Below are 57,671 nucleotides of genomic sequence, written 5' to 3' on the forward strand. Positions count from 1 at the left end.
AATTAATGCTGTTTGGCGCATAAAGGTAGACTTACCGCCCATGTTTGGACCGGTAATAATTGCCATACGGTGCTGCACATCAAGGAAAGTATCATTTGGTGTAAATGGCGCTTTACTTAACGCTTCAACTACAGGATGACGGCCACCTTGAATCTTAATACCTGTTTCTGGTGTAAATTCAGGGCGTGCCCAGTTGTTTAAACGCGCTTGATGAGCAAAGTTTGCAATTACATCAATTTGCGCGATTGCTGAGCTCATCATTTGTAGATGAGCAATATTTTCACGAAGGTTTTCAAGTAAAGCTTCAAATAATGCTTTTTCACGAGCTAATGCACGCGACTCACTTGATAAAACTTTATCTTCAAAACTTTTTAGTTCAGGCGTAATGTAGCGCTCGGCATTCTTTAATGTCTGACGGCGGATATAGTCGGCCGGGGCTTGCTCGGCTTGAGCACGAGTCAGCTCAATGTAGTAACCACTCACACGGTTATAACCGATTTTTAAAGTGCTAATACCAGTACGTTCACGCTCTTTTATTTCTAAATCAATGAGGAATTGACCTGCATGATCACGAATTTGGCGTAATTCATCAAGTTCAGCATCATAACCTTCTGCAATTACATTGCCATCACGAAGTAATACAGGCGGATTTTCAACAATTGCAGCCATTAAATGTTGATGAAGCGATTTAAAGTCACCCAATTCCTGATCGAGCTGTCCTAATAACTTAGATTTCTTTGCTTGTACAACAGGTGCTAAAGCATTTCGTAAAAATGGAATTTGCGCGCAAGCATGACGAAGTTGAACTAAATCACGTGGTCGCGCACTACCCAGCGCCACACGACTAAGCACACGTTCAATATCCCCAATTTCTTTAAGTACCAGACGAACAGGGCTTTCATGGTAGCCTTGAATCAATTGCTCAATCGCATCTAAACGTGCGTCAAGTAATGCTGTATCACGAACAGGCTGCATGAGTGTGCGGCTAAGTAAACGTCCACCCATTGCGGTTTGGCAATCGTTCACAAGTTGAAATAAAGAAGTTCCGTGCTCAAACAAAGGTTCAATAATTTCCAAGTTACGGCGCGTGATTGGGTCGAGCGCAATAAAGTCAGTACTTTGTTCTAAAAGAATTGAACGGATATGAGGTAACGCCGTTTTTTGAGTTTCTTTGGCATAGTGAATAAGTGCTGCCGCGGCGGCTTTAGCCAAAGGTAACGGGTCTAGTCCGAAACCAGAGAGTGTTGATACAGAGAACTGGTCACATAAGGTTTTTTGCGCATTGTTTAAATTAAAATCGACATTTGGGCGCTTGGTTACAGGGCAATCTAAATGCTTTTTAATTTGTTCGATAATATTTGGGTCAACCAGATCTTCATCAATCAAAATTTCACTTGGCATGAGGCGAGCCAGTTCGATTGGAAGTTGTTCCGGTTTGTAGTCTTGTTGTTGAACTTTAAAAATACCCGCACTTAAGTCGAGTAAAGCAAAACCGATCTGGTTTTGATGGATACATAGCGCAACAAGGTTAGACGATTGATAACTTGTAAGTAGTGCGTCGTCGGTTAAAGTACCCGGTGTAAGAATACGAACAACTTTGCGTTCAACCGGGCCTTTGCCAGTAACTTCACCGACTTGCTCACAAATAGCTACAGTTCGGCCGGCTTTTACTAAACGCGCCAAATAACCTTCGGCCGAATGGTAGGGAACACCTGCCATTGGAATCGGGTTGCCGTTTGCTTTACCCCGATGGGTTAAGGTAATACCTAAAAGTTTGGCTGCTAAATGCGCGTCTTCAAAGAACAGTTCATAAAAGTCGCCCATACGATAAAACAGCAACGCATGTTGATAGTCTTTTTTGACTTTGAGATATTGCTGCATCATTGGAGTGTGGTTGGAGAGATCAGCCATGATTTCAGCGCTATTCATGCGTAATAAACCCTTAAAAAAACGAAAAATCTACTTTTGGTTTATTAACCAATTTCAAGTCTTTAAAAATGAATGTAATTCAAGAAAAGTACAACAACTGGATGAACTTTAGAATCAGCATCCCTAGTATAAAGTGACTTCAGACCATTCCAGTGGTGCAATGGTAACAAATTTGAGTTAACGAAAAAAAGTGATCAAGCATTGAAATAGAGGTTGAATGTAGCAAGACATAAAAATAGAGCGATTGGGCCTTTTAGGTCAAGGATTGAAAAATTTAAATATTCAACTCAAAGTTTACTTTTACGCGATCTAAAACAATGAGTGTTCTATAAGTTTTTACATCCTCATTATCAGCGAAATGTTTTCTAACTAAACTTTCAAAATGAGATAAGTTATTGCTCAGCATGATAATTATAAATGAGACTCCTCCATTCACGAAGTAGCACTGTTGAATTTCTTCAACAGAAGCAAAGTATAGCTTCGCTCTGTCCATAACTACTGAACGATCTTCGCTAAGGCGGACCTCAATAATGGAAGTAATTTTTTCACCAAATTTGAGGGGATTTAAGATAGCGCAATTTTTTAAAATAATTTCCTTTTCTTCCATCCGAGTTATACGCCTTTGTACAGATGCAGCGGATAGACCGATTTTTTCAGAAATTTCTCGATGGGAAGTTTTATTGTCTTTTTGCAGTATTCTTAAGATCGCATAATCAAAATTATCTAAAGAAATCTCTGACATGAGTAAATCTCTCATTAAGCTTTAAATATAGAGTTATTTAATCGTTTTACCGTGAAAAATAGAAGAAATATATAGATTATAGAGAATTAAAATTTCAATCATTCCCCCCAATAGTAAAGATTATGATTGAGACAAACTCCAAACAAGGTATGGCATTTGCAGCCGCATTTTTATCTTTAGTTTCTGTACAGATCGGTGCAGCAATAGCGAAAGTCCTTTTTCCAATTCTTACTGCTGAAGGAGTCACCTTAACTCGACTTGCCTTATCGGCCTGTTTCTTATGGGTAGTCTTTAAACCATGGCGGCAGTGGAATAAACAGACCAATTGGAAAAATCTAATTATTTATGGATCAATCCTCACTTTAATGAATACTTTGGTTTATAAAGCATTTTCTTACATGTCTGTTGGGATTGCGATTTCCATCGAAGTGTTAGGACCACTTACGGTTGCTATTTTAATGTCTAAAAATAAATTAGATTATTTTTGGGGTGGATTATCTATTATTGGTTTGCTTCTTCTACCTATGGGCAATGCAAATAATAACTTTAGTTTTATTGGCATGACGTATGCTTTATTAGCCGCAGTGGGTTGGGGGCTGTATGTGATTTATGGCTCAAAAGTTGCACAAGGTGGTGGTAGCTCTGTTGCGACCGGAATGTTTATAGCGGCTTTATTTGCAACACCTTTAGGTGCATCTCACATTATCCATATTTTTGATAGTTATAAGATTCTTTTTACATGTTTACTTATGGCGATGCTAGCAAGTGCTATTCCATTTATATTAGATATGATTGCCATGAAAAAACTGCATCCTCGAGTTTTTGGGATTTTACTAAGTGCATCACCCGCAGTGAGCGCTTTGGCTGGATGGCTGATTTTAGATGAACGATTAAATAGTTTTCAGGTTCTAGGCATAACAATTATTATGGCATCGTGTGCAGGTTGCTCTTATTTTTCTTATAAACGTAATAAGGTATAAGCTGAGACTTCTATATTATTAAAAATAAATATTTCTGGTAAACATGAGATAGACCGATCAAAAATATGAGATGGGTATCTCATGGCTTCTTTAGCTTTTAGCTCCAACCTCAGAACAACAAAGCTCACAACTTGGTCATTAGCAGCATAATTAAGCACACATGTGCATTATTTTAAATGTTCCTATTGATGAATCTAAATAATAAAAATATTTAATGCAAAAATTGTAATTCACTAATTTTTCTGCACTTAAAGGCTGTACCTGAGAGTCATAGGCATGTATCGTTAAGTCATGATACTTTAAAATTATAGAGTGTTTAAAAAGCAGTATCGTTCAAGTGACCTAATTGGGTTATACCATTAAGATGGTTGAAACTTGATCTCAAAATAATAAGTACAAATCACAATGGGAGAAACGATTACGTTTTATTGGTAAATATTGAAATGGAGTATCAATGACCAAGCTGGCTGGGGTCCTTTAAAGAAATATTTACGGTTGGTTTATTTATGATAACTTCGTCTTACTTTAAAAAACACAAGAAAAATTACCGCTCCCTAAAGGACCAGCAGCTTACAATTGCAGCCAAAGCAAATATCTTTATTTGTATTATTTTTTGCTTGTTTTGGACTATATATTTTGCATTTGCCCAAATGTGGGTGATTGTTTATATGGATATCTGTTTCACACTAATTTCCATATTTAGCTTTTTTCTTATTTATATAAACCGTATTTCGGCAGGGATACTTTTATCACAAGCGGTTCTGCTGGTGTTTCCAGTGGTTTTTTGCTTATTTTTCGATGTTGCTACGCCTGATCGCCCTCGAGTGGCCCATTTGTTTTTACCTGCCGGAGCGATATTGGGATATTTGAATTACCGTAGAGAGCCAAGCTTCTTACAAATTGTTTTAATTTTACTGTCGATTGGCTGCTTTATATTTTTTAGTGGTAGCTCTTTTACTCTCGATAGTGCCATACCTTTATCAGAAGATATTCGTGATCATGGTGGGTGGATAGCCACTTGTGTCGCTACTCTTATGATTTGTATTTCAATTTATACCATGCAATTAGAAATACAAATAGAAAGCAGTATGGAGCATAATCTACGTTTGGCACTCACTAAGCAACAATTTGAGCTTTTTTATCAGCCCCAAGTTAATTCGTCAGAAAAACTGATTGGTGCGGAAGCCTTGTTAAGATGGCATCATCCGGTTTTAGGGTATATTCCAACAAAAGAGTTTATTCCGGCAGCGGCAACTTTTGGGTTAATGCCAGAGATCGGCGAGTGGGTATTGGCCCAAGCCTGCAAAGTTTTACAAGACTGGAGTAAAAAAGAAGAGACTAAAGATCTTACGCTTTCAATCAATATTAGTGCTGATCATTTTATGCAATCTAACTTTGAGCACACTGTGATTGGTCTGGTTCAGCGGTATGACATCAATCCATCGCGGCTTATATTAGAAATCACTGAAAATATTGCTTTAAATAATTGTGCGAGCATGATTGAAAAAATGCACTTCTTGTCTAAGCATGGTATTCAGCTTTCACTTGATGACTTTGGTACAGGGTATTCATCCTTAAGCTATTTACAAAAAATGCCAATTAAACAAATTAAAATTGATCGCAGCTTTGTACAGGCAGCTTTAGATGATAAACGCAGCAATAAATTAGTGACGGGTATAATTAAAATTGGCCTAGATTTAAACCTTCGCGTGTTGGTAGAAGGAATAGAAACGGCTGAACAGTTTAGTGCTTTTAAAAGTAATGGTTGTACCGAGTTTCAGGGCTATTTATGGGGCTGCCCAATGTCTTTAAATGACTTTATCAAGCAATTGCCCATCAAGACCGATAAAGAATAAATCGGAGCACTCACCAGTACTGTTTAGCAGTAGTTTGCTAGATTGAGCCTAATATTAAGACACACTTTATAAACGTATGTAGAGTGCGAGTGTGTTAGGATGAATTTCTATACCTCTAGATATTTACAATATGACGAAACCTGAAGCGCAGTATCAATCAGGGCAATTTCAATTTTCCTTTCTATCATTAAAATATTGGGGTATCTGGTTCACAGCTTTTATTCTAATGTTTCTTGCGTATTTGCCTTGGGCAATCCAGTGGCGCTTAGCAAAACTGTTTTCAAAAATTGCTTGGACACTATTGGGTTCTAGAAGGAAAACGACTTTAAGAAATTTAGGTGCATGTTTTCCGGAAAAAACACCTGAGCAAATTGAAGCCAAGGCTAAGTCGGTTTTTACCGATACGATGATTGGTATATTTGAAGCCTTAAATGCTTGGTATTGTCCTGCATGGTTTAAAAAAAGAGTTCATATAGAAGGCTTGGAACATCTAAATGACAATCGGGATCGGGGCATTCTGCTGTTAGGCACGCATAGCACATTACTCGATGCCGGAGGTGCTGCATGTACACTATTCTTCGATATGGATGTGGTGTATAGACCTCAAAATAATCCTTTCATGGATTTCCTCATTCATCGTAGTCGCGCTAGGGTTTATAAAAACCAGATTGCAAAAGACAACATGCGTAGCTTAATTGAAAAACTCAAAAATGGTCATGCAATCTGGTATAGCCCTGATCAGGACTTTGGTTTAAAGCAAGGTGTCATGGCTTCATTCTTTGGAATACAAGCAGCAACAGTCACGGCACATCGAAGACTCATGGATATTTCAAACGCTGTTGCAATACCTTTATATTTTTACAGAAGCGGGGATATTCGAGATCCTCAATACAATGTACTGGTAGAACCTAAACTTGAAAATTTTCCTAGCGAATGCGAAGTGAATGATGCTGAACGCGTCAATAAAATTATTGAAAACCAGATTCGGATCGCCCCAACACAATACATGTGGTTTCATAGAAGGTTTAAAACTCGTCCTGCTGGTGAAGCGAAGTTTTACTGATTTTGTTATGCCTTTTTATACAGTCAACTGAGAGATTTAAAGGCCTTTAAACCGAGACTTTATAAATCCTAAATGAACAATAATTTTTAATTACTTATCCTTAGTTTTTAATGATCTAATTTAAAACAAATGTCATTTTGTGTGCTTGACTGTATGGGGCTTGGCTACTAACCTTCGTAGCGGTAGGACGGAGATGGGACGCCTTGTGCGTGCCGGTTTCTAGATGACTGGTCTGTCAACCCGCCTTCGTTCTACCACCATCATTTGATAGTGATTTTGTAGAACCGCAGATTTTAGTATCTAAACTAGCTTGTGACGTTGTGGAAGTTAAGAAATACGCGTCATTTGAGTATGAAAAAGTTAGATATCTTCAGAATGCTGTCACGAATATGATGAATATTAAACAAAACCAAATTGTTAAGGTCTTTACTATTATTACTGCTGTGTTTTTATCACTAACATTGGTAGGTACATTTTATGGGATGGACTTTGCTGTAATGCCTGAATTATCTTGGGAGCACGGTTTTTTATATTGTATGATATTTACTTTAGCAGCAGAGATAATACCTTTAGCATATATTAAATACAAAGGTTGGTTACGCTATTCTATATCCAGAATGTGCTCTTTCCGAATATAAAAGGGCACAATAAAAAGTATTTTAAAAAGATGAGTGTATATTTCCTTCTATTAATTCTTTTTGATTTCATTTAAAACATAAAGTAAAGTTTGCTCGCAAGCTATTAAATAAAATGCATGGCTTTTTATAAATATTATAAAAAGCTTTTGATGAGTTTTATAAAGCTAAACAAATGATTCCAAATTGTAAAATATAGATATGGCCTCTAAAAACTTTCTTTCTACGCTGCCACGGAAAATTAAAGAGAACAAAGGGAGTATAGCTATATGTTCTATTCTTTTTATTATTCCTTTATTTGTATTTCCTACTTATCCTAAAAACGAATGGCAGTACGAAATATATCAATACATCACACAAATTATGCATGTGACTATTGGTACGAAAGGGCCATTACCGTTTTTTACGATTCTTTACAGCCTTTATATAACCATAGTCATGTTTATTGTTGGTTGTGTTATATGCTATTTTTTTATTAGAAAATATGGAATTAATAAAGCTTATCAAGAGGAAATCTATAAATTCTTTTTCAAAGCCGAATTTGAATCTTCAAAAAAATACCGTTGGTTAGAAAAGCCTCTAGTTAAAAAGACTTTAGTCTCAAGTACCTTTGCTGGGTGTTTTGTCATGGGAATTATTCACTTTATTGAGGATGATATTACTCAGCAAAGACCTAGACGTAGAGGTGGACTTATAGCATTTAGTTATAATTACAGAGTCGGAGTGATGTTTTGGGAAATAGTAACAACTGTCTTTAGTATTTTCCCGATTTTTTATTTTGGCTTGTTATTCTTATATATCATTAATTATTTTTTTCGCGGGTTAGGTACAGGTAAAGTGGTTGTTTTAGAAAAAACTTCAAACCCAAAATTCAGAACTTCTAAAAAATAATTATAAATAATTTTCAAATGAAAAGGATTTTTATATAAATCCCAAATTAACAATAAATTTTAATTATTTATCCTTACTTTTTAATGATCTATTTTAAAACAAATGTCATTTTGTGTGCTTGACTGTAATAGGGCAGAGCACTATCCTTTGCCTGCTGGCCACATTGCCAGTCGGTTTTAGCAGGCCGTATTTACCCAAAGCACACGAAAAAGTCTCTCTTTTTTGTGGGCATCCCTACGTGCCCCCTCTGCGGCGGAACGGGAGGGGGACATCTTCGGATGTGCTGATTTTTGGGTAAATCAGTCTGCTAACCCCTTTTCGTTTCGCCACCATAATCATTTAGCAGTGATGTGGCGAAACTTCTTTCTTACCCAAAGGAGTTCGCACATGCGTACTATTTCTTATTTATTGGCCTTTGCCAAATTTTCTCTATTTATACCGCCGGAACAGTCTTTAAAACGGCTCTAGGTTTTCTACACCTTAAGAATCGTTACGATTAAAAAATCATATCAACAACAAAACTCGAGATAGGCGAGCACACCACTTGTGCGGCTTTTGCATGCCTGTATTTAGCACTCATTTTAAGAGTGACGGCATTTCTATCTCTTTACATACAACAAGAATTTATAACGGTAAAACTATGCCAAATTTAGAAACCTCTTCTAAAAAATTACACATTATTCGTACCGCTATTCGTTTGTTTACCACATATGGATTCCATACAACAGGCGTAGACCTGATTGTCAAAGAATCAGAAATACCGAAAGCCACCTTGTATAACTATTTTCACTCAAAAGAACGACTTATTGAAATGTGTATAGCTTTCCAAAAAAGTCTACTTAAAGAAGACGTGCTTGCGATTATCTATTCAAGCCGTTATTGCACGCCAACCGATAAGCTCAAGGAAATAGTAGTTTTACATGTTAACTCTAACAGTCTGTATCACTTGCTACTTAAAGCCTTTTTTGAAATTAAAGTGGCTTACCAGCAGGCTTACCGTATGGCAATAGAGTATAGAAAATGGCTGACTCGTGAAATTTTTGAACTGATTTTTAGTTTAGAAATACGTGCGTTAAAACCCGATGCCAATATGGTTTTAAACTTAATAGATGGCTTGATGTTTGAGTTTTTAAGTACAAATAGTTTGGGTGAAAGGGATGTGGTGGTGGAGTATTTTTTTAAGCCAACTTGTTTGAGGTAAATGAGTTATTTAAATAAAAGGATGTATGGTTTGCTTGATTTTTATTAGATGAGCAGACCATATACACCATACGATGAGGTGAGCTCATTACTCGGGTTAGATTAAATAATTCTATCTAATATACTGTTTATATTATAAAAATTAATATTTTTGACTTTGTAGCGATAATATTGCTATTTTATTTTTACGCTAATCGTAAATAGATTACGTATATCATAATTAAAATGGAATTAATTTAAAGCGAGTCATGGAGAAAGGAATACCATGAAAGAAATTGTATTAAGTGATTTGATCAATCAGCAGAAAGTTGGACCTTATCAAAAGTTTATTTTGGTTACCTGCTTATTACTAATGATTATGGATGGGTATGACATTCAGTCCATGGCTTACGCAGCCCCACTGATTATAGAAGAATGGGGTGTTCAAAAATCGATGTTGGGAGTTGTGTTTAGTGCAAGTTTGTTTGGTTTGTTTGTTGGATCATTTTTATTAAGTTCACTTTCTGATCGTTTTGGTCGCCGTCCGATACTACTGATCTCGACCTTTATATTCTCCATATTAATGCTGTTGACACCACATGTAGGCAATATTGAGCAATTGACCGTAATCCGTTTTGTTACAGGAATTTTTTTAGGCGGTATCATGCCAAATGTGATGGCTTATAGCTCCGAAATTGTTCCATATCAATCTCGTATTTTTACCATGATGGTCATTTCTTGTGGCTATACGGTAGGAGCGATGTTGGGGGGCGGAATATCAGCCTTACTAGTTCCTTGGGGAGGATGGCAGGCGATTTTTTATTTTGGCGGTATTATACCTTTAATTATTTTCTTTATCACATTCTTTAAGTTGCCAGAATCTTTATATTTTTTGAGTGAAAATAGCAAAAATAGCTCCAAAATTTTGTTTTGGTTAAAGAAGTTTTATCCAGCATTAACATTCAATTCAGAGATAAAAATCATCAATAATACTGAGGTTCAGGTTAAAAAGTCACCGCTTGAGTTATTTAAAAATCAGCGTGCGTTTTTTACCTATTCCATCTGGATCATCAGTATTTTAAATATGATCAGTTTATATTTTCTGGCAAATTGGCTACCGACTTTGGCCAAAGAGTCAGGGCTTTCATTAAATCAGGCATTGTTGATCGGCTCCACTCTACAATTAGGCGGTACGATTGGTAGTGTGGTGATGGGCCTTAAAATTGATAAGACAGGATTTTATAAAGTATTAATTCCTGTTTTTTTGGTTGCAGTAATTAGTGTTGCTTTAATTGGCTATTCTGTTAGTCATATCGTTTTATTGTTTATTATCATTTTTATTGCCGGCTTTGCCATTGTTGGTGGGCAACCTGCCATTAATGCTTTGTCGGCCAGTTATTACCCAGTTTCACTTCGTACTACAGGGGTGGGCTGGAGTATTGGAATTGCTCGTTTGGGTTCTGTCATTGGGCCGTTATTTGGCGGTTATCTCTCTCAATTTCTGGTCATTACCCATTTATTTGTGATTGCTGCCATACCTTCGCTATTCGTCATTATCATGCTGATGATTCAGGCCAAGTATCGGTCATAATACGGTCTAAATATAGAATTTACATAGTGCACATATAGACCGTAATTATGATCGGTGAGTAGCTAAAGAGAGTTGGTCACAAGCTATTCATGGATTATTTAACTCGATACCAAGTTTGGTTTCGGCCAATTATTTAGCTTTTAGATTTGAAGAACATCATTTTAGAGCTGTGTATTTCGATAAAACCAATTTACACAAGCATCTGCCAAAATTTGTGTGGTATCAAAGCTCACATCTAAAATTGGAGACTGGATTGCATGTAACCCAATGGGAATTTCTGTACAGGCTAAAATAATCGAACCCGCACCTTTATCTATGAGTCTTTGGCTTAACTCTTGAAAAACGATACCCGCTTTTGCCGTTTCGTTGCGTTTTACAGCATAAACAGCTGGCATAAATTCCTGTTCAATTTCTTCATCTGAATTAATAATAAAAGGGATGCTATGTTTGCTTAACTCAATTTGATACAACTGAGTAGAAAGGGCACCTTTGGTTGCCAATATTCCGACTTTATCACCAGATTGATAATTCTTTAAAATCTGTTGCACCGTAATTTCAACCATATTTAAGATTTGAATATGGGTGTGTTGCTGTAAGTCAGAATGCCAAAAGTGTGCGGTATTACACGGAATTGCGATTTTAGAAACACCGCTACGCTCTAAAATTTTTAGTCCATGTAACATGGCATTTAAAGGACTTTCACCTAGGTTTTTAAGTGCAAGTTGTCGGTCAGGAATACCGCCGTGATTCCAAACGATTGTTGGAATATGTTCCTGATCTTTAGTGGCAGGGCTTGTATCGAGCAGACGCTGTTGAAAATCAACAGCAGCGCCCGGTCCCATGCCACCCAAAATTCCAAGAGTGGGGAGTTGTGAAAATTCTGTCATCTTATAAACGGTATGCATCTTTGCTAGAGAAGGTTTTACGATAACCGAATAAGCCTACGGCACCGCCTGTATGAAGGAAAATCACTTTGTCATCTTTAGTGAAATGGCCCTGACGAATGAGATCAACTAAGCCCGCAAAACCTTTACCTGAGTAAACAGGGTCAAGCAAAATACCTTCAGTTCGAGCCAGAAGTTCAACTGCTTCAACCATGCTATCAGTTGGAATACCGTAGCCATCGCCAACATAGTCACTATTTGCAATCACTTTTTCACGAGCAATAAGATCTGCGTTTAAACCAAGATGTTCTAATGTTGCGCGAGTAAGTTTATAAACATTTTCTTCTTGTTTAGATTTTTCAGCACGAACACTAATACCCAAGACTGGTAAGTTTGAGTGAGTTGCCGCAATACCTGCTAAAAGGCCAGCTTGAGTACCCGTACTACCTGTTGCATGTACAAGATAAGTTGGTGCGAGTTGAATCTGGTTAAGTTGGTTAATTAATTCAATTGCTGTTGAGACATAACCTAAAGCACCAATAGCGTTTGAGCCACCGCCCGGGATAATGTACGGACGCTCACCTTGTAGTTCTAATTCTTTTGCTTTGGCTTCTAAAGCCGCCGCCATGTCTGTGCCACCCGGAACAACTTCAATTGATGTTGCGCCTAGAATCTCATCGAGCAATAAGTTGCCGTTATTGTAATATTCCTCTGTACCATCACTAACGCGTTGTTCGAGTAAAACAGATGCCTTTAGGCCAAATTTATTGGCTGCTGCAATCGTTTGGCGAACATGGTTAGATTGAGTTGCACCTTGAGTGAGTACATGTGTGGCACCTTTTGCAAGTGCATCACCAATTAAAAATTCTAATTTTCGGGTTTTATTGCCACCTGTAGCTAACCCTGTAGCATCGTCTCGTTTGATGTAAATCTGCGGACCATTTAACGCTTTAGTTAAGTTAGGTAAAAACTCTAGAGGAGTAGGCGCATGAACCAGTTGAACGCGCGGCAAATGACTTAATAACATAATAATGTCCTAAAATTTTAGTGTATGTAATCAATCATGCGACTTACTTCTTTACGCATAATTTCTAAAATATGTTTTTTGGTTTCAATAAATTCCTGCTGTGGCGCAATATTTTCAATGGTGCGGTCACGAGGTAAATTCACTTGAATATCTTCGGCGATGCGGCCAGGGTGACCTGCCATTAGGATAATGCGATCTGCTAAAAGTAGAGATTCATCAATATCGTGAGTAACAAATAAAACGGTAGTTTTATTGTCTTGCCAAAGCTGAGTCAGTGTTTCCTGCATCAAAATACGTGTTTGGGCATCTAAAGCTCCGAAAGGTTCGTCCATCAATAAAATCTTTGGCTTCATAACCCAAGCACGGGCAAGCGCAACACGTTGCTTCATACCGCCTGAGATTTGCCAAATGCGATGGTTTTCAAACTTCTTTAAACCCGTTTTTTCTAAATAATATTCAGTTTGCTCAGTAATATATTTAGGCTCAGCTTTCGATTGCTTAAGTGGAAATTGAATATTTTCTTTTACTGTAAGCCAAGGAAATAACTGAGCCTGTTGGAATACAACAGCTCGGTCAATGCCCGGAGCTGAGATGGTTTGACCATCTACATAAATGTCACCTGAAGTTGGTTTTTCAAAACCAGCAAGTAAGTTCAAAATAGTTGATTTACCACAGCCAGAAGGCCCAAGTAAGCAAACAAACTGACCTTCAGGAATTTTCAGATTAATATCTTCTAAGACCGTATTTTCCGTTTTGTTCTGTTTAAATATTTTCTGAACATTATTTAGCTCAATAAATGGTTGAGTCATTATGCTTTTCCTGTCCAAGGGGCCCATTTTTGCTGTGCTTTCACAATGAGCCAATCTAAAATAAAGCCAATTGTTCCAAGTAAAATAATCCCGACAATGACAACATCTGTACGTAAATAAGAACCTGCATTAATAATCATCCACCCTAAACCAGAAGTCGCTGCAACCATTTCTGCTGCAATTAATGATGTCCAGCCGATACCAATAGATAAACGAATAGTGGTGAAAATTTCAGGAAGTGACGAGGGTAAAATGACACGGAATAAGATTGCTGTTTTTCCTAAGCCCATCGTTTGTGCTGCTTGAATCAAACCATATGGAACGTTTTGGCTTGCTGCGGTTGCACCCACAATGACGCTAAGAAAAGTTGCAATAAAAATAAGGAAAAATTTAGATTCCTCGCCAATCCCTAGCCACACTACAACTAAGGGGATTAAGGCAATTTTGGGAACAGGGCGTAAGAATTGTACAAATGGATCTAAAACGGCATTAAGTACAGGACTACGGCCCATTAATAATCCCAAAGGCACACCAATAACGATTGCAACGAAGAATGCAAAGAAGGCACGCGCCGTGCTGACTAAAATGTGTTGATAAAAAGGAGCATCTCGGTAACCGTTTTTAAATAAATCTAAAACTGTATCTAAAATTTGTAGAGGAGAGGGCAACAAAATTGGTGAGACAAGTTTAAATGTACACACAAGCTGCCAAATAATCACAAAAGTGATTAGCGATAATGTACTAATCACTTTTACTTTAAACGGGTTCAACTGAATCATCTCATAACCTTATTTTGTCGCTTCAATAAGGTATTTACTGTCGATATTAGGTGCATAACTCTTTGGAACATCAGATTGTTTTAGCTCGCCAATACTGACTAAAAATTTAGCAATATCTTGGGTGGCTTTAGCCAAGCCTGAGTTTTCATCATTTGATGTCGCACCTAAATATTTTTCAGAGGCTTGATCTTTTAGGGGAATATATTCGATACCAGCAAGTGTGGTTTCGACTTGGTCATAGGGAAGACTTAAGTATTTAGAGATTTTTTCAGAAGCAGCTTTAGGATCACGTTTATATTCATCAACTTGATCTTGGTAAGCTTTCAAAAATTTAATAACAAGGTCAGAGTGTTTTTCTGCAAACTCTTTACGGACAGCGAAGTTGTTATAAACCAAAATACCTTTTTCATTCAGCGTTGTCGTACGATAAATTTCTTTACCTCCTTCTTTCTCTAGCTGTTGAGTAAAGGGTCCCCAAACATAGGCTGCATCAATATCACCACGTGTCCATGCAGAAACAATTTCAGCAGGCTTAAGTGGAATTAATTTGATTTTTGATTTATCAATTTTATTTAATGCAAGGGCTTGTTCTAAAGCATATTGTGCAGTGGAGTTGGCAGGGAAGGCAACTTTTTTACCAACTAGGTCTTGCAGATTTTTAATATCAGGACGAACAATTAAACGTTCTGCACCAGAAATTAGACCTTCCAAACCAATGATTTCAATGGGTAATCCGCGAGTAATACCTGCAACAGCTGGGCTTGAGCCAAAACGTGCAATGTCAATTTCATTTGCGGCGAAGTAATTAATTACATCTGCACCTGAAGCAAATTCAACCCACTTAATTTTTGTACCTAAAGCTTTTTCAAAATCTCCATCAGCTTTACCAAGAACCCAAACTCGGGGACCGCCACCCCAAGCAAAACGTACTTCTTTAGGTAGTTCAGCAGCAGGCGCTGTTTGAGAAGCTTCTGCCTTAGTTTCATTATTCTGCTGTGAATTATTTCCACAACCAGTTAAAAGTGCAAAGCTGAGAACCCCTACTGATAAGACAGCATTTTTTAAGTGAAAATGTGTTCCAAACAACATTATATTTCCAGTAGTTTTCGAAATTTATTCGATCTTAGTGAAAATTTATGATTAATAAAAATATGAAAAAGTGGAATGGATATATGCAAAGATGAGTTTATGTTTATGAATAAAAAAGAATTATTTATCACTTAAAATTGGTAGTTATCTTTTGAGTTGAAATCGGTGCATGAAAAAAATAGAGCTTTTTAAAATTACTTATTTATAGGTTGAATACATAATTAAAGTTATTAATTAACTTAAGGATATTTAAAAAATTACATGGCTTTTGAGGAAAATGATGACTTCAAAAAACCATGCAATTTTATAAACAGTACTTTAAAGCGATTAAAGCTTATTTAACTCGATACCATGTTTGGTTTCGGCCAATTGCAGAAATACCAATGTAGCCACGAGCGGTAAGTTTTTCCCCATCTGGTGATACGGTTACGCTAAAGCGATAAGTCTTGTCTGACTGAGGATCGAGAATAGATCCTTTGTCATATTTATTTTGACCTACGTTTTTTAAATTTTTGACAATGGTTAAACCAATTAAAGATTTATTTTTATAAGTCCCTTCACACATCGTACATTTATTGGCTTCACTTGGAACAAGGATTTTTTCAATATTTGCGGATAGAACTCCATTTTTGTCTTGGCTAAATTTTACCAGTGCTCTCGGTTGATTGGTGGCATCATCAATAGTTTTCCAAACACTGCCATGTAGTTTGTCCGAAGCAAATGAATGAACCGAATAAAAGCTGAATAAAATTAATAATAAATATTTTTTCATATCAAATGTTTCTCTAATTAAATATGGATGGCTTTAACTGCCAAAATGATTCATTTTAAATTTAACTTCACAGTCTTCTTAGTATTGATCTATAAGCTAAACAATATGTAAAGTTATAATCTATTTGTCTAAATATTATTTTGAATACATTACTTATGCAATTGCGAGAATGGACAGAATTATAAAAAGAATTTCAAAGTCATTTAGTTAGTATTGAATCACAGTCTGCAATATTCAGTTTTATGACTAAAAATCTTGAAACTGTTTCTTTACTTTAATCATATTTACGGGTAAATGGCTCTTCCTGAAAAAAAAGAGCCATTTAAAATTGATAGATAGAACTAAGCAGTATGCTTGAATGCTGCTACTGCTTTTTCTAGAAAGTGTAGGGTAACTGGTTTGAGCCAAGTACCGTCAGCAAGGCTTGGTTCATTTTGCATTGCTGAACGGATCTTTTCTTGAGTGCTTGGATTTTCGCCAGTATAACCTTGTAGCATAGAGAGCCATTGCTGTGCCAAACACTTTGCTCCTTCACTATTCGGTTTAACCTCAGCGTCAATCAATTTCTCAATATCGACTAATAGTTGAGGCCATTTTTTCATTTCGCGAACATAATTTTCCTTTAAAAAAGCAAACTCATTATCAGATAAATAACGGGCAAAAATACTCAGCTTACTCTCTGAAAAGGCCTTAAGTAAAAAGTCAACAACTTCTGGCATTACTCCTAATTTTTCCTGAAATTCAGGTTCGGCTGAATTGATGTTATTTAATTTAACAAGCCATTCTGGATTTGTGCGCGTATTCTGCTCAAGTGTTTTCATCCACTTATGGGCGAGCTTTTGAGCGTTTTCACTGCTAGATGATTCGCCAGCATTAAATACCGTATTTACAGCTTGAGTTAACTCTTGCCATTCTTGGTGGCTTTTAGTACCTGATTGTAAAAATGTAAGCTTTTCAAGTTCTTCTTGCGTAAAGTATTTCTCGTACATTGCTATAAGCTCCAGCATATTTAGCCAATCTTCCAAATCAAGTTCTTCACCATTGATGAGTTGAGATTTCAATTGTCCAAGCTGATTTCGCAATTTCTTCTGCTCTGCCAGTCTTTGATCAATTACTTGAATCTGCCGATCAATAATCGGTAAAAGTGCTAGATTGGGATCTTCAAGAACCGTATAGATTTCGGCTAGCGACATACCCAGCCCTCGTAATGCTTGAATTTGATGCAAACGAGTAATGTCTTTAGGGGTATATAGTCGATAACCAGCATCGGAACGGGCCGAAGGCTGAAGTAAACCGATATCGTCATAGTGATGAAGAGCACGGACAGTAAGTCCTGTTTGCTTAGCCAATTCACCAACTTTTAACAGCATCTTTTTAGCTCCTTCTTCCTTAGGCGTGTTTTATGCTAGGGGCTTACGTTACGTGAGGGTCAACTACTTTAAATCATAATTTTTTATTATTTTATTTTTGGTAAATGTTCAGATTTATCTTTTTATTGTGGTTTAACGACCAGAAATTCTTCACGATTCTAAAAGTAATTTTTGGTTTTTGACTGGTTTTATATAAGATTTTGAAATACCTAACAAATCAATAGCAACCGATATTCACCATCTTTTTCAACAGGTGCCCGATGAACACACGGTAAAACCTTTTGAGTTGGATGATCTACTGCTAAACGCCAAATATGTCCAATACCTAAATTTATAGGTTGTGCATTCGGTTTAGGCTGATAATGTAAATCAAAAAAATACTCTGTTAAAAAGCTTTCAAATTCGGCTTCTGGGCCGTCATGTAAAGCTTTGAGCTTTTCTCTAATTTCTGGAATTAAAACTTTTTGTTCAACCTGATCATTCGGCACAATGTCGCTAGCAGCGCCGTGATAAGTACATAAGAATGTGTCGGTTTCAATGGGGGAGCGGTCAACATGAAATGAATATACATCTGTTGAAATGAAATCTAGCTCTTCATCGCGTTCATAGTTTTTAAGCAAATTAAGTACAGGTGATGCCCCCATATCAGTTAAGAGCTGCATGTCTTTTAAAATAATATCTCGAGCCAAATCACCTTGTTCTGAAAGCTCAAGTGCTAACAGGTCTTCAGTAGAAATTTCGGTAATATTTTCTTTTAACTTAAGTTTAGTCACAATTTCTTTAAAGTCGCCTATCAAATTTCTGTGCCAACAAATAGCATTCTTATTTCCCTGAAAATGTGTATTCACAAGTTCAGCAAAAGTAGATACCACTTCAACTTGCTTGTGGTCAGAAAATGTATTTGTCATATTAAAGTTAAATGGCTCAAAATCTTGCCAATCATACACCCTTAGTGCTTATAGGGCTGCAAGCGGTAGCCAAAATTTGCTTAAAAAATGAAGGTAATGCAAGAAAAGTACAATAATGGTATGAAGTTTTGGTTATGCGTGCTTATTATAAATTGGCTTTGAATAACTGAGAAAAGGTAAGAAGTCGACTATTTTTATAGTCATGCAAGGAATAAGAAAAGTTTTGAAGTAATAAGGTCACGAGGAAGATATGGAAGGAATTAAAACAATCGGTGTGGTTGGTGTCGGTGTCATTGGTGCAAGCTGGACAGCATTATTTTTATATAAAGGCTTTAAGGTAAAGGTATATGACCCTTATCCAATAGACGAAGAATTATTTAAAAAGAGAATACAGGCAAATCTTAGTGATTTGCTCGCTTTAGATCAGCAAACAGATTCAAGTCATCATTTACAAGATATTTTCCTAAATTTAGAGCTTTACAACAACTTAAAAGATGCGGTGATTGATGCCGATTTTATTCAAGAAAATGCACCGGAGAGGTTAGATTTAAAGCAAAATTTATATCAAGAAATCACTTCATATTGCCCTGAAAAAACATTAATTGCTTCAAGTTCTTCAGGCTTAAAAGTTTCTGACTTTCAAAAAGATGCAACTCATCCCGAGCGTATTTTTTTAGGTCATCCATTTAACCCGCCTCATCTATTACCTTTGGTTGAAATTGTGGGTGGAAAATTAACAGATCCGCAAATTTTAAAGAAAGCTTCCGAGTTTTATCAAAGTTTGGGTAAGCATCCGATTGTTTTAAATAAAGAAGTTAAAGGGCATGTAGCAAATCGTTTACAAGCTGCTTTGTGGCGAGAGGCATTTTCACTGGTTAAAGAAGGGGTGTGTTCGGCAGAAGATGTTGATATCGCAATCACCAGTGGGCCTGGGCTGAGATGGGCTTTATTTGGCCCCTATATAAATATGGAACTTGCCAATCAGAAGGGGTTTAAAGAGGCAATTCACCATTTAGGACCACCTATGACCGAATGGTGGAATGATATGCAAAATTTTCAGCACTCTGAAGAAACTACTGAGTTGCTAGAAGAACAAACTAAAGAGCTTTTAACACATTATAAAGATATCGATTTATCTCAAAAAAGGGATAAAGGACTAGTCGATATTTTAAAATTGAGACAACAATTAGAGTTGGATTAAACCAGTTTTTATGAAAGGCCAAACAGTGCTTTATTGAGGTGTTTGGCTTTTTTATTTTTGAGTATTTCGGTACTATTCCTATTCTTCTTTCCGCACAAAATCTATAAAAAGCTTGCACTCATCGTAAGCTTTTAGACTGATTAATTTACTAGGGCATATGAAACGTTACTGGAAACAAACCGAATCAATAGCTTCACGTTGGACGACCGAACAAGACTGTTTTTTAATAGAAAATAATTCACTTTCTATAGATGAGCTAAAAGAGCATTTACCATTTTCTGAAGATGAAATAAGAGTTCGTAGATCAGTTTTAGGACTCGTAAGACGAGATCAGCAAATGAGACCCTATTAATTTTACCAAATGGTAAATTTTAATTGAAAATAAATATTTCAAAAGATAATAATATTTTTAAAAAAATTGCGGATGAGTTATCAAAACCATAATTTTTTTAGGTGATTGTTTAATAGTCTTTACATAAAGCTTTAACTACTTACGTTTGAGTATAATATTGTTTCACTCCTTTACATTTGTTTAATCATAATCAGAACCATAAAACATTTTAAGATCAAAACTTTATAACAATTGAGATTGAGGAGCGTAAAAATGCCAAAGTATTTAGCCGTGGCTGAAAAGGTTTATAAGAATATTAAAAAAGACGACTTATTCACCAATGACCTTACACAAAATCTGAATTGTTTAATCAGTCAGATACGTAAGGCCATTAAAGGGACTGAGTTTAAACTTAAGTTCAATTATATTGATTTTGACGAGCAGCTCACGAAGCCTCTTAGTGAATGTAAAGTCAAAGTTGATCTAAGTGTAATGCCGAAGTTTGAAAACGAAGGAGAGTATTTGCTCTGGTTAGCAAGTTTTATCGAGCGAATTACCGATGGCGGAAAACCTAAATTTCCACCAATTTCACAATTAATTCCGCACGGATTTAAAATTTCTAAAGAATCATTTCCTGTGACTGTTGCTCCTCCTAAAGAAGAGCATGCAGATATGATTATTAAATATTTTAAATCGGAAGATTTTATGAAAACCAATAAAACTCCTTCGTAAAAGAATATAGAAGTATTCGTCCACCATACTTCTATATATTGCTGGTTTAAATTCAGCCACCGCCTTCTGGGGCGGTTTTTTTATAGGTATTCCTTTATTTACTTCTTTCTAAAAGTAAAACCGGTTTGTCGTAATTACTGTTACACCACTCATGTTTTTTTAGTATAGCTTCTGGAACTTGAGCTATGTCTTTCACAGCAGCAAAACCCAGAGAGCCATAAAAGCCCTCTAACTCGGCAAAGGGTAAACAGTAAAGCATAGAAAAATCTGAATTTTTAATTAAGAAATCAACTACCTTACGGGCGATTCCTAACCCTTCATTGCCCGGAAAAACATAAATTCCACCAAGCTCGCCGCTGTTAGCATCAATACCTACAACTCTACCTTGCCCAATAATTTTCTCATCAATAGAAGCTAGTACAATAAGTTCACCAGCATGTGATGGTACAAAATCAATTTCGGCATAGCGTTCGTTTATAGCTTTTAGATCGGCAGTGTTCGCGAATCTTAATGAAATTTCCATTATTCTTCCTTTAGATATTATCTTCAATTTTTTAATCTTTTATGTCTAATGATTTATAGAATCAACAGCTTGAAGTATGCCTGTAAATAATATTGCTAGTTTTGATTCGGGTTGGGGCTCATTTCCATTTGCGGTAAATACGGCACACACTTTATGGCCTTTTTGAGTTTTTCCAATCACGGAAAAGTTGATGACGCCGTATTCGGATCCACCTTTGAAACCAATCTTTTGCCAATTTAAATTTTTAAAAAGTGGATTTAAAGAACTGTTCAGAGCCGGAGCATCTTGAACACTTTCAAGAAGAGGACAAATCTCATGGGCTGACATATACCATTCAGCATCTTGCCAAGTAGCCGATTTTCCAATGCTACTCACACTTGGTAGTGGCAGTTTGTCTAGCTCAGAGAGTGCTTCCAGACGAGCCGACTTTGTTCCTGTTTTAAACTTATTTCTGAGCTTTTCATTACTTGAATCAATCAGTTGAAATAGCTCTTGTGTCGTCAGCAGAGGAGAATTTCTAGGTGATAACGCTTCTATACGAGGTTTCTTTAATACATCTATCAAGCTATCTGTTGCTGTATTATCGCTAATTTGTATCATTAACTGCGCAAGAAGTTCGAGATTTATAGGTGTACCAGCAGGCAAGTTTTGTAAAACTCCTGTTGGCAATGAGCGATTCATTTCTTTTAAAGAAACAATAGTTTCTCTTTTTAATTCGCCTTTTTTTATCGCATCTTCATAAGCTTTTAAAACCAGTAACTTAAAAGTCGAACCGACAGCCATAGGGGTTTTATCGTTTTCTACAACCACAGGCTTGTTATCTACAATAACTAAAAGAGAGGTTTTACCGATTGCATTTTCATGTAGACCTTTAACCATTTCGTCTAGGCTTATTGTCTTAAAATGAGGCGCGCTAAACCAAAGAGTACTAATTTGTCCTTGCTCATTTAAGCTAATTGAAACGGGTAATTCTCCCTTTTCGAAATTAATAGTCCCAGAGCCATTTGAAACATTAATACTTTTAAGTGCACCTAAAGAGACTTTTAAATCATCAACGATTTTTTGAATTTGTGTGATGGGAACTTGTCCTAAAAATTGAGGGCTAAATAAAGAAGCTTCTATGGGTTTATCTGCAAAAATTAATGAAAGTGTAGTCGATAAATTATCCATTTTTTGTTCTGTCGCTGCATGAGTAGTAGAAATAACAATAGGGGAAACATTCAAAGCCGTAACACCTACAGCAAAAAATAAAGCTCTAGTTGCGTACATTTTCTTGGTGAGAAAGTTCTTCATTAAATGTCCTCTTATATTCAGATTCATCTACAGTTTTTATGAAATAGTTTTAAAGTACTCATTCATTTTGGCCTATCAAACCTAATATATCTATATAAATTTCATAAGTTTTATAAACCAGTTTTTAAAACTTAATTATTTTAAAAAGGCAGAAGAAACAGAAAAATATTTAATCTTTTTTGAGAGTATTTAAGTAAATATTCAAAGAATTAAAATGTAAAATGATTACATTAACTATCAATAAAACTGAAAGAATCTAACTTTTTATATCAAATAAAAGCAGTTATCTTAATTCTACTTGAGCACAAACTCTTAAAGTGCTCCTTTTTAGTTTGATTTTTTAGGTATTTAAAATGAATAAAATGCATGTAACTTTGGCTGTAGTGGTTGGTTTAATTATTGGTGGTGTAGTCGGTGCAATAGGTTACTCTAAAACGGCCGCACGTTATGATGCGATGACCACCGCATGTGTAATGGTGAATCAGGCAGTTGAACATGAAATCTTGAAGCTTGAACAAGTGAAAGAGTTAGGTGAGCTCACAGGTCAAACCCTTAAAAAAGATTATGCTTCTGTTGCATCAAAATTTAAGTTTTCTGAAAAGCAATTAGGTAATGCTTCTGAAGGTTCAAATTGTAGTCAGTTTATTGTTGGTGTGAACGCCGCACAGTAACCACGTGTGATGTTATAAAAATTACCTTTAATTACTTTTAATTTATAACGATCAACCGTCCTTAAGGGCGGTTGATGCAATTTACAGTATTTTATATTTGTAGATTTTAGAAGAATGAAAACATTGAATACATTTCGCTTTAAGTAAGTTTCTATCAAAAACTCAACGTTATTTTTTTAAGTGAAATAAATCAAATTTAACTAAAAACGAATAAATGGGTAGCCTAACTCAGCTAAAAGCTTACATACTATAAAAGTAAAGGAATTTTTAAGACAGGACGAAACGTGAATTTAAAGAATCTTGAAGCATTTTACTGGGTGGTGACTTTAAATAGCTTCAATAAGGCAGCAACTAAATTACAAACCACGCAGCCTGCGGTATCTCAAAAAATCACAGCTCTTGAAAATGAATTAGGTTTTAAAGTTTTAGACCGAAGCTTACGGCAGTTTAAACTGACCCATAAAGGCATGACTTTATTTAAATATGCCGAAAAGTTTATGCGCTTAGAAACAGATCTGGTCGCAGAACTTACCGAAAATCAGCACCTGACCGGAACCATACGTTTAGGCGTTTCCGAAACCATTGTGTATACGTGGTTGGTTGAATATATCGAAAAAGTTCAACAGGAATTCCCAAAAGTTTCGGTTGAAATTGTGGTAGATCTGACCCCTAACTTGCAAGAAGGGGTACGTACAGGCGACTTGGACATGGCCTTTTTGCTTGGGCCAACTTTGGCTTTTGAATGTATTGAGCAGTCGCTATGTAACTTTGAACTGAGTTTCTTGGCGGCGCCATCTTTTAAAGGTGGAATTGGGCAAATGTCTTTTAAAACTTTAATGTCGCATACCATTTTAACCTATCCAAAAATTACCTATCCCTATAAAGAATTAAAGGCAAAAATGAAAGAAAAGGGGATTGATGAACCACTTTCTATTACCAGTTATTCTTTAGCGACGTTATTGCGTCTAGCCGAGCAAGGTTTGGGTATTGCGGTCGTGCCGACCTTAACGGCATTAAAGGAAATTACCGACGGACGATTGGAAATATTAAATACGCCCATCCGTTTAAAAACCTTTCATTTCACGTCTATTTATATTCATGGTAATGACGTTGCTTTGAAAGAAAAATTAACTGAAGTAGCGATTCAGGTTTCAGAAAGTGCCATGAAAAGACTCAATGAACAAATTAAAAAATAAGATGTTTCTTGAATGCTTTTTATCCATATTTTTTCTTATTAAAAAAAGCTGTTTTGTAGGTAAAACGATAAAAGCAGCTTATGTACTTCAATAAGTAAAATTTATCCCACTCTTCCTTTTGAAGATAAGTTTATAAAAATCAAAAGTTTAAAATTTTAAATTTCTGTAAAAAGTCTTATTGTTCGTAGGGATTAGCTATGTTTTTATTTTAAACACAAGATTTGATCACCGATTGTGTTGATTGGGGAACAGGGAATCTTTGTCATTTAAAAGGATTAAAGAATATCGTTTGGGACAAAAAATGATGTTCTTGATTCAATTTGAAAATAGCGTTGTTAAGCTCAAATGGATGAGGAACGCATTAATATGTCTTTACTGAAATCTTCTTTTTTATCAGATCGCCAATGGGCCATTGTTGCCTCAATTTTTATGATGGCGACCTCTGCAATGGGCCCAGGATTTTTAACCCAAACTGCTGTATTTACAGTTAAGTTAGGTGCTGCGTTTGGCTTTGCAATTTTAATTTCTATTTTAATTGATTATGTCGTCCAACAAAATATCTGGCGAGTGGTGACACTTACCCAGATGCGTGCATCAGACATTGCCAATAAAGCCTTACCGGGTAGTGGTTACTTACTGGCGTTTCTGGTGATATTGGGTGGGTTTTTCTTTAGTGTCGGTAATATTGCAGGTGCAGCTTTAGGTTTAAATGCACTTTTTGGCCTAGATACAAAGTGGGGCGGTATTTTAAGTGGTGCCTTAGCCATTTTGATTTTTGCTTCTAAAAAAGCCACGCTTGCCATGGATAAAAGCATGATCGTGTTGGGATTGCTTAAAATCTTGCTGATTATTATTGTGGCCGTCATTGTAATGCCTCCTGTTGGGCAAGCAGTTCAGCAAACCTTTGCTCCAGACCAAATCGACTTTGCCATTATTACTACGATTGTTGGCGGTACAGTTGGTGGTTATATCTGTTACGCCGGAGCACACCGTTTACTCGATAAAGGTGCTGTTGGACCTGAAAATATTAATGAAGTTGCCAAAGCTGCGACCAAGGGCATTGTTGTAGTCGGCATCATGCGTTATGTGTTGTTCTTGGCTTTTTTAGGTGTGGTAGTAAGCGGTGCTCATATTGATTTAGCCAGTCACGATGCCAATCCGGCAGCCCAAGCATTCCAATATGCGGCAGGCACATTTGGTTTTAAATTATTTGGTTTAATTTTCTGGGCGGCGGGTATTAGTAGCACGATTGGCGCAGCATATACTTCAGTGTCATTCTTTACTGCATTTAAAAAGAACTTAACACCAAAACAGACCAACTATACGACCATTACCTTTATCGCATTAGCGTTATTGCTCTATGTGTTATTGGGTGCAACTCCGGCAGGCTTACTCATTTTCGTAGGTGGTTTTAACGGATTGGTGTTGCCAATTGGCCTTACAATTTTTGTGTATGTGGCTGCATGCCGTAAAGATTTAATGGGTAATTATAACTATCCAAAATGGTTACTTATTTTGGGTGGATTAACATGTCTGTTAACGTGGTGGATGGGTTATATGTCATTTACGACAGTGTTTAACTATTTGACCAAGCTTTAAGCCAGACGACATGAATTGATAAAGGAATAATGCCATGTTTGTAGATTTAAATAGTGATTTGGGCGAAAGCTTTGGCTCATGGAAAATGGGTAATGATGACCAAATTTTACCTGTCGTGACCAGTGCTAACATTGCTTGTGGTTTTCATGCTGGTGATCCGCTCGGCATTTTAAAAACGGTTCGTAAAGCCGTAGAGCTTGGTGTGACCATTGGTGCTCATGTGTCTTACCCAGACCTTGTTGGGTTTGGCCGCCGTAATATGGATTTGTCACGTGATGAACTCATTGCCGATGTGCTTTACCAAATTTCTGCGCTCGATGGTTTAGCGAAAGTAGCTGGCTCAAAAGTGCAGTACGTTAAACCACACGGCGCACTCTACAACACGATTGCTCACGACCAAGTTCAGGCAGCAGCCGTAATTGATGCCATTAAAATGTATAACCCTGAACTGGTTTTAGTTGCTTTGGCGGGTTCAAACTTAGTCGAGCAAGCACGAGCTGCTGGTTTAAAAGTTGTATCAGAAGCTTTTGCAGACCGTGCCTATAACAGTGATGGTTCATTAGTTTCCCGCCGTTTAGAAGGTGCGGTTTTACACGACTCGGCATTTGTTGCGAGCCGTGTGGTGTCTATGCTTAAAAATGGTGGGGTCGAGTCAATTGATGGCGTATTTACCCCAATTCAGGCTGACACGATTTGCTTACACGGCGATACCGACGGTGCACTAGAAATGTCGGCTGCCATTAAAGCCGAGCTTGTAAAAAATAATATTGAAATTCGCCCATTTGTAAATAAAGCATAAGGAAGAGCGCAATGTATAAGGATATTAAAGTCGACCCAGCTCAGCTTGAAGCCGCATTACATGCACGTTTAAAAATCCGTGCAGGTTTCGATAAACCAACCGCGGGTATGGCTGCGGGTATGACGCAGGTCAACATGATTTCAGTGCCAAGAGATTGGGCATATGACTTTTTACTCTATGCACACCGTAACCCGCAAAGCAGCCCGGTGCTTGATGTGCTCGAAGAAGGCATCTATGCAACTAAGCTTGCAGCAGATTCAGACATTCGAACTGACTTTCCACGTTATCGCATTTGGAAAGATGGCGAAATGGTCGATGAAGTGACCGATGCGAGAGAAATTTATAATGCTCATCCTGATTTGGTGACTTTCTTGATTGGTTGCAGTTTTTCGTTTGAAACGGCTTTGCAAGAAGCGGGTATTGAAGTTCGTCATATTCATGATGACACCAATGTGCCGATGTATCTGAGCAATATAAAGTGCGAACCGGCAGGGCGTATTTCAGGAAACATGGTGGTGTCCATGCGACCAATTCCGTCGCATCAAATTAGTGAAGCGGTAAAAATTACAGCGCGTATGCCAAGTGTACATGGGGCACCTGTACATATTGGTCATCCTGAAAGTTTAGGCATTAAGGATGTAAATAAGCCTGACTTTGGTGATGCTTCTCGTATAGAAGCGGGTGAAATTCCAGTATTTTGGGCATGTGGGGTAACACCGCAAGCAGCAGTCATGAACTCGAAAATTCCTTTTGCCATTAGTCATGCACCGGGCTACATGTTTATTACCGATATTCCTGACCGTGCTTGGATAGGCTAAATAGCTAAAGAAGAATTAAAAAGGATAAGCAAATGCGTTTTTTATCGGTAAACGCCGATTGTTTTCTAATTGAGCTTGCGAGCCTAGAAGAAACATTGGCGTTGTACAATAAATTGCAAAATACGCAATTGAATGGAATTAAAGACTTAGTCCCCGCTGCAAAAACAATTTTGGTTTTTTTTAATGAGATCGAAACCAATTTTAAAACGCTAGTTGCTTCAATTCAGAGCCTCAAAATTGATTCTGGATTTGAGCGTAGCAGCCAAGAAGTGATTGTGCCGATTTGCTATAACGGCGAAGACCTTGCGCAAGTTGCCGAGTTACAAGGGCTGACTGTTGCTGATATGATTAGAAAACATCACCAAAGCGTGTGGAATGTGGCTTTTATTGGGTTTGCGCCGGGCTTTGCGTATATGAGCAGTCCCGATAAGCCTTTTACCGATATTCCACGCTTAACGGTCCCACGTAAAAAAATACCGTCAGGCTCTTTGGGGTTGGCTGGAAAATACTCTGGTATTTACCCAAAAGACAGTCCGGGTGGTTGGCAGCTGATTGGTACAACAACAGAAAAAATGTGGGATTTAGAGCGTAAAAATCCTGCATTGCTGTTACCGGGCATGACTGTACATTTTGAAGATGTCACGCATCGTCCAACTACGGTGACTGTACCGCAGCAAATCACACGTAAGGCTGAGCCGAAACAATCGGTGCCACTATTTAAGATTACCGCGCCAAGTTTACAAATGCTTATTCAAGACGAAGGGCGTTTAAATCAGACCAATATTGGTGTTGGTGTGGCAGGTGCAATGGACTTGTCTGCAATGCATAGTGCTAACCGTATTGTCGGGAATCCAACCGATACACCCGTTATTGAAGTTTTAAATGGCGGCCTAAAAGCCAAAATGCAGCATGCTGGCGTTATTGCGGTGGCAGGTGCCATTTCAAACATTCGTGTGAAATTTGCCGACGGTCAAACCGCGGACTTTGCAAGCTATCAACCGATTGATTTAGATGAAGGCGATGAATTTCAAATTCAGCCACCAACCGCAGGCTTAAGAAACTATCTGGCAGTTCGCGGTGGTATAGACGTTGAACCAGTGCTCAATAGTGCTTCGTTTGATAGCTTAGCAGTGTTAGGGCCAGAGCCTTTAAAGCTTGGAGATAGCATTTACCAAGGGCAAGTAAAGGCAGCCAATATTAGCGTAAATGAAGTTGGTAAAACCGATTTGCCACAAGCTGGCGAAGTCGTTGAGCTAGATATTGTGATGGGACCACGTACCGATTGGTTCGAACAAGACAGTATTGAACTGCTCTGTCAGCAAGAATGGCTCGTGACCAATGAAAGCAACCGTGTCGGGCTAAGACTTTCAGGTGCGCAGCCTCTAACTCGCAAAATTACCCATGAACTGGAAAGTGAAGGCACGTGTATTGGCGCTTTGCAAATTCCACCGAGTGGGCAGCCGGTTTTGTTTATGAATGATCATCCTTTAACGGGCGGATATCCGGTCATTGCTTCAGTTGCTAAACACCATTGGGATTTGGTGGCACAGATTCCGGCAGGTTGCTGCATCAAATTTAAAAAAATTGCCGAATTTACAGATTTTGAGAATGAATGATGAATACAGAAAAATTATTGATTGCTAACCGCGGTGAAATTGCCGTTCGTATTATTCATGCTTGTCGTGACATGGGAATTGCATCGGTCGCGTTATATGCAGATGACGATATTGATAGCATGCATGTCGAACTTGCAGATGAAGCATGGGGCTTGGCTGGTGCGACTGCCAGTGAAACCTATTTAAATATTCCAGCCATTATCGAAGTTGCAAAAAAATCGAAAGCAACCATGGTCCATCCGGGTTATGGCTTTTTATCTGAACGTGCTGAATTTGCCCAAGCTGTGATTGATGCAGGTTTAAAATGGGTAGGGCCATCTCCAAGTGCCATTGAAAAACTAGGTGATAAAATCGAAGCACGTAAAATTGCAGCTTCGGTTGGTGCGCCTTTGGTTCAGGGTACGCAAGACCCACTCAACAATGCAGATGAAGTTTTAGAGTTTGCCAAACAATATGGTTTACCAATTGCCATTAAAGCCGCGTTTGGTGGTGGTGGGCGTGGCTTAAAAGTCGCGTGGAAACTCGAAGAAGTCAAAGAGCTTTATGAGTCGGCAGTACGTGAAGCAAAAGCGGCCTTTGGCCGTGGTGAATGTTTTGTCGAGCAATATCTTGATAAACCGCGCCATGTAGAAGCGCAAGTAATAGCCGACCAACATGGCAATATTGTGGTACTGGGTACGCGTGATTGCTCGTTGCAACGCCGCAACCAAAAGTTAGTCGAAGAAGCGCCCGCGCCATTTATTAGCGATGAGATTTACCAACAAATTTTAAGCTCGGCAAAAAATATTTGTCAGGCTGCAAACTATGTCGGTGCGGGAACAGTTGAATATTTACTGAGTCATGATGGCAAGCTTTCATTCTTAGAAGTAAACACACGTTTGCAAGTTGAGCACCCAGTGACCGAAGAAACTTCCAAAGTCGATTTGGTGGTTGAGCAAATTCGCGTGGCACAAGGCCATGAGCTTTCTATTAAAGAAACACCGAAAGCACAAGGCCATGCCATTGAGTTTCGCATTAATGCCGAAGACCCAGCCCGTGGGTTTATTCCGGCCTTTGGTGTGTTGAGTTTGTTTGAAGCGCCATTTGGTCATGGTGTACGAGTGGACACTGGCGTTCGCACGGGTTCATTAGTATCTAGCCACTTCGACTCACTCATGGCAAAACTGATTGTCACTGGTCCAACCCGCGAAGTTGCAATTGCCCGTGCGAAACGTGCTTTGAAACAATTCAAAATTGAAGGCGTGGCGTCGGTTTTAGACTTCCACCGTGCGGTACTCAATGAACCTGACTTTACAGATGAATTTAATGTACATACACGCTGGATCGAAAATGACTTTAAACAAGAGTTAATGCCAACCAAACGTGGCATTCCAAACCATCAACAACCAATGTTGCTGAGCTACATTGAAATTGATGGCAAGTTACACCGTCTAGGTTTACCTGCGGGCATGTTTGCACAAGGGCCAGCAACCGCCGTTCAAGCCCAAACAGCCGAGCCAGAAGTCAGTGCTGAGCATTTACTTGCGCCCATCAATGGTGTGATTAGCGCTTGGAAAGTTGAAAATGGTGAGCAAGTCACAGAAGGGCAAGTGGTTGCCATTATGGAAGCCATGAAAATGGAAGTTCAAGTACTGGCACATCGAAGTGGTGTTATTCAGATTGGTGCCGAGAAAGGCGCGACCTGCCATGCAGAAACTGCTATTGCGAGTATTCACTAAGCTTTGAACTGTTTTAAATTGATTGAGTCTTAGTCCGCTACGGCTCAACATAACCTTTATCTATCAAGTGAGTGAGGAATTTTTTCTACGTTGTCGTTAACGAATTTCGTCTTGAAAAAATACAGTAATTATGAGATATTTGTCACAGTTTGGTGATACAAAAATTAATCACTGTATTGAAAGCTCGCATATGCGGGCTTTAATTTTTAGCCCAGTTTAAGCATTTCTCACTTAATGAGCTGGCAGCATAAAAACAATTTGAGAATTTGGCACTCCCTCAAAGGCGAATTGAAGAAAGCGAATGAAAATTCTACCTTCATCTGAATATGATCAAATTCTAAAATACAGTGTCTACTGGCTTGTCATTTCGATTGTGATTGGAGTCGTTGCAGGGTTAGCATCGACTTTAATTTTTGTGGCTTTTGATATTTCAAATAAAGTGAGAAGCCTGCATCACTGGCTTATTTATTTCTTGCCTTTTGTAGGTTTTGGTATTGGTTATCTCATTAAAAAATATGGTTCACCCATCGAACGCGGAACTCATTTACTCATAGATGAAATTCACCAACCCAAGTCGTTTATTCCAAAACGAATGAGCCCCATCATTTTTATCACCTCAATTTTAACGCAGTTGTTTGGTGGTTCGGCAGGGCGAGAGGCGCCAGCAGTTCAACTTTCGGGTGCTTTAATTGACCACCTGAGCCATATTTTAAAAATCTCGGAAGATAACCGAAAAATTTGCTTAATCGCCAGTATCGGCGCGGGCTTTGCTGGGGTGTTTGGCTTGCCTCTGGCGGGTGCAATCTATGGTTTAGAAATTACTGCCTTAGGTAATTTAAGATACTCAGCCATTTTCCCATGTTTTGTGTCGGCGCTGATTGCTTCGGCCATCCCTGAGCTATTCGAAATAGTTCATCCGCATGTTTTTTATGTGATTAGTGAGTTTCCAGCTATTCATTTTGGAACGCTCATGAGCCTGATTGCGGCAGGGTTGATCTTTGGTTTAGTTGCGCGTTTCTTTATTGCAGCCATCCATTTTGCGAGTGACGTTTTTTATAAATACGTTCGGTATTTGCCTTTAAGAACGATGGCGGGTGGTATTGTCATTATGCTACTTACTTTGTTCACTGCGCATCAGCAATACAATGGTTTGGGTACAGATAAAATCATTTCATCTTTTTATGTGCCGATTGAGTTTTACGACTTTTTTAACAAGACCATTTTTACCGCTATCACTTTAGGTTCAGGTTTTAAAGGCGGTGAAATTACACCACTGTTTTATGTGGGTGCGACATTAGGTAATGCTTTAGGCGCAGTTTTAAATCTACCAATTTCATTGCTTGCAGGCCTAGGCTTGGTCAGCCTTTTTTCAGGCGCGAGTAAGGCACCGTTAACCTCTATTATTTTAGCTGTTGAGCTATTTGGAATGAATGTTGCGACTTATGCGATTATTACTTGTTTGTTGGCAGCGCTATTTTCTGGGAATTGTGGATTGTATCGCCGTAAAAAGTTGATGGATTAGTACCGGGGTTATAACAAAAGGCCTGATTGGATTTTTCTTCAATTAGGTTATCTTTAATTTTTTATAATTGATTTGATTTTACAAAAACTTTTCTAAAATCATACCATGGACTGCAATTACGCCATTTTAATTGAATGTATTCTATTCCCATATTGTGAGTAAGATCCACTATATTCTGTATATCTGCTTCTGAACAGCTCGCCCCGAAAACAATACCTTTTAGAGAATGTTCATATGGAAATAAGAGTTGCTTATTTTTATATCCTTGAAGAATTAACCTATACTCATTTTCATTTTTCCAATCTTCTAATTTTTCAAAAAAAAGCCTATTTTTATAAGTTTCCGCATGGGCCAAAGCATAGTCTTCTAAACCCAATTTTTCTAAATAATCAACATTAACAATATAAGCAGAATCCCTTTCCCCAATAAAACGATCTATATATTTTACATCTTGCATAAAATATGTATAACTATTAAAAGTTGCAATGAATGATTTTTCTAAAAGTTTTTTCTCAAAGATTAAACATATTCCCGTATGGTTTGCTGCATATTGTGCCCACATCCTTGAATGACCATATCCTCTTTTAGTTATATCTTGAATATGATCACCTGTTAATTCTTTATCTTTGGTGAAACAAAGCATATAGGTCGAAGACTTAATAATAAAATCTACCTTTGATGAAGTGTCAAACAGATCATATTTATCTAAATCAGCATTTTCATTGGTACCTAATTCAAAAAGCCAATTTTTTGATTCCTTTGGATCATTTGTGTTGAGCATACTTCCTAGTTGTAAGTTTTTGTTTTTTAAAATGTAATCTATCGCTGTAGATGCTTTAGTATAATGGTATAAATATATGTCAGATTCATATTCAAAAATTAACATTAAATTCCCTCAATATCTAAAATTTCTATGTCTAAAGTGTTCTAGTTAGATAAAACTATTTTATGAAGAACTTCTTTAAAATTAATATTTTTATATATCATATTAAGAAAAGAATAAATAAAGATGTTTATTATTCGCAATATTTCATAATCCAAACCGTAATAGCTTTTATTTCCCCAACCGCTCTACTTTAATACGATTGTCATTTCTTACGCTTGACGCCAATAATAGCGAATACTATCCTTTGCCTGCTGGCCTACATTGCCAGTCGGTTTTAGCAGACCGTTTTCATCTAGAACATCAAAAAAGTAATTTTTTGGTGGTGAACTCGTTCGTCCCCCTTCGTAGCGGTAGGACGGAGGAGGGACGCCTTCGGGCGTGCCAGTTCCTAGATGACTGGTCTGCTAACCCTCTTTCGTTCTGCCACCATAATCATTTAGCAGTGATCTGGTAGAACTTCTATTTCATCTAGGAGTCCGCTATGCGTACTATTTCTTCTCAATTTTTGGCCTTTGCCAAAATCTCTCTATTTATACCGTTTAAATACTCTATAAATTGGTTTAACCGACTCTAGGTTTTTACACCTAAACATCGTTACGACTAAAAAATCATAGCAACAATAAACCCGAGATAGGCGAGCACATCTTTATTGTGCGGCTTTTGCATGCCTGTATTTAGCACTCAATTTAAGAGTGACGGTATGTCTATCTCTTTTATATACAACAAAAAATTATTTTAAACGGTATAACTATGCCAAATTTAGAAGCTTCATTTAGAGCACTCAGAGTGCTTCATACAGCAAAAGATTTATTTAACCAATATGGATTTCATAAAGTCGGTATTGACCGAATTATTGCCGAATCTAAGGTGACCAAAGCCACGTTTTATAACCATTTTCATTCAAAAGAAAGGCTCATTGAAATGTGCTTAACCTTTCAAAAAGATGGGTTAAAAGAAGAGGTATTTTCTATTATTCATTCTTATCGTGAACTTATGGTGTTTGATAAGCTGAGAAAAATATTTTATCTCCATGCCAACCTCGAAGGGCTGTACCGTTTACCTTTTAAAGCCATTTTTGAAATTGAAAAGTTTTATCCCACTGCCTACAAAGTGGTGGTTGATTATAGAAACTGGTTAGTGACCCAAATACATGGCCTACTTTTAACCGTCAAACCCACAGCTTTAATGGAAGATGCTTACATGTTTTTGTTTGTGATTGATGGGGCAATGGTTCAGCTTTTAAGTAAAGAGGAAACAGATGAACGAGATAAATTATTAGATTATTTTTTAAGAAAGCTGTCTGAGTGTTAAGTCTAGAAACAGTAAAATAAAAAAGCCCATCACTGGGCTTTTTTACTGAGTATGGGGTTATTAAAACTTAAGCTTTTTAAGGCCACGACTCACGCCATTTTGTAAAGCCGCTTTAATAATTGGGCCAATAAAAGGAACGCGACCTTTAAAGCTAATGGTGTAATTTAAACGAGTTCGGTTATTTCCCAAGTCTGTAAATTGCATCACACCACGGTGTGCCTTAATTGGGCTAATGCCGCTTGTAATTGCGTACTCGATCAGTTCATTTTCTTTGTAGACTAAATTTGTTTCAACAAATGAAGGTGTAAACGGAATAGACATCTTGCGTGCAGAGCCAACCCCATTACGTGCATCCTTTCCATTACTAATGCGAGTGACTTTAGCAGGGGCAAAAAGTTTACTTAGATTTTCGTGTTCACTTAAGGCGGCAAAGACCTTGTCTACGGGCGCATCAAATTCTTGTACGATGTTGATTTTTTGAGTTTTTAACATCTTGTTCCCTCTAAAGTAAATTTGACATGAGTAATTGTCAGAATTTGGATATTAGCATGCTTTTCACTAGGGTGGAATTCTAGTTCGTCGGCGTGATTTCATCTCTATATTGCATGTTTTTTGTTAGAAGTGGAGCCTTAATTCATTTGCATTTGAGCAATATGCCTTACGTGAAAAATAACAATCGTTGCAAACCGTAAAGAAAGCCTCCTCATAATCAAATGACAATTATAGGAAATAGAGGAATAACAAATGCGCGCTCTTACTTACCACGGTGCAGAAGATGTTCGAGTAGAAACGGTTGCAGACCCAATTATTCAAGAACCAGATGACATTATTTTACGTGTGACTGCCACAGCGATATGTGGCTCCGACTTACATTTATATCGAGGCAAAATCCCAAAGACTGAACATGGCGATATCTTTGGGCATGAGTTCATGGGCATTGTTGAAGAGATCGGTCCAGCCGTCACCGCAGTCAAAAAGGGCGACCGTGTGATTGTGCCATTTGTGATTGCCTGTGGTGAATGTTTCTTTTGCCAACTTGACTTAACCGCTGCATGTGAGACCACCAATACAGGGCGCGGCGCGATTATCAATAAAAAGCAGATTCCACCGGGTGCAGCTTTATTTGGCTATAGTCATCTTTACGGCGGTGTACCGGGCGGGCAAGCAGAATATGTTCGCGTACCAAAAGCCAATAAAGGACCTTTTAAAGTACCCGGCTCACTGTCAGATGAAAAAGTACTTTTCTTGACCGATATTTTGCCTACGGCTTGGCAAGCCGTGACCAATGCCCAAGTGAAACGTGGCTCAACCGTTGCAATTTATGGTGCTGGTCCAGTCGGGCTATTAAGTGCTGCTTGTGCCAAGATGCTTGGGGCTGAAAAAATATTTATGGTCGATCACAATGAATATCGATTGAACTATGCGGCGGCAACCTATGACGCTATTCCGGTTAATTTTGATGAAGTCGATGCAGCCGAATTTATTATTCAAAATACGGACAATTACCGTGGGGTCGACGCGGTGATTGATGCGATTGGTTTTGAGGCAAAGGGCAGTGTTATTGAAACAGTCCTGACCAATTTAAAACTTGAAGGTTCAAGTGGCGCAGCGCTTCGTCAATGTATAGCCGCGGTTCGCCGTGGTGGTGTGGTGAGTGTACCGGGCGTATATGCAGGTCCAATTCATGGTTTCTTATTTGGTGATGCTTTTGATAAAGGGCTAACTTTTAAAATGGGACAAACCCATGTGCATCAATATTTACCGCAACTATTAGAATTGATTGAGCGTGGCGAATTAACACCTGAAACAATTATTACCCACCGAATGAAATTAGAAGATGCCGCAGAGGGATACCGCATTTTTAATGAAAGAGAAGAGGACTGCCGTAAGGTGATTCTGCTTCCTTAAAACTCTCAATCTTATAATTTCACTCTAGAGCCTCTTAGTGAAAGGGGCTTTTTTATTTTCAAGATGCACAATTTTTAGTGCAGCTTTTTATTTTCCATTCTAAAGCGCACCCAATTTGCTCAAATTGAGTATTACTTTTCTCCAAAAACGTAATACTAAGCTGGCATATCCTTTGCATAGTCTTAAACAATCAAAAGTGATCTAGGGTTCCGATACTTACAGTATGTCTGGACCGAGAGTTCACGGTTCCTAGCGAACTACACGGAGGGATAAAAGCCCGGGAGGAAGTCTAAAACTATCCGACAGGAGTGGCTATGAACACTGCAAGTTATCATAACAATCAGGCGATTTGGACCGAACTTTTACCCGGAGGACATCACTGGTCGGGTCGTATTCAAAAAGGAACTATTCTTAGATTTACTTCGCTTGGCGCTCAGGCAAATGTTTCTTTGTTTTGTGTAAATGCTGCTGATGTGCTTGAACGTTTTAACATGCCCGACAGTTTAAAAGGGCAACACACTGCCTATTTAAAAGCTTCCAACGTATTGTATTCAGACCTTGGCCGTGTCATGGCTTCCATTGTTCGTGATGATCATGGTTGGAATGATGCACTTTGTGGCCCAAGCCGACCAGAACAAATTGAAAAGCAATTCGGTACTCGTACATTTCAAGATGCCCGCAATGATATGTACCAAAACGGCTTAGACAGCTTACTCATTGAAATGTGTAAATACGGACTTGCCAGCCAAGATCTCAGTGCCACCGTTAATCTATTTTCTAAAGTTGCACCAGATGAAAACGGTGCTTTGTCTTATGCCAGTTCTGATAACACCAATCAAAGCATTGAACTGCGTTTTGAAATGGACTGCTTAGTATTTTTATCTGCTGCGCCGCATGGTTTAGACACCAGCCCAAGCTATCAACCTGCCGATATTCAACTCAGTTTATTTAAAGCCCATTCTCTAACAGACAGCGATATTTGTCGTGATGCATGTTCGCAAAATCAGCGCGCGTTTCAAAACACAGCCCGCTACTACGCACTTAGCAATATTTAAATCAGGAGAAGCATCATGACAGTTTTACAATCATTTGAAAAAGCAGTTTTAAATGAAGTTTGTCCTGCTGGCGAAGCGTGGATGTGCGAGGTTAAAAAAGGCCAATATTTTCGAATTATTGACCTTGAGGGAAACCAAGCAGTCGATACTTTATTTATGAGTGCAGAAAACCCGACTGAGCGTTATAGCGCAATGGATACCTTGGCTATCAACCAACAAATCTATTTAGAAAAGGGCACCAAACTCTACAGTAATTTGGGCCGTCCAATAGCCGTTATTCATGATGATAACTGCGGGCGCCATGACACCATTGGCGGTGCTTGTTCTTGTGAAAGTAATACAGTTCGCTATGCACATGAAACCTACCCAATGCATAGTTGCCGTAACAACTTTATGTATGCCTTGGCAAAACACCCGATTGCAAAAAAGCATGGCTTAAATGTCCGTCATATTGGCCCAAACATTAACTTTTTTATGAATGTGCCTGTTACACCAGACGGTCAGCTTAAATTTGATGATGGAATTTCAGGGCCGGGGAAATATGTCGAAGTTCGGGCAGAAATGGATTTAATTGTTTTAATTTCCAATTGTCCGCAGCTCAATAACCCATGTAATGCCTATAACCCAACCAAAATTCAACTGGTTGTCCGTGAAGCGGAAGGGGTGTAAGCATGTTTAAAAAAGTTCTGATTGCTAACCGCGGTGCAATTGCCTGTCGCGTAATTCGCACCCTTAAAAAACTCGGGATCGCTTCGGTAGCTGTTTACTCCGAGGCCGACCGTGACTCGTTACACGTGACTTTGGCCGATGAAGCTTTCTTGATTGGTCCTGCACCTGCCCATCAAAGTTATTTAAATATTGAAAAAATCCTTGAAGTAGCAAAACAGTCGGGAGCAGAAGCTATTCACCCCGGTTATGGTTTTTTGTCTGAAAATGCCGAGTTTTGTGATTTGTGCGAAAGCCAAGGTATTGCCTTTATTGGGCCAACTTCAAGCCAAATGCTCGATTTTGGTTTAAAACATACTGCACGTGAACTTGCTATTAAAAGCAATGTGCCTCTACTTCCGGGTAGCTCATTACTTGCTAATGAAGCCGAGGCTTTGACCGAAGCTGCTCGTATTGGCTATCCAGTCATGCTGAAAAGTACCGCGGGTGGCGGTGGTATTGGTATGCGTCTGGTCTGGAATGAAACTGAATTAAAAGATGCCTACCAAACCGTATCTTATTTAGCGCAGGTCAATTTTAAAGATGCAGGTTTGTATTTAGAAAAATTTGTACAACATGCACGCCATATCGAAGTACAAATTTTTGGTGATGGGCAAGGGAAAGTTTTGGCATTGGGTGAGCGTGATTGCTCGGTGCAACGCCGTAATCAGAAAGTCATTGAAGAAACACCCGCACCACATTTAAATGAACAGCAACGTGACTACTTGCAAAAAGTTGCGATTCAACTCATGCAGTCGGTGAACTACCGTTCGGCAGGCACGGTTGAGTTTGTCATGGACACCGAAACGCAAGAATTTTATTTCTTAGAGGTCAACACGCGTTTGCAAGTCGAGCACGGCGTGACCGAGCAAGTGTTTGGTGTCGACTTAGTTGAATGGATGGTTACTTTGGCAAGCGGTGACTGGTCAGCACCCACAGAAAAGTTAGAGCCAACAGGACATTCCATTCAGGTTCGTCTTTATGCCGAAGACCCAATTAAACAGTTCCAGCCGAGTGCAGGCCTACTCACACATGTTAAATTTGACGCGCAAGCACGAGTCGAAACATGGGTTGAAACAGGTTCAACAGTATCATCTTTTTATGACCCAATGATTGCTAAAATCATTGTAACTGCTGCAACAAGGGACCAAGCCATACAGGCAATGAGTGCTAGTCTTGCCGACACGCAAGTCGCAGGGATTGAAACCAATCTGGAATATTTGCAGAATATTATTGCTTGTGATGTGTTTGCTTTAGGTACTCAAACCACCCGATTTTTAAATACCTTTGAATGGAAAACTCAAAAAATTGAGGTGTTGCAGGCTGGCATTCAAACCGCCATTCAGGATGTAACAGGTCGACTAGGTTATTGGGATGTTGGGGTGCCGCCATCAGGTGCCATCGATCCACTCAGTTTAACTGTGGCAAACCAGCTTCTAGCCAATGAGCCAAATACGGCAGGGCTTGAATGTACCTTGCAAGGGCCAACTTTAAAGTTTCACTGCGACAGCCAAATTGTGATTACGGGCGGTGATATGCCTTCAAAACTTGATGGCGAACTGGTGCCGATGTGGCAAACCATCAATGTAAAAAAAGGCCAAGTTTTAAAATGTGGGATTATCCGTTCAGGTTGCCGTAGCTATATAGGCGTGAAAGGTGGTTTCGATGTTCCTGAGTATTTAGGGTCACAGGCGACTTTCACTTTAGGGCAGTTTGGTGGACATGCAGGCCGTAATTTATTAATTGGCGATATGTTGCCAATTACTGAATATTCCGCTCAATCGACTACAGCTTTAGCTCAAGCGCAAATTCCTAGCTTTACCCAAAACTGGGAAATTGCCGTCATGTATGGGCCACATGGCGCACCAGATTTTTTCACTAAACAAGATATTGATACCTTCTTTGCCAATGAGTTCGAAATTCACTATAACTCAAGCCGCACAGGCATTCGTTTAATTGGCCCAAAACCAGAGTGGGCACGTGAAGACGGTGGTGAGGCAGGCTTACATCCTTCCAATATTCACGACAATGCTTATGCCATTGGCGCAATTGATTTTACGGGCGATATGCCAATTATTTTGGGTCCAGATGGTCCGAGCTTAGGTGGCTTTGTTTGCCCTGCGGTAGTCATTCATTCCGAACTTTGGAAAATCGGGCAGCTAAAAGCAGGCGACAAGGTCAAATTTGTACCCGTGAGTTATGCGCAAGCAAAAGCACTCGATCAAAAATATCATCAAAGTTTAACCGCGACTGATACAACTCAGATCGATTTTAACCCAGCCATTCAAGCAGAACCCGATACTTTAAAAGATGCCATTTTAGCTACTTTAGACGGTGACGCTGGTTTACCAAGCGTGACCTATCGACCAGCAGGAAATAGCTATTTGTTGGTGGAATATGGCGAGTTAGTACTTGACCTAAATTTACGCTTCCGTATTCATGCACTCATGCAATGGGTCAAAGATCAAAACATTCAAGGTATTATCGACTTAACACCTGGCATTCGTTCACTGCAAATTCATTTTGATTCAATCCAGCTCGATCAACTTGAACTTTTACAGAAACTTCAACAAGCAGAAGCCGAATTACCCGATATTCAAAATATGCAGGTGCCTTCACGGACTGTCTATTTGCCTTTGGCTTGGGAAGATTCGCAGACTCAACTTGCAACTGAGCGCTACACACAAATTGTTCGACCAGATGCACCGTGGTGCCCAGATAACGTCGAGTTTATTCGCCGTATTAATGGCTTAGCTTCAAAGCAAGCAGTTAAAGATGTGGTTTATAGCGCAAACTATTTGGTGATGGGTTTAGGCGATGTGTATTTAGGTGCACCCGTTGCAACGCCACTCGATCCACGCCAACGTTTAGTCACCACAAAATATAACCCTGCGCGAACTTGGACACCTGAAAATGCGGTCGGCATTGGCGGGGCGTATATGTGTGTGTACGGTATGGAAGGGCCGGGTGGCTACCAGTTTGTTGGTCGCACGACCCAAATGTGGAGCCGTTACCGTAAAAATGCCAACTTCGAAGAAGGCAAACCGTGGTTACTGCGCTTTTTTGACCAAGTTAAGTTTTATGAAGTTTCTGAGACTGAACTTCTACAAATGCGTGAAGACTTTAAGGCGGGCCGACTACAACTTCGTATTGAAGATGGTGTGCTTAACTTAAAAGAATACAACGAGTTTTTAAAAACACATCAAGACAGCATTCAAGCCTTTAAAGACATGCAACAAGCTAACTTTGAGGCTGAGCGCCGCCGTTGGCACGAAGCGGGCTTACAAGAATATATCTCTGAAAGCCTAGATGCTGTTGATGAAGGTGAAACCGTGGTTATTCCTGAAGGAGGCTGTGCAGTCGAATCACACATGCCGGGTTCAATCTGGAAAATCGAATGTGCATCAGGAGATATTGTTGAAGAAGGTGCAACCCTTGCAGTAATTGAAGCAATGAAAATTGAAATTCCGATTATTGCGCCGGAACGCATGAAAGTAGAAACCATTACCATTGAAAAAGGGCAAACCGTAAAAACAGGACAAGTGCTATTTACTTTGGCACCAGTCGCTTAAACCAAAAGAGAGCATCGATATTGATGCTCTCTTTTTTATTATGCTTCGGTCAAATGTTTTAATACTTTATGGCCATGTTCAACAGCTTCTAATTTAATTTTCGACTCTGGGTTACCCGATAAAGGCGATACGTCATAAAGCAAAAATGTGCCGCTTAACTGCATTTGCGTATATTGAATTGAATGTTGAACTGATTTTAAAAAGCTATCGATTAAGTTTTCTTGGTCGTTCACCATGTTCGCTTCTTTTTGCCCGACCGTCATACTAATAATGACTTTTTTATCTTTTAATTTGTCGCCCTGAGAGCCATAAGCAAACTGATAAGTAAAAACTTCATCAAACCATAACTTCAAAATTGCCGGCATATTAAACCAGAACATTGGATATTGCAGAATAATCGTGTCGTGGCGTAACAACGCTTCTTGTTCAGCGCTGACGTCAATTTTATAGTCCGGATAAAGCTGGAAAATATCTCGCACTTCAAGGTCCGGATAGGTTTTTATGAGTTCATTCACAATCGTTTTATTTGCAATTGATTGAGCGTAGTAGGGATGAGCCAAAATCAGTAAAGCCATAATAATGCCTTGTAGCTATAAAAATCATAGTCACTATAATTTTTATAGTATGGGTGTACAATAACTATCAAAGTTGATAGGTAGCGTTTAAAAATGGCAAATACTGAAAATAAATGTGAAATCACCATGAATGGAAAAACGTATCCATGTCATATCAGTATGGCTATGGATTTAGTCGGTGGAAAATGGAAATGCGTGATCTTGTATTATCTAAAAGATGGGCCAAAACGTTTTAATGAAATCAATCAATTAATGCCAACCATCACAGAAATGACCTTAAGCCTGCAACTCAAGCAATTAGAGCAAAGTGGCTTAATCTCTCGAACCGTTTATGGTGAAAAAGCACCGATTAAGGTGGTTTATGAAATGACCGAATTAGGTCAATCTTTTAAGCCTGTTTTAGAGTCTTTATCGGTATGGGCACATACGATGATTAATCCAAAATAGTATAAAAATTAGTTGTTGTAACTTATCACCAATAATTTCTTCAAATTATTAGTGATAAAGTATTGTTTTTAATATTTATCAAAGAGTATTATTTAAACTTTACACTTAATAAAATCCTTGGAATAAAATGCAAAATCAAAAGTTTAAAGATTTAGTTAAACAAGAACTTAAAAATAAAACTAGATCAATTAAAGATCTAGCAAGGTTTGTTCAACGTAATAATGGTTATCCGTCATATAGTGTATTTTTAGGGGCTGGTGCATCTGTAACATCTGGAATACCAACCGGAGGAAGTTTAGTTAAACAATGGCGCGAAGAAATATATAAAGAAGTATTTGATAGTAATATTGAATCTTTAAAAGATAATGAGTTGGAAATAATTAATTATTTATCTAAAAATGAGGGGATTTGGTATAATCCTCAAAATGAATATTCTTCTCTATTTGAAAGGAAATTTGATTTACCATCTCAAAGAAGAAGGTTTGTAGAATCAATAGTAGATAATAAAAAACCATCTATAGGATATAATTATCTAATCAATCTTGTTAATGAAAAAGCATTTAATACAATTTTTACAACTAATTTTGATGATTTGTTAAATGAAGCATTTTATCACTTTTCGGATGTTAGGCCCCATGTTTGCGCTCATGATTCCTCAATAGGTAGTCTTTCAGTCTTATCTGATAGACCTAAAATTATTAAATTGCATGGAGATTATTTATTTGATGATATTAAGAATACTTTAAAGGAAACCGAAAGTTTAGAAAATAACACAAGAGAAAAGTTTATTGAATTCTCAAAAGATTATGGATTAATAATTGTTGGTTATTCTGGCCAAGATAGGTCCATCATGGATGTTTTAAATTATTTAGTACAGCAAGAAGAATATCTTAAAAATGGAGTATATTGGTGTTTTAGAGAAGATGATGAGATATCACATGAGGTTCGAAAGATATTATGGAAAGATAAAGTTTATTGTGTGAAAATTGATGGTTTTGATCAATTATTTGCAGAATTAAATAATGAATTAGGCATTAATCTAAAACAGTTTTCTGAAAAAAATTCTTTAAAAATTGATAAGTGTATTGAGAATTTTATTAAAGATGATTTTAATTTAAGTTCTAATGATTATATTAGAAAAGATTTACTTAAATTAAAAGAAAAATCTAATAATCAAGATATTTCTGAATTAATTGCAAAGTTAAATGAATCTAATCAAAATAATAATTTATCTTCAATAGAATTTAAACAAATACTAGAAATACAAAATTTGATTCTAACCGGTAGTTTTAATAAAACAGTAGCTAAAATTGATAAGCTTTTGCAAGATAGCGGATGTGATCTATCAAGTGAATTAACAAAGTTTCAGGAAAATTTATTTTTTATGAAAATAGATTGTCTTGAAAAAGAAAAAAAGATCGAGCAGGCCAATGAAGCAATTAATAGTTTAATAGCAAGTGATAAATTTAATTTAACTTATCATCATAAAAAAATATTACTTATTAATGATAGTAAAAAAAATATAGAATACTTATTATCTATTCTTGATTTGTTTCCTTATAGTGCATCAATTAGAAATGATATTTGTAGAAGTTATCTTTCATACTATTTGAAGAGTAAAGTTGAACCTGATTTAATTAATGTTGATAAGTGTTTAAATTATATTGAAGAAAGTTTGAATATTGATAATAGTTTGGATAACCTTGCTTATGAAATAAAAGTAGAATTGCTTTTTATTAAAAAAGATTTAATTTCAAAGAAAACTTCAAGTACTCTTAATCGTAATAAAATTATTGATGAAACTAATGATCAAATAAAAGAATTAATTGTTAAGGTTTTAACTGTGAGTCCCAAACATCAAAATAGCATTGATTGTTTAATTAATTACTTAATAAAGAGTGATTCCTCAGTTGATTTTTTAAAATTTTATAATCAAATTTTTTTAAATATTGATAAATCTAGTAAGAAACAAAAAAGATATATTATTAAAAGTTTTGCTATGTTGTTTAATAAAAGAAAAATGTTAGAACGTTATCAAAAAGATAGTGATATTAAAAAAGAGGCCGTAAACTTTTTCTCGAAACCTGAGTTTGATAGCAATATATTTTATTTTTTATATAAAACTATGTTTATGATTTCTTTAAATGTAAGGGATATTTCATTTTATAATCTAATCGAAAAATGTATTAATCATAAAAATGTTTATGAAATTGCTTTAGAGTTAGTTTCTCTTCTGGAAAGTTTAGATTTAAAAGATGAAGTAAGAAGTTTAGATTTGATAATGAAAAACCATCAAGATAAATTAACACCATATGAAGCTAGTTTATTTTCAAAGAATGTTTCACTTTTGCTGTATGGGGCAAAATCTGATGAATTTATGGATTATTTAGAAAATACAAGAAAACTCTGTCCAAGTTTTTCAAGATATTTAATTAAATATACCTATGATTTACTTTTAGCAGAGAAATTTGATCAAGTTCTAGAATGTTTGAAAAATAGCTCTGAGATTATTCAAGATTTGGATGAGGATGACAGAGCTGTGCTAAAAATTAATGAAGCTACTGCTTACAAAAAAATTAATAATGGGCAATTATCAAATAGTATTTATGAAGAATTGAAGAAGATCGTTTCTAAATCTCTTTCACAAGAAATTACGATATCTTGTAAATCACTTATGGATGACCAGCAAACTTTATCGAACATCAAGACATTAATAAATATTGATCACCACTTTTATTATTATTTCCAACAATGGCCAGTAATATCAGATAACTTAAAGCAGCAACTACGGAATAATTATGAGAAACATATGATTGTGACATTAGATAGAGCTAGTTAATTAAAAGCCCCATCCCTGTGCATGGGGCTTTTTTTTGCCCAAAAATCACTCATAAATTTCTGCCACACCTATCAAAACCCCCCTTAAAAACTGGCACATTTTCTGCATCTCATATCAGTAATACAAAAACTGAATTTGGTAATACCAAGCTAGAGGTGTGATATGAACGATGTAAAACCTGTGGTTCAACCAAAGCAAACTTTAAAAGCCTTTTTAGTCGAATTACTTAGCGTACGTGCAGGCGTATATATCAAACAAAACAATCAGCTGCCTAAAACAAAAGGATAAGACTGTGGCAAAACAAAAGCTTGCTCGAATCAGTATTACCGTACCTGAATCGACCCTCAACGCACTCGATCAAAAAATTGTCGAGCAGAACTATGAAAGTCGCTCGCAAGCTATTGTCGACATGATTAATAAACACTTAATTGCGGAGCAAGCACAGGCCAATGAAGTCATGGTGGGCACATTGACGCTGCTTTATGACGCTAGCCAAATGACCTTGCGCAACCAATTGGTTGATTTGCAACAACAGTTTTTAGCACAAGTGATTAGTTCACTTCATATTCAGCTCGACCAACAAAAGATATTGCAAGTCATGTTAATGCAGGGCGCGAGTTCTGAGCTTAGACAAATTAGCCAGCAATTTATTGTGCTGAAAGGGGTAATCAAAGGACATCTAGAACTGATGGATGCCGTCATGCCGCCTATACAGCAAAATGACTAAATGAGGGGTAGCGTGTTGAAAAATTTATGGACCATCCAAGACTGGAAAACAGCATATCAAAACGGACAAATCCATCTTAAGGATCTGATTGGCTATGTGGCAGAAATTCAAAATGATGATCATGCATGGATTGAAATTGCATCGAACGAGCAGATGCAGGCACAAATTGATATTTTAAAAGACCAGAATGTTGCTGACTTACCTCTATATGGTGTGCCATTTGCAGTTAAAGACAATATTGATGTTGCTGGATTTCACACTACTGCTGCTTGTAAAGAGGTTCAATATTTAGCGAACCAAGATGCTGCCGTAGTTGCCAAGCTGAAAAAAGCAGGGGCGATTGTGGTCGGTAAAACCAACCTTGATCAGTTTGCAACGGGACTGGTTGGTGTTCGTTCTCCCTATGGTGCAGTAAAAAATAGTTTTAACCCCGAATATATCAGCGGTGGTTCAAGCTCTGGTTCTTCGGTAGTGGTTGCCAACGGTATTGTACCTTTTAGTTTGGGGACAGACACGGCGGGGTCAGGGCGTGTACCTGCGGGCCATAACAATATTGTGGGCCTTAAACCTACAAAGGGCTGGTTTTCTACCACAGGTTTAATTCCTGCATGTCGGACTATTGATGTCATTTCTATTTTTGCCTTGCATGTTGATGATGCTTGGACAGTTGCCAGTTTAATGCAGGGCTACGATGAAACAGATGAATATTCACGAGTACATCCAGCCAATGTACCGACTCAGTTTTCTAAACGAAAAATAGCTATTCCAACTCAGCTTGAGTTTTATGGTGATCTTGAATCTGAAAAAGCTTTTTTAGTTGCAATTGAGCGCGTAAAAAAACTGGGCTATGACGTTGAGAGTATTGATTTCAGCGCGTTTAATGAGCTTGCTGCCGCACTGTATAACGATGCATGGGTGGCAGAAAGAACAGTCGCCGTTGAACGCATGACCACACGTGAAAAGGCTCATCCAGTCATTGCTCAAATTATTGCGCAGGCAGATAAATTCAAGGCAACAGATGCACTTCAAGCCGAATATAACCGCGCCGTTCTGGCTCGAAAAATTAATTTGGCTTTACAGCCTTTTGATGCATTAATGGTTCCGACAGCGCCAACCATTTATACCATTGCCGAAGTTGAAGCCGATCCGTTGACTAAAAATGCACACATGGGGGCCTATACCAACTTTGTTAATTTTGCTGATCTTTCGGCTTTAGCTTTACCTAATGTACTCCGTGAAGATGGTCTACCAAGTGGGGTAACCTTCATTGCACCAGCTTGGCACGATCAGGCACTCGCTAATTTTGCGCAGCTTTGGCAAACCGAAACATCGCTGAGTTTAGGTAAATCAACTCAACATTATCAAAAAAGTATAAACATCCAGTCGAATCATTCAGTGCAGCTTGCTGTTGTGGGAGCACACTTAACAGGCATGCCACTTAATTTTCAGCTGACTAGCCGCAATGCAACTTTGCTTAAGAAAACCCAGACCGCAGAGACTTATAAACTCTTTGCCTTAAAAAATACCACGCCACCAAAGCCGGGGCTGCAATGCGATGCAGCAGGTACTTCAATTGAAGTTGAAGTATGGGATGTTCCATTAGCAAATTTTGGAGCCATTGTGGCTGAAGTACCTGCACCTCTTGGCATTGGGAACTTGAAATTAAAAGATGGAACATGGGTCAAAGGCTTCATTTGTGAAGCGTATGCCATTCAAGATGCAACCGATATTAGCCATTTTGGAGGCTGGCGAGCTTACATACAGTCACTCAATCAAACCGCTCAAAGTGTTGTTAGTAAAAATGTTGGGGAAGTTTCTATATGATTAAAAAAGCGTTTTTATCCGTATCTATTTTATCGGCAGTTGTATTGGGTGGGTGTGACAATACGGCTAAAGTGCCCGAGGCTAAACAAGACGCTCAGGCATCTACAAATACAAAACCAATTACCATTGGCTATAGCGATTGGCCGGGCTGGGTGGCTTGGCAAGTGGCTATTGAAAAAGGCTGGTTAAAAGAAGCAGGGCTAAATGTAGAGTTTAAGTGGTTTGATTATTCGGCTTCTCTTTCGGCCTTTTCGGCAAATCAGCTCGATGCTGTGTTGGTCACCAATGGCGATAACTTGGTAACTGCTTCTGGCGGTACGCAAGGCATGATGATCATGGCAACGGATTATTCTGCGGGCAATGATGTCATCATTGCAAAAGAGGGTATTAACACCATTCAAGACTTAAAAGGAAAATCAATTGGTGTCGAAAAAGGCTTGGTTGACCATCTTTTATTGGCAACAGCTTTGTCCGATCATAACATTAAAGCGAATGAGGTGAAGCTGGTAAATTCAGCGACGAACCAATTACCTCAAGTGTTTAATAGCCCAGATATTTCCGCGATTGCTGTTTGGCAACCTGTTGCTGGTCAGGCATTAAAAGCAGTGGCAGGCTCTAAAATTATCTATACCTCTAAAGACAAGCCGGGTTTAATTTACGACACCTTAACAGTCAACATGAGTCATTTAACAGCTCATCAAGAGGAATGGAAAAAAGTTATTCAGGTGTGGGACAAAACAGTTAAATATATTAATGACCCTGCAACCCATGCCGATGCAGTTAAAATTATGGCAAATCGTTCAGGGGTTGACCCAAAGCAATATGAGTTGATGGTTAGCGGTACGCATTTATTAGATATCAATGCCAATAAAAAAGTATTTACTAAATCTCAAGGCTTTGACTCGATTTATGGCTCTAGCTATCACGTCAATAAATTTAATGTCGAAAACGGTATTTATAAAACCGAACAAAATGTAGATGGGCTGATTTATCCAACACTCATAGAACAACTCAAATAAGCTCCATAAAGCAAAAAGCCCAAGTTGAACTTGGGCTTTTTAATGTCTTACTTATTTTTCTGTACTGACCTGAGTCATACGTGGAATTTTTGGTAAGTCTTGCAACGCAGGGTCAAGCTCATCTTCTTCAGCGTGAACTAGATAATCAACTCGTGCCCGAAGTTGTTTGAACTCAGGTGTACTCATTAAATCGAGTGAGCGTGGGCGAGGTAAATTAACTTCAATAATTTCCTTAATTTCACCGGGGTTAGCTTTAAGTGCCACAATTCGGTCTGCCAGTAAAATAGCCTCATCCATGTCATGGGTCACAAAAATAATGGTGATATCAATGTTTTGCCATAAATCCATTAAGTGCTTTTGCATTTTTTGGCGAGTATGTGGGTCGAGCGCACCAAAAGGTTCATCCATAAGTAAAATTTTAGGTTGATTAACTAAAGCTCTAGCAATCGCAACGCGCTGTTTCATGCCACCAGAAAGTTGGTGTGGATACTGATTTTCATATTTTTCTAAACCAATAATATTGATCCATTCGCGTGCTTGAGCTTCGGCTGTCATTTGACTGGCGCCGCGCATTTGCGGACCAAACATTACGTTTTCTTTTACAGTTTTCCACGGAAAAAGGGTATAGCCCTGAAACACCATGCCGCGATCAGGACATGGGCCTGTAATGCATTCGCCGTCTACTAAAACTTCTCCGCTATGGTATGGGTCTAAACCTGCAATAACACGGCTTAGCGTCGATTTACCGCAGCCAGAAGGGCCAATCACACAAATAAATTCTCTTTTATGAATTTTTAAATCGAGTTTATTTAAAACAGTGCGTTCGCTGTGACCATGCTTAAAGACTTGGCTCAGTTGTTTAGCTTCCAAAATAACAGGACGTTCATAAATTTTTTGAAAGTATTCATGTGCGTTAAATGTTGAATCGTTCATTATTTTGCTCCTACTTTCCAAGTGAACACCCGCTCACCTAACTTCATTAATAACCAATCACAGACCAGCCCAATCACCCCAATAATCAAAATGGCCGCATAGACATTGTCAAAGTTTTGATAGCGTGCCTGTTGGGTGATAAACCATGTAATACCCGAGGTCGTACCAATCAACTCTGAAACAATTAAATAGGTCCATGCCCAGCCCAATAGCACACGTAAGTCACGGTAAATATCAGGTAACGCAGCAGGAATCACCACGTGAAATAAACTTTTGAGCTTATTGGTGCCAAGCGTATAGCCAGCTTCAATTAAGCTTCGATCAACCATTCGGGTGGTATTGGCAATAATGAGAATTTGCTGAAAGAGCGTACCAATCACAATAATGGCAATTTTAGGTGCGTCATTAATCCCTAAAATTGCCACTGCAAGCGCACCAAAGGCGGGAGCGGGTAAGTAACGGAAAAATTCGACAAACGGTTCTATTAACAGGGATATCCGCTTAGAAAAACCACACAAAATACCCAGTGGAATCCCAATTAAGGAAGAGATAAAAAAAGCTGAAAATACCAGTTTAATACTGTGCCATAAACTTTGATGAAACCATGGCGAATCAGGTTGTTCAGGTGGTGTGGTAAATGCGGTGACCAAAGCCTTAGCGACTTCATGGGGAGCGGGTAAATAAATTGGATTGACTAAAATACCTTGTGGTGGTGCAGAATCTCGATTGACTGCATTTTGTGCTTCGAGATAGAACACATTTTTATCAACGCGACTTCCTACTTGTAAGTAAGAAACACTTCCCGAACTTGTGATTTGTACTTGAGGATGCCAAACAAAAGGTAAGTAACTGATTGCGCACCAAAGACATATTGGAATCACGAAAGAACAAATACTGAGAATCAGCTTGTTCTTTTGCGTAAATTCCTTTGCAACATAACCCATATTGAGAGCTCCCCATTTTGATCAGTATTACGATTTTCATAAAACGTAATATTGTTAAGCAAAATAGGTGCCATCTTTAAAGTGCATTAGATGAGTTAAGAAGACGAGGGAACTAAAGTTTCATGTAAATACACCCAATAACATTTTTCGCCTTCTACTTTAATGCAGGCCGTAGAGGTACGTACTGTCTCGGTTTCATTAGTTTGCTGATGTTCCTGATATTGCACCCAACAGTAATTTTCAAATTCGTATAAGGCTGTGCTTTTAAGAATAGTGATTTTTAAAGAGGGCTTTTTTCCAATATTTTGACTAAATAAGTTTTTAACTTCGGCTAAACCAATACTCTGACCTTGAACCGTAACCATCTTAAAATTTTGATTAAAACTGTTTAAAAGTGGTGTGAGACTTTGTTCTGCATTTTGACCTGTAAAAACATTTTCGATCAAAACATATAAGTCAATGACACTTTGAATGGCCTGATCCATTTGTTTAGACATGGATTTTCTCCTTTAAAATTTTACCTTTATTTTAGATAAACTAAAAAGTATGTAAGTTAGGGGAAGATAAGCTAATTTATATAAATTAGACAATTCTGTCTGTTTTTTATAAAATATCGATGATTATGACTCAGTTTTTATAATAATGATGTCCCATAAAATATTTCAAATTTTAGATAGTTTAGGATTGGTCGCACAGAATCGCGTTCTTCATGTGCAATTTTCCAACGCATCATTAAACAATCAAGTCTTCTTACAACGTATTGAAGGCGAACATACGCTTAATCAGGGCAGCGTTGCTGAGTTATTGTGTCTATCGACAAACGCCCATATTGCATTAAAACAGCTTATTGGCTGTCAGGTTGCCGTCGATCAGGTCACCGATACAGGCCAGTTTTTTAGAACGACAGGTATTATTACCGAAGCCAGCCAAGGGCAAAGCGACGGCTCACTCACTATTTATAATTTAACTTTAAAAGACCCAACTGCACTCTGGCATAAACGCCGTAATAGCCGCGTGTTTATGAATAAAAGCGTGCGCGATATTAGTGAAATTCTATTTAAGGAATGGCAAGGCAAAAGTCCGTTATTTGCCTCAAGCATAACGCTCGATACATCCGGCTTAACTAAAGACTACGATGTGCGTCCATTTGTGATGCAGTCAAATGAAAGCGATTATGACTTTTTAACCCGTTTGTGGCGTAGTGAAGGTATTAACTGGCTGGTCGATGAGTCACAGCTTTTTGTCGCTGACCCAAATGCTTCTATTCAGCCACAAGTCTTACGTTTAATTGACGATAACCAAAATTATCAGGCACTTGAACGCCGCTGCATCCGCTATCAACGCAGCAGTGCAACAGAACAGTTCGATACCATTACCCAAGTCAAAGCTGAGCGTCGTTTACAACCAACCTCGGTTCATGTGCAACGCTGGCAAGCCGATGCTCTGCAACAAGAAGAAGGTAGCGGCAGCGTACAAGGCACCCAAAAGCACAGCGAACACTATGACAATGCAAGCCTGAACCTTGAAGATGCATGGCATGTTAGCCCAGCGTGGATGCAGGATTTAAACGGGGAAGATCAAGCCACAGCTTCAGGCAATAGCCAGATTGAACAACTTAACCAGCATATCAATGCTTACCATCACTTGAGTTCTAAACAGTTTACCGTTGCAGGGAATGTCCGTGATGCACAGGTAGGTTACTGGTTTGAACTCAATGACCACCCAGAACTTGACCAACATGACAGTGCTGATAAAGAGTTCTTAATCTTAAGCAAACACTACTATAACCAGAATAATTTACCGAAAGAAATACAACAGCAACTTGAGCGCCTATTACCACAAGGCAAACTCAAGGCAGCCCAACTCGACAGTCAAAACCCTGAGCAGCGCCACTTTGCTGAGCTGAATGTCGTTCGTCGTAACATCAAAGCTGTGCCTGAATATAACCCGCTAGAGCACCGACCAGCCGCTCACCCACAGCGCGCTAGAGTGGTGGGTTTAGAGGGTGAAAGCATTCATGTCGATCAATGGGGACGTATTAAGGTCCGTTTCCTGTTTACCCGAGCTGATGACCACAGTCATGATGGTGGAGCAGGAAGTAACGACAATGACACTGACTCCGCTTGGGTCGATGTGCTGACCCCATGGGCAGGGGCAGGTTATGGCGCACGTTTCTTGCCTCGCGTGGGCGAGATCGTTGTGATCGACTTCTTTGACGGAAACATTGACCGCCCGTTTGTGGTGGGGCGTATTCATGAAGCCGAGCGCCACCCGACCCAGTTTGACCAGAAAGGTCAGCTACCTGACACTAAAAAACTCAGCGGTATCCGTTCAGAAGAAGTTGATGGCAAAGGCTTTAACCAGCTCCGTTTTGATGACACCACAGGCCAAATCAGTGCCCAGCTACAAAGTAGCCATGCCGCCAGCCAGCTAAACTTGGGTAACTTAAGCTATCCAAAAGACAAGGCGGAAAGCGATGGTCGTGGGGAAGGTTTTGAACTCAGAACTGACCAGTGGGGCGCGGTTCGAGCTGGTAGCGGCTTACTCATTAGTACCCACAAACAGGATCAAGCACAAGGTGTACACCTTGATGCAAGTGAGGCCAAGCAACAAATCGAAGGCAGCCTCAACAATGCCAAGGCACTCAGTGAAGTTGCTAAAAATCAGCAAACTGACCCCTTAGATATGCTTGAGAATATTCAGACTTTCTTAGAAGTTCTCAAACAAGAAGATCCTAAAAAAGCTGCTGAGTTTCAATCAGCAGTGATGCTGCTAGCATCTCCAAAAAGTATTGCTGTAAGTAGTAATGAAGATATACACCTCAGTGCAAATGGTCAGCTCACTCAAAGTGCTGGAGATAGCATTAATATGAGTACGCAAAAGAATATAGTGAATCATGCGAGCCAAAAGATTAGTCTCTTTGCCGCTCAGGAGGGTGCTCGACTTTTTGCTGGGAAGGGCAAAGTAGAAATTCAAGCTCAAGGTGATGGCTTGGATGTCATTGCTCGAAAAGGTATACAGATTACTTCAACCGAAGACACAGTTTTTATTACTAGCCCAACTGAGATTAATCTGACAGCAAACGGATCTCAAGTTAAGCTGAACGGTTCAGGTATTTTCCCTGTTACGGGCGGTAAGCTTGAGGTGAAAGCTGGGCAGCACTTGTTTAGGGGAGGGTCATCAATAAATCCACCTGCATTAGATTTACCAGACTGTTCGGCTAAGCAAACTCAAGCTGCTCAAAATGGTTCGGCTAAGGTAGATTTATCATGAGTTTGTCGGTTTTTAATACAACCCAATATGAAGATTTAAAAGATATTACTTCTAAAATTGAAGAACAGTGCATCCAAATTCTGAATGAATATGGCCAGATTATTTTTTTATTAGATACTACACTGAATGATTCTATTTTTAACGGTGTAATAGATAATCTATCAAACAAAAATATTGCATATATCCCTTTAGCGCATAAAAAAGAAATTGCAAAGTCAAATCTCTTTTTTATTTGTATTGATGATAAAAAAGTATTTGAGCAGATCAAAGAGGACTTATTGCAAAATCTATCGAGAAATAAAAATATTACGAATGACTGCTATTTTGTTCATGGGTTTGGCGTGGCGAAGACACGCTCACTTGAGGAATTGCGAGATCAGATAAAAACTAAATTAGTGATTTCTGATCAAGGTAAAAAAATTCTTTTCCGTTGGTATGATCCTAGAGTCATGATCTACTTGGATGAGATTTTTAAAACAGAATATGTAGGTGGCTTATTAAATGGCTTTAAAGAATGGCATTTTTTGCATCCAAAAGGTCTATTTAGCTTTAAGTCTTACGATGAGTCGCAATCAATCTTGAATCTAACAAAAGTGAACCTTGAGCAATCTATAGAATTGGATTTAATTGAAATTGCTAATAATGTATTTCAACAATTAAATGAATTTGAACAAGTTGATCTAATAAAAATTCATCCAGTTGAAATCCATCAAAATCTTAAAGAGGCTTACTACGATTTTGGTATTCAAAATCATTTAGATTTAGTTACATATGGTCTTTACAGCCAAATTATACATAAAAATTTTATACAGCATCCCATGGTAACCAATGTGCTCTACGACCGTTGTGTAATGAATAAAATGTCTTTTACGGACGCTATGAATTATGTAACGAAAGACTTATATGAACAAATAGCTAAAGAATTAAATGGATAAAAAGATGTCAGAAAATCAAAAAATGATATTGGGTAAGTCAAAATCAAATAATTTATTGAATGAGATTATTGCTCAGCAAAAACAGAAGCAGAGTCAAATTCCTGTTATAGGAAAAACCAAAGCAGTGGGCGATATGCGCAACCCAACAGTTGCTAAAAATATTAATAAGAAGATTGAAGAAAGTGAAATTGCAAAATCAGCGAAACAGTCAACTGCTGCAAACATGCAAAATAGTAGTGCGGGGCAGGCCCAGAAAGAGTGTTCAAATTTTTGTCGTAAAAAAGGCTTCAATATTTTACCTTTACGATACACCGTTGTTAAAGATAATCCACCTGCTTTACCTGCAACCTTGGGTAAAAATGTCAAAGATATTCAGTTAAGCCATCTCAAATATGCAGTTGAGATGATTGATACTGGTTATATCTATCGCTTAGTAAAAAGAACATCTGGAGCTTTGGAGTGGGCTGGATATAAAGTTACTCCAAATGGACATTTGTCTTATTTTCCTGTGGGTAAAGAAGCACCTAAAAGTGTTCCAGAGTTCGCATGTAAAGGAGCAGGTCATAGTTTTAATTCATCTGTGATAGCTGTAGAAAGTAACCCTAAAGATGAGGCGAAGATTGCATATATTATTCATACGCATGTGCCTATGAGTAAGGCCAAAATATCTGAATATGAAAAAAATGCCGATAAGTTTGTAACAGAAGGAAAGTGGCAGAAAATTTTAATTAATGGTGGAAGTGCGCAAGAACATTGTATTGCTGCAAGCCAATTTAAAACTACGGTTTATAATCTAAACAGTTTTGGTAAAAACCGTATCGATGCGACATTAAACAAGTTTAAAGATGAGCCTAAATCACTTGCCTGTATGGCTTTATATGATCCAGTTGGTATTACGAGAAAGTTGAATGACAGTCGTAATAGTCAGTTTGGTAAATTAACAAATTATCTAGCCAAAAATGTAGAAAAGATTAGCAATGAACACCGACTACAATCTTCTCAGCTCGTAGATAGTATTAAAATAGTTGTTGAGAATAAACTAATTAATCAACAATTAAGCGCACGAAGCCAAGTTGCTGATCTATCAGCAAAAATAGAATATGCTAAAGATAAAATACCAAAATTTGGTTCGATGGATCAGAGGGAATATTTAAGTAAAATTCAAGAAATTTGGGATCGAGCACCTACTGCTGAAAGAGATAAATTTCTTCTGCAAAGGAATAAAAAATTTGCAGAAGGCGAACAAAAGTTAAAAGAGAAAATTATAACGCAATCAAAAGCTGAAGCTAAAATAACTTGGGAAACAAAATATGCACCTAAAATTAATTGGGATACTAAAAAAGCTTTTGATAAAGAAGTAAAAAAACTAATAAATGAAGGCCGTACACTTGCTCAAACTTATGCAAGTGATCATATTAAGTGGCTTAAATCTAAGCATTTGCTGAATGCATTTTATGTTTATGACCAAACAATTTTAAAAGAATATGGTGCATTGTTCCATGTACACGCTTTAGCTGTGATGGATGGAATGACAGGATGTGATGAGGGACAAGCATTAATGGAAAAATGGTTGGGGGTTGAAGAAATTTCTGACGATAATCTATATATGCGAGCAGTCACTTATAACCAAAAAAATTTAATTGATCAATATAATGCAAAAAGCTCTGAGATTACCTCTTTGACGTGGGATCAGACCCAATCCAGTTTAAAAAGCTTAATCGCTGCATTTGTAAGTGCTGACCAGCTTTGGGAGCAATGGTTAGCTGATCCAAATAATAAAATTAATGAGCTGAAATGGTATAACCCTGCTAAATCCTTACTCTGGATTTCAGAAATTACTAGAAGTGTGGCTAAGTGGAGCCTGCAATATAATATAAATCCATTGATTGCAAAAAGACTTTCACGTGTTTCATTCATTGCTTATGCGCATAGCTCACTATTAACAGACAGAGTGCCAAAGTGGTCGTTGCTCTATAATGTAGATTTTAAAATGACAAATGCGAGTACCCAACTGAATGTAACAGAAATAGAAAGACGCTGGAAAAATGCAGGGCAAAATACCGCTGCACAAAAAATCAAAGAAATCCTTAGTAAGTCTCCAGCAAGCGTAGCAATTAGGATTTCAAGTATTGTGGCTTTGTTTGAATTAATAAATTTTGGAGTGCAATCTAATAAGTTTATTGGCGAAAGAAATT

General features: G+C 38.0%; 50 protein-coding genes and 1 riboswitch (2 of these 51 cut by a window edge). Of the genes, 32 read left to right on the forward strand and 18 right to left on the reverse strand.

Annotation, left to right across the window (positions count from 1 at the left end; all coding sequences use genetic code 11):
* On the reverse strand, nucleotides 1-1,929 hold the 5' portion of the coding sequence (gene mutS / locus NQ782_RS03345) for a DNA mismatch repair protein MutS (RefSeq protein WP_001083263.1). It extends 717 nt beyond the left edge of the window; only the first 1,929 of its 2,646 coding nucleotides appear in the window; its start codon is at nucleotides 1,927-1,929; the stop codon falls past the left edge of the window.
* A gap of 274 nt (nucleotides 1,930-2,203) precedes the next feature.
* The gene (locus tag NQ782_RS03350) at nucleotides 2,204-2,671 is read right to left on the reverse strand and encodes an Lrp/AsnC family transcriptional regulator (protein WP_001290075.1); all 468 of its coding nucleotides are present in this window, start codon (nucleotides 2,669-2,671) and stop codon (nucleotides 2,204-2,206) included.
* Nucleotides 2,672-2,790: 119 nt separating this feature from the next.
* On the opposite strand from NQ782_RS03350, the gene NQ782_RS03355 reads away from it, so the two are divergent.
* From NQ782_RS03355 to NQ782_RS03385, 7 genes are all read left to right on the forward strand, one after another.
* Nucleotides 2,791-3,651, forward strand: a complete 861-nt coding sequence (locus NQ782_RS03355) for a DMT family transporter (protein ID WP_000972450.1) — start codon at nucleotides 2,791-2,793, stop codon at nucleotides 3,649-3,651.
* A gap of 506 nt (nucleotides 3,652-4,157) precedes the next feature.
* Nucleotides 4,158-5,507, forward strand: coding sequence for an EAL domain-containing protein (locus NQ782_RS03360; RefSeq protein WP_079745754.1), 1,350 nt, complete (start codon nucleotides 4,158-4,160; stop codon nucleotides 5,505-5,507).
* Nucleotides 5,508-5,637: 130 nt separating this feature from the next.
* Nucleotides 5,638-6,570: a lauroyl acyltransferase gene (locus tag NQ782_RS03365; protein ID WP_000165398.1), complete on the forward strand. Its 933-nt coding sequence runs from the start codon at nucleotides 5,638-5,640 to the stop codon at nucleotides 6,568-6,570.
* 290 nt (nucleotides 6,571-6,860) lie between these two features.
* On the forward strand, nucleotides 6,861-7,208 hold the full coding sequence (locus tag NQ782_RS03370; protein WP_265733181.1) for a CorA family divalent cation transporter: 348 nt from the start codon (nucleotides 6,861-6,863) through the stop codon (nucleotides 7,206-7,208).
* Nucleotides 7,209-7,406: 198 nt separating this feature from the next.
* Entirely contained in the window at nucleotides 7,407-8,096 is a 690-nt protein-coding gene (locus NQ782_RS03375; protein WP_000157170.1) for a hypothetical protein, read from the forward strand.
* A gap of 640 nt (nucleotides 8,097-8,736) precedes the next feature.
* Nucleotides 8,737-9,297 carry a TetR/AcrR family transcriptional regulator gene (locus tag NQ782_RS03380; RefSeq protein ID WP_199983536.1) on the forward strand — a complete coding sequence of 187 codons (561 nt, stop codon included), beginning with the start codon at nucleotides 8,737-8,739 and terminating at the stop codon, nucleotides 9,295-9,297.
* 264 nt (nucleotides 9,298-9,561) lie between these two features.
* Nucleotides 9,562-10,866 (forward strand): MFS transporter, encoded by a 1,305-nt coding sequence (locus NQ782_RS03385; RefSeq protein ID WP_057093262.1) that lies wholly within the window; start codon nucleotides 9,562-9,564, stop codon nucleotides 10,864-10,866.
* Nucleotides 10,867-11,027: 161 nt separating this feature from the next.
* Here the strand turns inward: NQ782_RS03385 and NQ782_RS03390 are convergent, their stop codons facing one another.
* From NQ782_RS03390 to NQ782_RS03425, 8 genes are all read right to left on the reverse strand, one after another.
* Nucleotides 11,028-11,753, reverse strand: a complete 726-nt coding sequence (locus NQ782_RS03390) for an aspartate/glutamate racemase family protein (protein WP_002072458.1) — start codon at nucleotides 11,751-11,753, stop codon at nucleotides 11,028-11,030.
* 1 nt (nucleotide 11,754) lies between these two features.
* Nucleotides 11,755-12,777: a D-cysteine desulfhydrase gene (locus NQ782_RS03395; protein WP_000926997.1), complete on the reverse strand. Its 1,023-nt coding sequence runs from the start codon at nucleotides 12,775-12,777 to the stop codon at nucleotides 11,755-11,757.
* Nucleotides 12,778-12,794: 17 nt separating this feature from the next.
* On the reverse strand, nucleotides 12,795-13,586 hold the full coding sequence (locus NQ782_RS03400) for an ABC transporter ATP-binding protein (protein ID WP_000193340.1): 792 nt from the start codon (nucleotides 13,584-13,586) through the stop codon (nucleotides 12,795-12,797).
* The gene (locus tag NQ782_RS03405; RefSeq protein ID WP_000615474.1) at nucleotides 13,586-14,365 is read right to left on the reverse strand and encodes an ABC transporter permease; all 780 of its coding nucleotides are present in this window, start codon (nucleotides 14,363-14,365) and stop codon (nucleotides 13,586-13,588) included. The genes NQ782_RS03400 and NQ782_RS03405 overlap by 1 nt, the downstream gene beginning before the upstream one ends.
* Before the next feature lie 9 nt (nucleotides 14,366-14,374).
* The gene (locus tag NQ782_RS03410) at nucleotides 14,375-15,454 is read right to left on the reverse strand and encodes an ABC transporter substrate-binding protein (RefSeq protein ID WP_057093261.1); all 1,080 of its coding nucleotides are present in this window, start codon (nucleotides 15,452-15,454) and stop codon (nucleotides 14,375-14,377) included.
* Nucleotides 15,455-15,788: 334 nt separating this feature from the next.
* Entirely contained in the window at nucleotides 15,789-16,226 is a 438-nt protein-coding gene (locus NQ782_RS03415; protein WP_000760388.1) for a DUF2147 domain-containing protein, read from the reverse strand.
* A gap of 341 nt (nucleotides 16,227-16,567) precedes the next feature.
* A complete protein-coding gene (locus NQ782_RS03420; RefSeq protein WP_057093560.1) occupies nucleotides 16,568-17,596 on the reverse strand; it encodes a MerR family transcriptional regulator in 1,029 nt (342 codons plus the stop codon).
* A 209-nt stretch (nucleotides 17,597-17,805) separates the two neighbouring features.
* Nucleotides 17,806-18,504, reverse strand: a complete 699-nt coding sequence (locus NQ782_RS03425) for a DUF1826 domain-containing protein (protein ID WP_057093565.1) — start codon at nucleotides 18,502-18,504, stop codon at nucleotides 17,806-17,808.
* 250 nt (nucleotides 18,505-18,754) lie between these two features.
* On the opposite strand from NQ782_RS03425, the gene NQ782_RS03430 reads away from it, so the two are divergent.
* From NQ782_RS03430 to NQ782_RS03440, 3 genes are all read left to right on the forward strand, one after another.
* Complete coding sequence (locus NQ782_RS03430; protein ID WP_002047149.1) at nucleotides 18,755-19,705, forward strand: 3-hydroxyacyl-CoA dehydrogenase NAD-binding domain-containing protein; 951 nt, start codon at nucleotides 18,755-18,757, stop codon at nucleotides 19,703-19,705.
* Nucleotides 19,706-19,862: 157 nt separating this feature from the next.
* Nucleotides 19,863-20,057 carry a hypothetical protein gene (locus tag NQ782_RS03435; protein ID WP_001984101.1) on the forward strand — a complete coding sequence of 65 codons (195 nt, stop codon included), beginning with the start codon at nucleotides 19,863-19,865 and terminating at the stop codon, nucleotides 20,055-20,057.
* Between the two features lie 252 nt (nucleotides 20,058-20,309).
* Nucleotides 20,310-20,768, forward strand: a complete 459-nt coding sequence (locus NQ782_RS03440; RefSeq protein WP_001127331.1) for a hypothetical protein — start codon at nucleotides 20,310-20,312, stop codon at nucleotides 20,766-20,768.
* A gap of 94 nt (nucleotides 20,769-20,862) precedes the next feature.
* Here NQ782_RS03440 and NQ782_RS03445 read toward each other — a convergent pair whose 3' ends face one another.
* Both NQ782_RS03445 and NQ782_RS03450 read right to left on the reverse strand, forming a co-directional pair.
* On the reverse strand, nucleotides 20,863-21,291 hold the full coding sequence (locus NQ782_RS03445; protein WP_057093573.1) for a GNAT family N-acetyltransferase: 429 nt from the start codon (nucleotides 21,289-21,291) through the stop codon (nucleotides 20,863-20,865).
* Nucleotides 21,292-21,336: 45 nt separating this feature from the next.
* Nucleotides 21,337-22,584 (reverse strand): serine hydrolase, encoded by a 1,248-nt coding sequence (locus NQ782_RS03450; protein WP_057093575.1) that lies wholly within the window; start codon nucleotides 22,582-22,584, stop codon nucleotides 21,337-21,339.
* 353 nt (nucleotides 22,585-22,937) lie between these two features.
* Between NQ782_RS03450 and NQ782_RS03455 the strand changes: the two genes are divergently transcribed.
* The 8 genes from NQ782_RS03455 (at nucleotide 22,938) to NQ782_RS03490 (ending at nucleotide 32,523) form a co-directional block, all read left to right on the forward strand.
* Nucleotides 22,938-23,255 (forward strand): hypothetical protein, encoded by a 318-nt coding sequence (locus NQ782_RS03455; protein WP_031988144.1) that lies wholly within the window; start codon nucleotides 22,938-22,940, stop codon nucleotides 23,253-23,255.
* Between the two features lie 284 nt (nucleotides 23,256-23,539).
* Complete coding sequence (gene mumR, locus NQ782_RS03460; RefSeq protein ID WP_031988143.1) at nucleotides 23,540-24,451, forward strand: LysR family transcriptional regulator MumR; 912 nt, start codon at nucleotides 23,540-23,542, stop codon at nucleotides 24,449-24,451.
* A 345-nt stretch (nucleotides 24,452-24,796) separates the two neighbouring features.
* On the forward strand, nucleotides 24,797-26,050 hold the full coding sequence (locus tag NQ782_RS03465; protein WP_001987220.1) for an NRAMP family divalent metal transporter: 1,254 nt from the start codon (nucleotides 24,797-24,799) through the stop codon (nucleotides 26,048-26,050).
* A gap of 34 nt (nucleotides 26,051-26,084) precedes the next feature.
* Nucleotides 26,085-26,849: a LamB/YcsF family protein gene (locus tag NQ782_RS03470; protein WP_000496076.1), complete on the forward strand. Its 765-nt coding sequence runs from the start codon at nucleotides 26,085-26,087 to the stop codon at nucleotides 26,847-26,849.
* 11 nt (nucleotides 26,850-26,860) lie between these two features.
* Complete coding sequence (locus NQ782_RS03475; protein ID WP_267581176.1) at nucleotides 26,861-27,667, forward strand: putative hydro-lyase; 807 nt, start codon at nucleotides 26,861-26,863, stop codon at nucleotides 27,665-27,667.
* Between the two features lie 32 nt (nucleotides 27,668-27,699).
* Entirely contained in the window at nucleotides 27,700-29,283 is a 1,584-nt protein-coding gene (locus NQ782_RS03480) for an urea amidolyase family protein (protein WP_001211804.1), read from the forward strand.
* A complete protein-coding gene (locus NQ782_RS03485) occupies nucleotides 29,283-31,001 on the forward strand; it encodes a biotin carboxylase N-terminal domain-containing protein (RefSeq protein ID WP_057093009.1) in 1,719 nt (572 codons plus the stop codon). The genes NQ782_RS03480 and NQ782_RS03485 overlap by 1 nt, the downstream gene beginning before the upstream one ends.
* A gap of 301 nt (nucleotides 31,002-31,302) precedes the next feature.
* The gene (locus NQ782_RS03490; protein ID WP_000698627.1) at nucleotides 31,303-32,523 is read left to right on the forward strand and encodes a chloride channel protein; all 1,221 of its coding nucleotides are present in this window, start codon (nucleotides 31,303-31,305) and stop codon (nucleotides 32,521-32,523) included.
* 61 nt (nucleotides 32,524-32,584) lie between these two features.
* On the opposite strand, the gene NQ782_RS03495 is transcribed toward NQ782_RS03490, so the two are convergent.
* Nucleotides 32,585-33,409 carry a DUF2971 domain-containing protein gene (locus NQ782_RS03495; protein WP_057094473.1) on the reverse strand — a complete coding sequence of 275 codons (825 nt, stop codon included), beginning with the start codon at nucleotides 33,407-33,409 and terminating at the stop codon, nucleotides 32,585-32,587.
* 750 nt (nucleotides 33,410-34,159) lie between these two features.
* On the opposite strand from NQ782_RS03495, the gene NQ782_RS03500 reads away from it, so the two are divergent.
* Nucleotides 34,160-34,720 carry a TetR/AcrR family transcriptional regulator gene (locus NQ782_RS03500; RefSeq protein WP_086231147.1) on the forward strand — a complete coding sequence of 187 codons (561 nt, stop codon included), beginning with the start codon at nucleotides 34,160-34,162 and terminating at the stop codon, nucleotides 34,718-34,720.
* Nucleotides 34,721-34,780: 60 nt separating this feature from the next.
* Here the strand turns inward: NQ782_RS03500 and NQ782_RS03505 are convergent, their stop codons facing one another.
* The gene (locus tag NQ782_RS03505) at nucleotides 34,781-35,212 is read right to left on the reverse strand and encodes an SRPBCC family protein (protein ID WP_000921226.1); all 432 of its coding nucleotides are present in this window, start codon (nucleotides 35,210-35,212) and stop codon (nucleotides 34,781-34,783) included.
* A 252-nt stretch (nucleotides 35,213-35,464) separates the two neighbouring features.
* Between NQ782_RS03505 and NQ782_RS03510 the strand changes: the two genes are divergently transcribed.
* The 4 genes from NQ782_RS03510 (at nucleotide 35,465) to uca (ending at nucleotide 41,960) form a co-directional block, all read left to right on the forward strand.
* Nucleotides 35,465-36,628 (forward strand): zinc-dependent alcohol dehydrogenase, encoded by a 1,164-nt coding sequence (locus tag NQ782_RS03510; RefSeq protein ID WP_001202386.1) that lies wholly within the window; start codon nucleotides 35,465-35,467, stop codon nucleotides 36,626-36,628.
* A 190-nt stretch (nucleotides 36,629-36,818) separates the two neighbouring features.
* A riboswitch (guanidine-I (ykkC/yxkD leader) is annotated at nucleotides 36,819-36,914 on the forward strand.
* Between the two features lie 28 nt (nucleotides 36,915-36,942).
* Entirely contained in the window at nucleotides 36,943-37,683 is a 741-nt protein-coding gene (locus NQ782_RS03515) for an urea amidolyase associated protein UAAP1 (RefSeq protein ID WP_001090539.1), read from the forward strand.
* Nucleotides 37,684-37,698: 15 nt separating this feature from the next.
* Nucleotides 37,699-38,352 (forward strand): urea amidolyase associated protein UAAP2, encoded by a 654-nt coding sequence (locus NQ782_RS03520; protein WP_000217385.1) that lies wholly within the window; start codon nucleotides 37,699-37,701, stop codon nucleotides 38,350-38,352.
* 2 nt (nucleotides 38,353-38,354) lie between these two features.
* Nucleotides 38,355-41,960: an urea carboxylase gene (uca, locus tag NQ782_RS03525; RefSeq protein WP_000475267.1), complete on the forward strand. Its 3,606-nt coding sequence runs from the start codon at nucleotides 38,355-38,357 to the stop codon at nucleotides 41,958-41,960.
* A gap of 38 nt (nucleotides 41,961-41,998) precedes the next feature.
* Here the strand turns inward: uca and NQ782_RS03530 are convergent, their stop codons facing one another.
* Nucleotides 41,999-42,535, reverse strand: a complete 537-nt coding sequence (locus tag NQ782_RS03530) for an NAD(P)H-dependent oxidoreductase (RefSeq protein ID WP_001196264.1) — start codon at nucleotides 42,533-42,535, stop codon at nucleotides 41,999-42,001.
* Nucleotides 42,536-42,628: 93 nt separating this feature from the next.
* Here NQ782_RS03530 and NQ782_RS03535 point away from each other — a divergent pair, with 93 nt between their 5' ends.
* The 6 genes from NQ782_RS03535 (at nucleotide 42,629) to NQ782_RS03560 (ending at nucleotide 49,391) form a co-directional block, all read left to right on the forward strand.
* Nucleotides 42,629-42,982 carry a helix-turn-helix domain-containing protein gene (locus tag NQ782_RS03535; RefSeq protein ID WP_000024055.1) on the forward strand — a complete coding sequence of 118 codons (354 nt, stop codon included), beginning with the start codon at nucleotides 42,629-42,631 and terminating at the stop codon, nucleotides 42,980-42,982.
* 127 nt (nucleotides 42,983-43,109) lie between these two features.
* Nucleotides 43,110-45,821 carry an SIR2 family protein gene (locus NQ782_RS03540; protein WP_086231148.1) on the forward strand — a complete coding sequence of 904 codons (2,712 nt, stop codon included), beginning with the start codon at nucleotides 43,110-43,112 and terminating at the stop codon, nucleotides 45,819-45,821.
* A gap of 162 nt (nucleotides 45,822-45,983) precedes the next feature.
* The gene (locus tag NQ782_RS03545; protein ID WP_001000629.1) at nucleotides 45,984-46,109 is read left to right on the forward strand and encodes a hypothetical protein; all 126 of its coding nucleotides are present in this window, start codon (nucleotides 45,984-45,986) and stop codon (nucleotides 46,107-46,109) included.
* A 4-nt stretch (nucleotides 46,110-46,113) separates the two neighbouring features.
* Complete coding sequence (locus tag NQ782_RS03550; protein ID WP_001118704.1) at nucleotides 46,114-46,548, forward strand: CopG family ribbon-helix-helix protein; 435 nt, start codon at nucleotides 46,114-46,116, stop codon at nucleotides 46,546-46,548.
* Between the two features lie 12 nt (nucleotides 46,549-46,560).
* The gene (gene atzF / locus NQ782_RS03555) at nucleotides 46,561-48,372 is read left to right on the forward strand and encodes an allophanate hydrolase (RefSeq protein ID WP_057093035.1); all 1,812 of its coding nucleotides are present in this window, start codon (nucleotides 46,561-46,563) and stop codon (nucleotides 48,370-48,372) included.
* Nucleotides 48,369-49,391, forward strand: a complete 1,023-nt coding sequence (locus tag NQ782_RS03560; RefSeq protein ID WP_000591168.1) for an ABC transporter substrate-binding protein — start codon at nucleotides 48,369-48,371, stop codon at nucleotides 49,389-49,391. The genes atzF and NQ782_RS03560 overlap by 4 nt, the downstream gene beginning before the upstream one ends.
* 51 nt (nucleotides 49,392-49,442) lie before the next feature.
* Here NQ782_RS03560 and NQ782_RS03565 read toward each other — a convergent pair whose 3' ends face one another.
* The 3 genes from NQ782_RS03565 to NQ782_RS03575 all read right to left on the reverse strand — a co-directional run bounded on the left by NQ782_RS03565 (nucleotide 49,443) and on the right by NQ782_RS03575 (nucleotide 51,765).
* On the reverse strand, nucleotides 49,443-50,324 hold the full coding sequence (locus NQ782_RS03565; RefSeq protein ID WP_001000081.1) for an ABC transporter ATP-binding protein: 882 nt from the start codon (nucleotides 50,322-50,324) through the stop codon (nucleotides 49,443-49,445).
* Nucleotides 50,324-51,268, reverse strand: a complete 945-nt coding sequence (locus tag NQ782_RS03570; protein WP_005135439.1) for an ABC transporter permease — start codon at nucleotides 51,266-51,268, stop codon at nucleotides 50,324-50,326. The genes NQ782_RS03565 and NQ782_RS03570 overlap by 1 nt, the downstream gene beginning before the upstream one ends.
* A 95-nt stretch (nucleotides 51,269-51,363) precedes the next feature.
* Nucleotides 51,364-51,765 (reverse strand): hypothetical protein, encoded by a 402-nt coding sequence (locus tag NQ782_RS03575; protein ID WP_057093037.1) that lies wholly within the window; start codon nucleotides 51,763-51,765, stop codon nucleotides 51,364-51,366.
* A gap of 145 nt (nucleotides 51,766-51,910) precedes the next feature.
* Here NQ782_RS03575 and NQ782_RS03580 point away from each other — a divergent pair, with 145 nt between their 5' ends.
* The 3 genes in view from NQ782_RS03580 to NQ782_RS03590 are tightly spaced (at most 4 nt apart) and all read left to right on the forward strand, a layout consistent with a single transcriptional unit that may run on beyond the window.
* On the forward strand, nucleotides 51,911-54,541 hold the full coding sequence (locus tag NQ782_RS03580) for a type VI secretion system Vgr family protein (protein ID WP_086378297.1): 2,631 nt from the start codon (nucleotides 51,911-51,913) through the stop codon (nucleotides 54,539-54,541).
* Nucleotides 54,538-55,476 (forward strand): hypothetical protein, encoded by a 939-nt coding sequence (locus NQ782_RS03585; RefSeq protein ID WP_017815967.1) that lies wholly within the window; start codon nucleotides 54,538-54,540, stop codon nucleotides 55,474-55,476. Before NQ782_RS03580 ends, NQ782_RS03585 begins: the two co-directional genes overlap by 4 nt.
* A gap of 4 nt (nucleotides 55,477-55,480) precedes the next feature.
* Nucleotides 55,481-57,671: the 5' portion of a T6SS effector BTH_I2691 family protein gene (locus tag NQ782_RS03590; RefSeq protein WP_057052384.1), read on the forward strand. Its footprint extends 563 nt past the window's final position; 2,191 of the gene's 2,754 nt are visible here — the first part of the coding sequence; its start codon is at nucleotides 55,481-55,483; its stop codon lies off the right edge, out of view.

Origin of the sequence: Acinetobacter sp. BD54 (assembly GCF_044778325.1) — a bacterium.
Classification (GTDB): Bacteria; Pseudomonadota; Gammaproteobacteria; order Pseudomonadales; family Moraxellaceae; genus Acinetobacter; species Acinetobacter baumannii.

Excerpts from the sequence above, each read along its gene's own strand:
- NQ782_RS03350 (WP_001290075.1), bottom strand. The coding sequence starts at position 2,671 with ATGTCAGAGATTTCTTTAGATAATTTTGATTATGCGATCTTAAGAATA.
- NQ782_RS03360 (WP_079745754.1), top strand. The coding sequence starts at position 4,158 with ATGATAACTTCGTCTTACTTTAAAAAACACAAGAAAAATTACCGCTCC.
- NQ782_RS03365 (WP_000165398.1), top strand. The coding sequence starts at position 5,638 with ATGACGAAACCTGAAGCGCAGTATCAATCAGGGCAATTTCAATTTTCC.
- NQ782_RS03375 (WP_000157170.1), top strand. The coding sequence starts at position 7,407 with ATGGCCTCTAAAAACTTTCTTTCTACGCTGCCACGGAAAATTAAAGAG.
- NQ782_RS03380 (WP_199983536.1), top strand. The coding sequence starts at position 8,737 with ATGCCAAATTTAGAAACCTCTTCTAAAAAATTACACATTATTCGTACC.
- NQ782_RS03385 (WP_057093262.1), top strand. The coding sequence starts at position 9,562 with ATGAAAGAAATTGTATTAAGTGATTTGATCAATCAGCAGAAAGTTGGA.
- NQ782_RS03390 (WP_002072458.1), bottom strand. The coding sequence starts at position 11,753 with ATGACAGAATTTTCACAACTCCCCACTCTTGGAATTTTGGGTGGCATG.
- NQ782_RS03395 (WP_000926997.1), bottom strand. The coding sequence starts at position 12,777 with ATGTTATTAAGTCATTTGCCGCGCGTTCAACTGGTTCATGCGCCTACT.
- NQ782_RS03400 (WP_000193340.1), bottom strand. The coding sequence starts at position 13,586 with ATGACTCAACCATTTATTGAGCTAAATAATGTTCAGAAAATATTTAAA.
- NQ782_RS03405 (WP_000615474.1), bottom strand. The coding sequence starts at position 14,365 with ATGATTCAGTTGAACCCGTTTAAAGTAAAAGTGATTAGTACATTATCG.
- NQ782_RS03410 (WP_057093261.1), bottom strand. The coding sequence starts at position 15,454 with ATGTTGTTTGGAACACATTTTCACTTAAAAAATGCTGTCTTATCAGTA.
- NQ782_RS03415 (WP_000760388.1), bottom strand. The coding sequence starts at position 16,226 with ATGAAAAAATATTTATTATTAATTTTATTCAGCTTTTATTCGGTTCAT.
- NQ782_RS03420 (WP_057093560.1), bottom strand. The coding sequence starts at position 17,596 with ATGCTGTTAAAAGTTGGTGAATTGGCTAAGCAAACAGGACTTACTGTC.
- NQ782_RS03425 (WP_057093565.1), bottom strand. The coding sequence starts at position 18,504 with ATGACAAATACATTTTCTGACCACAAGCAAGTTGAAGTGGTATCTACT.
- NQ782_RS03430 (WP_002047149.1), top strand. The coding sequence starts at position 18,755 with ATGGAAGGAATTAAAACAATCGGTGTGGTTGGTGTCGGTGTCATTGGT.
- NQ782_RS03435 (WP_001984101.1), top strand. The coding sequence starts at position 19,863 with ATGAAACGTTACTGGAAACAAACCGAATCAATAGCTTCACGTTGGACG.
- NQ782_RS03440 (WP_001127331.1), top strand. The coding sequence starts at position 20,310 with ATGCCAAAGTATTTAGCCGTGGCTGAAAAGGTTTATAAGAATATTAAA.
- NQ782_RS03445 (WP_057093573.1), bottom strand. The coding sequence starts at position 21,291 with ATGGAAATTTCATTAAGATTCGCGAACACTGCCGATCTAAAAGCTATA.
- NQ782_RS03450 (WP_057093575.1), bottom strand. The coding sequence starts at position 22,584 with ATGAAGAACTTTCTCACCAAGAAAATGTACGCAACTAGAGCTTTATTT.
- NQ782_RS03455 (WP_031988144.1), top strand. The coding sequence starts at position 22,938 with ATGAATAAAATGCATGTAACTTTGGCTGTAGTGGTTGGTTTAATTATT.
- NQ782_RS03465 (WP_001987220.1), top strand. The coding sequence starts at position 24,797 with ATGGATGAGGAACGCATTAATATGTCTTTACTGAAATCTTCTTTTTTA.
- NQ782_RS03470 (WP_000496076.1), top strand. The coding sequence starts at position 26,085 with ATGTTTGTAGATTTAAATAGTGATTTGGGCGAAAGCTTTGGCTCATGG.
- NQ782_RS03475 (WP_267581176.1), top strand. The coding sequence starts at position 26,861 with ATGTATAAGGATATTAAAGTCGACCCAGCTCAGCTTGAAGCCGCATTA.
- NQ782_RS03480 (WP_001211804.1), top strand. The coding sequence starts at position 27,700 with ATGCGTTTTTTATCGGTAAACGCCGATTGTTTTCTAATTGAGCTTGCG.
- NQ782_RS03485 (WP_057093009.1), top strand. The coding sequence starts at position 29,283 with ATGAATACAGAAAAATTATTGATTGCTAACCGCGGTGAAATTGCCGTT.
- NQ782_RS03490 (WP_000698627.1), top strand. The coding sequence starts at position 31,303 with ATGAAAATTCTACCTTCATCTGAATATGATCAAATTCTAAAATACAGT.
- NQ782_RS03495 (WP_057094473.1), bottom strand. The coding sequence starts at position 33,409 with ATGTTAATTTTTGAATATGAATCTGACATATATTTATACCATTATACT.
- NQ782_RS03500 (WP_086231147.1), top strand. The coding sequence starts at position 34,160 with ATGCCAAATTTAGAAGCTTCATTTAGAGCACTCAGAGTGCTTCATACA.
- NQ782_RS03505 (WP_000921226.1), bottom strand. The coding sequence starts at position 35,212 with ATGTTAAAAACTCAAAAAATCAACATCGTACAAGAATTTGATGCGCCC.
- NQ782_RS03510 (WP_001202386.1), top strand. The coding sequence starts at position 35,465 with ATGCGCGCTCTTACTTACCACGGTGCAGAAGATGTTCGAGTAGAAACG.
- NQ782_RS03515 (WP_001090539.1), top strand. The coding sequence starts at position 36,943 with ATGAACACTGCAAGTTATCATAACAATCAGGCGATTTGGACCGAACTT.
- NQ782_RS03520 (WP_000217385.1), top strand. The coding sequence starts at position 37,699 with ATGACAGTTTTACAATCATTTGAAAAAGCAGTTTTAAATGAAGTTTGT.
- uca (WP_000475267.1), top strand. The coding sequence starts at position 38,355 with ATGTTTAAAAAAGTTCTGATTGCTAACCGCGGTGCAATTGCCTGTCGC.
- NQ782_RS03530 (WP_001196264.1), bottom strand. The coding sequence starts at position 42,535 with ATGGCTTTACTGATTTTGGCTCATCCCTACTACGCTCAATCAATTGCA.
- NQ782_RS03535 (WP_000024055.1), top strand. The coding sequence starts at position 42,629 with ATGGCAAATACTGAAAATAAATGTGAAATCACCATGAATGGAAAAACG.
- NQ782_RS03540 (WP_086231148.1), top strand. The coding sequence starts at position 43,110 with ATGCAAAATCAAAAGTTTAAAGATTTAGTTAAACAAGAACTTAAAAAT.
- NQ782_RS03545 (WP_001000629.1), top strand. The coding sequence starts at position 45,984 with ATGAACGATGTAAAACCTGTGGTTCAACCAAAGCAAACTTTAAAAGCC.
- NQ782_RS03560 (WP_000591168.1), top strand. The coding sequence starts at position 48,369 with ATGATTAAAAAAGCGTTTTTATCCGTATCTATTTTATCGGCAGTTGTA.
- NQ782_RS03565 (WP_001000081.1), bottom strand. The coding sequence starts at position 50,324 with ATGAACGATTCAACATTTAACGCACATGAATACTTTCAAAAAATTTAT.
- NQ782_RS03570 (WP_005135439.1), bottom strand. The coding sequence starts at position 51,268 with ATGGGTTATGTTGCAAAGGAATTTACGCAAAAGAACAAGCTGATTCTC.
- NQ782_RS03575 (WP_057093037.1), bottom strand. The coding sequence starts at position 51,765 with ATGTCTAAACAAATGGATCAGGCCATTCAAAGTGTCATTGACTTATAT.
- NQ782_RS03580 (WP_086378297.1), top strand. The coding sequence starts at position 51,911 with ATGATGTCCCATAAAATATTTCAAATTTTAGATAGTTTAGGATTGGTC.
- NQ782_RS03585 (WP_017815967.1), top strand. The coding sequence starts at position 54,538 with ATGAGTTTGTCGGTTTTTAATACAACCCAATATGAAGATTTAAAAGAT.